58 protein-coding genes (2 of these 58 cut by a window edge) are annotated in these 57,671 nt (G+C 39.0%); 2 read left to right on the forward strand and 56 right to left on the reverse strand.

From position 1 onward, the window contains the following. The 47 genes from hprK to ACKXGF_RS11785 form a co-directional block, all read right to left on the reverse strand. Positions 1 to 533: the 5' portion of an HPr(Ser) kinase/phosphatase gene (gene hprK / locus ACKXGF_RS11555; protein ID WP_411953868.1), read on the reverse strand. The gene continues 400 nt to the left of window position 1, outside the view; 533 of the gene's 933 nt are visible here — the first part of the coding sequence; its start codon is at positions 531 to 533; its stop codon lies beyond the left edge, outside the window. A gap of 406 nt (positions 534 to 939) precedes the next feature. After that, positions 940 to 1,296: a phage holin family protein gene (locus ACKXGF_RS11560; RefSeq protein WP_411953869.1), complete on the reverse strand. Its 357-nt coding sequence runs from the start codon at positions 1,294 to 1,296 to the stop codon at positions 940 to 942. A gap of 13 nt (positions 1,297 to 1,309) precedes the next feature. Further along, positions 1,310 to 2,359, reverse strand: coding sequence for a DUF4097 family beta strand repeat-containing protein (locus ACKXGF_RS11565; RefSeq protein WP_411953870.1), 1,050 nt, complete (start codon positions 2,357 to 2,359; stop codon positions 1,310 to 1,312). Positions 2,360 to 2,428: 69 nt separating this feature from the next. After that, positions 2,429 to 3,121, reverse strand: coding sequence for a bacillithiol biosynthesis deacetylase BshB2 (gene bshB2 / locus ACKXGF_RS11570; protein WP_411953871.1), 693 nt, complete (start codon positions 3,119 to 3,121; stop codon positions 2,429 to 2,431). A 12-nt stretch (positions 3,122 to 3,133) separates the two neighbouring features. Further along, complete coding sequence (locus ACKXGF_RS11575) at positions 3,134 to 3,484, reverse strand: YojF family protein (RefSeq protein WP_411953872.1); 351 nt, start codon at positions 3,482 to 3,484, stop codon at positions 3,134 to 3,136. Between the two features lie 12 nt (positions 3,485 to 3,496). Next, positions 3,497 to 6,349, reverse strand: coding sequence for an excinuclease ABC subunit UvrA (gene uvrA, locus ACKXGF_RS11580; protein ID WP_411953873.1), 2,853 nt, complete (start codon positions 6,347 to 6,349; stop codon positions 3,497 to 3,499). Positions 6,350 to 6,354: 5 nt separating this feature from the next. Then, positions 6,355 to 8,337, reverse strand: coding sequence for an excinuclease ABC subunit UvrB (gene uvrB / locus ACKXGF_RS11585; RefSeq protein ID WP_411953874.1), 1,983 nt, complete (start codon positions 8,335 to 8,337; stop codon positions 6,355 to 6,357). Between the two features lie 407 nt (positions 8,338 to 8,744). Further along, a complete protein-coding gene (locus ACKXGF_RS11590) occupies positions 8,745 to 9,959 on the reverse strand; it encodes a hypothetical protein (protein ID WP_411953875.1) in 1,215 nt (404 codons plus the stop codon). Between the two features lie 144 nt (positions 9,960 to 10,103). Next, positions 10,104 to 11,615 carry a S41 family peptidase gene (locus ACKXGF_RS11595; RefSeq protein WP_411953876.1) on the reverse strand — a complete coding sequence of 504 codons (1,512 nt, stop codon included), beginning with the start codon at positions 11,613 to 11,615 and terminating at the stop codon, positions 10,104 to 10,106. A 161-nt stretch (positions 11,616 to 11,776) separates the two neighbouring features. Continuing rightward, positions 11,777 to 13,228, reverse strand: a complete 1,452-nt coding sequence (locus ACKXGF_RS11600) for a murein hydrolase activator EnvC family protein (RefSeq protein WP_411953877.1) — start codon at positions 13,226 to 13,228, stop codon at positions 11,777 to 11,779. 45 nt (positions 13,229 to 13,273) lie between these two features. Next, positions 13,274 to 14,167, reverse strand: a complete 894-nt coding sequence (ftsX, locus tag ACKXGF_RS11605) for a permease-like cell division protein FtsX (RefSeq protein WP_411953878.1) — start codon at positions 14,165 to 14,167, stop codon at positions 13,274 to 13,276. Then, positions 14,157 to 14,843 (reverse strand): cell division ATP-binding protein FtsE, encoded by a 687-nt coding sequence (gene ftsE / locus ACKXGF_RS11610; protein WP_167262619.1) that lies wholly within the window; start codon positions 14,841 to 14,843, stop codon positions 14,157 to 14,159. Before ftsE ends, ftsX begins: the two co-directional genes overlap by 11 nt. A 385-nt stretch (positions 14,844 to 15,228) precedes the next feature. Further along, complete coding sequence (locus tag ACKXGF_RS11615; protein ID WP_411953879.1) at positions 15,229 to 15,558, reverse strand: c-type cytochrome; 330 nt, start codon at positions 15,556 to 15,558, stop codon at positions 15,229 to 15,231. Between the two features lie 50 nt (positions 15,559 to 15,608). Continuing rightward, positions 15,609 to 16,713, reverse strand: a protein-coding gene (gene prfB / locus ACKXGF_RS11620; RefSeq protein ID WP_411953880.1) for a peptide chain release factor 2 whose coding sequence is annotated in 2 segments (ribosomal slippage) — positions 15,609 to 16,640 and positions 16,642 to 16,713 — 1,104 coding nt in all. Because the reading frame shifts where the segments join, the coding sequence is not laid out codon by codon here. 258 nt (positions 16,714 to 16,971) lie between these two features. Next, positions 16,972 to 19,482, reverse strand: coding sequence for a preprotein translocase subunit SecA (gene secA, locus ACKXGF_RS11625; protein ID WP_411953881.1), 2,511 nt, complete (start codon positions 19,480 to 19,482; stop codon positions 16,972 to 16,974). Positions 19,483 to 19,656: 174 nt separating this feature from the next. Next, complete coding sequence (locus tag ACKXGF_RS11630; RefSeq protein ID WP_167262615.1) at positions 19,657 to 19,851, reverse strand: hypothetical protein; 195 nt, start codon at positions 19,849 to 19,851, stop codon at positions 19,657 to 19,659. A 171-nt stretch (positions 19,852 to 20,022) separates the two neighbouring features. Next, complete coding sequence (locus ACKXGF_RS11635; RefSeq protein WP_411953882.1) at positions 20,023 to 21,465, reverse strand: hypothetical protein; 1,443 nt, start codon at positions 21,463 to 21,465, stop codon at positions 20,023 to 20,025. Continuing rightward, positions 21,462 to 22,181 (reverse strand): RNA polymerase sigma-I factor, encoded by a 720-nt coding sequence (gene sigI, locus ACKXGF_RS11640; protein WP_411953883.1) that lies wholly within the window; start codon positions 22,179 to 22,181, stop codon positions 21,462 to 21,464. The genes ACKXGF_RS11635 and sigI overlap by 4 nt, the downstream gene beginning before the upstream one ends. Before the next feature lie 131 nt (positions 22,182 to 22,312). Beyond that, positions 22,313 to 23,368: a DUF5667 domain-containing protein gene (locus ACKXGF_RS11645; protein WP_411953884.1), complete on the reverse strand. Its 1,056-nt coding sequence runs from the start codon at positions 23,366 to 23,368 to the stop codon at positions 22,313 to 22,315. An 18-nt stretch (positions 23,369 to 23,386) separates the two neighbouring features. Then, positions 23,387 to 23,908: a hypothetical protein gene (locus ACKXGF_RS11650; protein ID WP_411953885.1), complete on the reverse strand. Its 522-nt coding sequence runs from the start codon at positions 23,906 to 23,908 to the stop codon at positions 23,387 to 23,389. A 195-nt stretch (positions 23,909 to 24,103) separates the two neighbouring features. Next, positions 24,104 to 24,664 (reverse strand): ribosome hibernation-promoting factor, HPF/YfiA family, encoded by a 561-nt coding sequence (gene hpf / locus ACKXGF_RS11655; RefSeq protein WP_411953886.1) that lies wholly within the window; start codon positions 24,662 to 24,664, stop codon positions 24,104 to 24,106. Positions 24,665 to 24,833: 169 nt separating this feature from the next. Continuing rightward, entirely contained in the window at positions 24,834 to 25,184 is a 351-nt protein-coding gene (locus tag ACKXGF_RS11660) for a flagellar protein FliT (protein ID WP_411953887.1), read from the reverse strand. Beyond that, a complete protein-coding gene (gene fliS, locus ACKXGF_RS11665; protein WP_411953888.1) occupies positions 25,184 to 25,585 on the reverse strand; it encodes a flagellar export chaperone FliS in 402 nt (133 codons plus the stop codon). Before fliS ends, ACKXGF_RS11660 begins: the two co-directional genes overlap by 1 nt. Before the next feature lie 18 nt (positions 25,586 to 25,603). Further along, a complete protein-coding gene (locus ACKXGF_RS11670; RefSeq protein ID WP_411953889.1) occupies positions 25,604 to 27,145 on the reverse strand; it encodes a flagellar hook-associated protein 2 in 1,542 nt (513 codons plus the stop codon). Positions 27,146 to 27,160: 15 nt separating this feature from the next. Further along, the gene (flaG, locus tag ACKXGF_RS11675) at positions 27,161 to 27,535 is read right to left on the reverse strand and encodes a flagellar protein FlaG (protein WP_411953890.1); all 375 of its coding nucleotides are present in this window, start codon (positions 27,533 to 27,535) and stop codon (positions 27,161 to 27,163) included. A 128-nt stretch (positions 27,536 to 27,663) separates the two neighbouring features. After that, entirely contained in the window at positions 27,664 to 28,662 is a 999-nt protein-coding gene (locus tag ACKXGF_RS11680) for a hypothetical protein (protein WP_411953891.1), read from the reverse strand. Positions 28,663 to 28,990: 328 nt separating this feature from the next. Next, complete coding sequence (locus tag ACKXGF_RS11685; RefSeq protein ID WP_411953892.1) at positions 28,991 to 29,689, reverse strand: cytidylyltransferase domain-containing protein; 699 nt, start codon at positions 29,687 to 29,689, stop codon at positions 28,991 to 28,993. Between the two features lie 6 nt (positions 29,690 to 29,695). After that, positions 29,696 to 30,856, reverse strand: a complete 1,161-nt coding sequence (neuC, locus tag ACKXGF_RS11690) for a UDP-N-acetylglucosamine 2-epimerase (protein ID WP_411955585.1) — start codon at positions 30,854 to 30,856, stop codon at positions 29,696 to 29,698. Then, positions 30,837 to 31,829 carry an N-acetylneuraminate synthase gene (neuB, locus tag ACKXGF_RS11695; RefSeq protein ID WP_411953893.1) on the reverse strand — a complete coding sequence of 331 codons (993 nt, stop codon included), beginning with the start codon at positions 31,827 to 31,829 and terminating at the stop codon, positions 30,837 to 30,839. Before neuB ends, neuC begins: the two co-directional genes overlap by 20 nt. After that, entirely contained in the window at positions 31,826 to 32,461 is a 636-nt protein-coding gene (locus tag ACKXGF_RS11700; RefSeq protein ID WP_411953894.1) for an acetyltransferase, read from the reverse strand. The genes neuB and ACKXGF_RS11700 overlap by 4 nt, the downstream gene beginning before the upstream one ends. Beyond that, the gene (locus ACKXGF_RS11705; protein WP_411953895.1) at positions 32,451 to 33,497 is read right to left on the reverse strand and encodes a sugar phosphate nucleotidyltransferase; all 1,047 of its coding nucleotides are present in this window, start codon (positions 33,495 to 33,497) and stop codon (positions 32,451 to 32,453) included. Before ACKXGF_RS11705 ends, ACKXGF_RS11700 begins: the two co-directional genes overlap by 11 nt. 15 nt (positions 33,498 to 33,512) lie before the next feature. Beyond that, complete coding sequence (locus ACKXGF_RS11710) at positions 33,513 to 34,676, reverse strand: LegC family aminotransferase (protein ID WP_411953896.1); 1,164 nt, start codon at positions 34,674 to 34,676, stop codon at positions 33,513 to 33,515. An 11-nt stretch (positions 34,677 to 34,687) separates the two neighbouring features. Next, positions 34,688 to 35,668 (reverse strand): NAD-dependent 4,6-dehydratase LegB, encoded by a 981-nt coding sequence (locus tag ACKXGF_RS11715; RefSeq protein WP_411953897.1) that lies wholly within the window; start codon positions 35,666 to 35,668, stop codon positions 34,688 to 34,690. Positions 35,669 to 35,682: 14 nt separating this feature from the next. After that, the gene (locus ACKXGF_RS11720) at positions 35,683 to 37,539 is read right to left on the reverse strand and encodes a motility associated factor glycosyltransferase family protein (RefSeq protein WP_411953898.1); all 1,857 of its coding nucleotides are present in this window, start codon (positions 37,537 to 37,539) and stop codon (positions 35,683 to 35,685) included. A gap of 11 nt (positions 37,540 to 37,550) precedes the next feature. Continuing rightward, complete coding sequence (locus ACKXGF_RS11725; protein WP_411953899.1) at positions 37,551 to 38,132, reverse strand: hypothetical protein; 582 nt, start codon at positions 38,130 to 38,132, stop codon at positions 37,551 to 37,553. Next, positions 38,133 to 39,557: a sugar-transfer associated ATP-grasp domain-containing protein gene (locus ACKXGF_RS11730; RefSeq protein WP_411953900.1), complete on the reverse strand. Its 1,425-nt coding sequence runs from the start codon at positions 39,555 to 39,557 to the stop codon at positions 38,133 to 38,135. Between the two features lie 69 nt (positions 39,558 to 39,626). Next, positions 39,627 to 40,766 carry a flagellin gene (locus ACKXGF_RS11735; protein ID WP_411953901.1) on the reverse strand — a complete coding sequence of 380 codons (1,140 nt, stop codon included), beginning with the start codon at positions 40,764 to 40,766 and terminating at the stop codon, positions 39,627 to 39,629. A 128-nt stretch (positions 40,767 to 40,894) separates the two neighbouring features. Further along, positions 40,895 to 41,122 carry a carbon storage regulator CsrA gene (gene csrA / locus ACKXGF_RS11740; RefSeq protein WP_306976297.1) on the reverse strand — a complete coding sequence of 76 codons (228 nt, stop codon included), beginning with the start codon at positions 41,120 to 41,122 and terminating at the stop codon, positions 40,895 to 40,897. Next, on the reverse strand, positions 41,103 to 41,552 hold the full coding sequence (gene fliW / locus ACKXGF_RS11745; protein WP_411953902.1) for a flagellar assembly protein FliW: 450 nt from the start codon (positions 41,550 to 41,552) through the stop codon (positions 41,103 to 41,105). The genes csrA and fliW overlap by 20 nt, the downstream gene beginning before the upstream one ends. A gap of 21 nt (positions 41,553 to 41,573) precedes the next feature. After that, positions 41,574 to 42,167, reverse strand: a complete 594-nt coding sequence (locus tag ACKXGF_RS11750; protein ID WP_411953903.1) for a DUF6470 family protein — start codon at positions 42,165 to 42,167, stop codon at positions 41,574 to 41,576. Positions 42,168 to 42,227: 60 nt separating this feature from the next. Further along, on the reverse strand, positions 42,228 to 43,319 hold the full coding sequence (gene flgL, locus ACKXGF_RS11755) for a flagellar hook-associated protein FlgL (protein WP_411953904.1): 1,092 nt from the start codon (positions 43,317 to 43,319) through the stop codon (positions 42,228 to 42,230). A 10-nt stretch (positions 43,320 to 43,329) separates the two neighbouring features. Further along, positions 43,330 to 44,931 carry a flagellar hook-associated protein FlgK gene (flgK, locus tag ACKXGF_RS11760; protein WP_411953905.1) on the reverse strand — a complete coding sequence of 534 codons (1,602 nt, stop codon included), beginning with the start codon at positions 44,929 to 44,931 and terminating at the stop codon, positions 43,330 to 43,332. Between the two features lie 19 nt (positions 44,932 to 44,950). Further along, entirely contained in the window at positions 44,951 to 45,442 is a 492-nt protein-coding gene (locus tag ACKXGF_RS11765; protein ID WP_411953906.1) for a flagellar protein FlgN, read from the reverse strand. Positions 45,443 to 45,454: 12 nt separating this feature from the next. After that, the gene (flgM, locus tag ACKXGF_RS11770; protein ID WP_306976306.1) at positions 45,455 to 45,709 is read right to left on the reverse strand and encodes a flagellar biosynthesis anti-sigma factor FlgM; all 255 of its coding nucleotides are present in this window, start codon (positions 45,707 to 45,709) and stop codon (positions 45,455 to 45,457) included. Positions 45,710 to 45,818: 109 nt separating this feature from the next. Then, complete coding sequence (locus tag ACKXGF_RS11775) at positions 45,819 to 46,247, reverse strand: TIGR03826 family flagellar region protein (protein ID WP_411953907.1); 429 nt, start codon at positions 46,245 to 46,247, stop codon at positions 45,819 to 45,821. 66 nt (positions 46,248 to 46,313) lie between these two features. Then, positions 46,314 to 46,988 (reverse strand): ComF family protein, encoded by a 675-nt coding sequence (locus ACKXGF_RS11780; RefSeq protein WP_411953908.1) that lies wholly within the window; start codon positions 46,986 to 46,988, stop codon positions 46,314 to 46,316. Then, entirely contained in the window at positions 46,985 to 47,623 is a 639-nt protein-coding gene (locus ACKXGF_RS11785; protein WP_411953909.1) for a helicase-related protein, read from the reverse strand. Before ACKXGF_RS11785 ends, ACKXGF_RS11780 begins: the two co-directional genes overlap by 4 nt. A 275-nt stretch (positions 47,624 to 47,898) precedes the next feature. Here ACKXGF_RS11785 and ACKXGF_RS11790 point away from each other — a divergent pair, with 275 nt between their 5' ends. Continuing rightward, positions 47,899 to 48,969: an IS30 family transposase gene (locus ACKXGF_RS11790; protein ID WP_411953264.1), complete on the forward strand. Its 1,071-nt coding sequence runs from the start codon at positions 47,899 to 47,901 to the stop codon at positions 48,967 to 48,969. A 49-nt stretch (positions 48,970 to 49,018) separates the two neighbouring features. Here ACKXGF_RS11790 and ACKXGF_RS11795 read toward each other — a convergent pair whose 3' ends face one another. The 7 genes from ACKXGF_RS11795 to ACKXGF_RS11825 form a co-directional block, all read right to left on the reverse strand. Continuing rightward, complete coding sequence (locus tag ACKXGF_RS11795; protein WP_411953910.1) at positions 49,019 to 49,186, reverse strand: hypothetical protein; 168 nt, start codon at positions 49,184 to 49,186, stop codon at positions 49,019 to 49,021. 5 nt (positions 49,187 to 49,191) lie between these two features. Next, on the reverse strand, positions 49,192 to 50,517 hold the full coding sequence (locus ACKXGF_RS11800; protein ID WP_411953911.1) for a hypothetical protein: 1,326 nt from the start codon (positions 50,515 to 50,517) through the stop codon (positions 49,192 to 49,194). A 139-nt stretch (positions 50,518 to 50,656) separates the two neighbouring features. After that, a complete protein-coding gene (locus ACKXGF_RS11805) occupies positions 50,657 to 51,148 on the reverse strand; it encodes a DEAD/DEAH box helicase family protein (protein WP_411953912.1) in 492 nt (163 codons plus the stop codon). Positions 51,149 to 51,579: 431 nt separating this feature from the next. After that, a complete protein-coding gene (locus ACKXGF_RS11810; protein ID WP_411953913.1) occupies positions 51,580 to 52,518 on the reverse strand; it encodes a nuclease-related domain-containing protein in 939 nt (312 codons plus the stop codon). Positions 52,519 to 52,805: 287 nt separating this feature from the next. Continuing rightward, positions 52,806 to 53,651 carry a DegV family protein gene (locus ACKXGF_RS11815; protein WP_411953914.1) on the reverse strand — a complete coding sequence of 282 codons (846 nt, stop codon included), beginning with the start codon at positions 53,649 to 53,651 and terminating at the stop codon, positions 52,806 to 52,808. Positions 53,652 to 53,954: 303 nt separating this feature from the next. Next, complete coding sequence (locus tag ACKXGF_RS11820; RefSeq protein ID WP_411953915.1) at positions 53,955 to 54,641, reverse strand: response regulator; 687 nt, start codon at positions 54,639 to 54,641, stop codon at positions 53,955 to 53,957. 170 nt (positions 54,642 to 54,811) lie between these two features. Then, the gene (locus tag ACKXGF_RS11825) at positions 54,812 to 55,963 is read right to left on the reverse strand and encodes a sensor histidine kinase (RefSeq protein ID WP_411953916.1); all 1,152 of its coding nucleotides are present in this window, start codon (positions 55,961 to 55,963) and stop codon (positions 54,812 to 54,814) included. A gap of 209 nt (positions 55,964 to 56,172) precedes the next feature. On the opposite strand from ACKXGF_RS11825, the gene ACKXGF_RS11830 reads away from it, so the two are divergent. Beyond that, the gene (locus tag ACKXGF_RS11830) at positions 56,173 to 56,811 is read left to right on the forward strand and encodes a YigZ family protein (RefSeq protein ID WP_411953917.1); all 639 of its coding nucleotides are present in this window, start codon (positions 56,173 to 56,175) and stop codon (positions 56,809 to 56,811) included. 38 nt (positions 56,812 to 56,849) lie between these two features. Here the strand turns inward: ACKXGF_RS11830 and ACKXGF_RS11835 are convergent, their stop codons facing one another. Both ACKXGF_RS11835 and ACKXGF_RS11840 read right to left on the reverse strand, forming a co-directional pair. Beyond that, a complete protein-coding gene (locus ACKXGF_RS11835) occupies positions 56,850 to 57,329 on the reverse strand; it encodes a GtrA family protein (RefSeq protein ID WP_411953918.1) in 480 nt (159 codons plus the stop codon). Continuing rightward, positions 57,326 to 57,671 carry the final stretch of a glycosyltransferase family 4 protein gene (locus ACKXGF_RS11840; protein WP_411953919.1) on the reverse strand. Its footprint extends 779 nt past the window's final position, so only the last 346 of its 1,125 coding nucleotides appear in the window; the start codon falls outside the window, past its right edge; the stop codon is at positions 57,326 to 57,328. The genes ACKXGF_RS11835 and ACKXGF_RS11840 overlap by 4 nt, the downstream gene beginning before the upstream one ends.

The raw sequence follows: 57,671 nt of genomic DNA on the forward strand, positions 1-57,671 counted from the left end.
ACGTTGTCATCTGCTACAAGTCGATGTCCTCGTTTGACCAATTCAAGTGCCGTTTCGCTTTTACCAATCCCACTATTACCTGTAATTAACACACCAACACCATATATATCGACCAAGACGCCATGCACAGCTGTTGTCGGTGCAAATTTCGTCTCTAAATAATTGGTTAATCGACTAATGACCTGTGTTGTCTTATGCAAAGAACGCATAACGGGGACACCTGCTGCATCAGCTGCTTCTATTAGGGTTTGGGGTACATCCATCGCACGGGTGATGACAATACCTGGTGTCACATCTGTGCACATTTTTTCCATACGATCTTGAACTTCTGCTTCTGTGAGATCATATAAAAATGACAGTTCCGTGCGCCCCATTAATTGTAGGCGTTCTTTCGGATAATGGGTGAAATAACCCGCCATTTCCATACCTGGTCGCGATATATCACTTGTCACGATTTCTCGGTGAATCCCGTCCTTTCCAGCAACGAGCTCCAACTCAAACCGTTCAATTAAATCTTGCGTTCGGACCTTCACAAACGTCAATCCTCCTCAAAAAACACTCTTCTATACAGTTTACCATATCGCTCGTTTTGAGAAATCCATTTTTACTTGAAGATTTTATGATTGTTTTGGTATTTATTAAGCTTTATTTAAGTCCGTTGTTGAATTGTGATCCGCTTTCGGTGGACGCTTTCCGCAGGCACGGCTCGAGCCTCCTCGGCCGAAAAGCGTGGCCTACGGGGTCTCGAGACTCGTGCTGTTCCTGCAGGAGTCGCCACCTTCGCTTCTCATAATTCAACAACTATGTGCTAAATCAATTAAAAATCAACTCTGAACTTTAAAATAGATATCTAATAAATCGACCGAGTTATGAGATAAATCCAGTCACTCAACCGTAATCCAAAATGAAATAGAAAAAATCACGGCCACGGCCGTGATTTTACTTAAACATTTGTTTCAATAGGTTTTGTAGTAAGCCGTTTAGGATCGAAATAATAATGGCTGCTAGGATTGCCCAGCCGAAGCCATCAATGACGAATCCATCACCAATTAACCATTGCGTGAGCATTAACGTCAGGGCGTTGATGACGAATAAAAACAATCCGAGTGTGACAAACGTAATCGGTAATGTGAAAAATACAAGGATTGGTCGGACGATCACATTTAAAATCGATAAGATTAGTCCCGCTAATAACGCCATTTCAAATCCATCAACTTGAAAAGCATCAATTAATTCAGATACGGCTAAAATGGCGACCGCATTGACGATAATTGCTATAAGCCAATTTTTTAACATCATGAAAACTCCCTTATGATTGCTTCACTTTAATTTGCCCCGTCTTCGTTGCCAATTGCACATCACAACGAGGCTCTTCGCTTTCTGAATGGAAAAACTGCGTTTGGCGTTTCGATTTTTGTTCACCAAGTTCTTGTATAGTCACATTATTTAAGCCAATATCAACACTATTCCAACTTGTATAAGCGCGACCATTCACACGTAAATCATCTGGGACATGTAATAAAATCGTACCTGTTGTCACGTTAAGATCAATACGCTTAGCATTTTCTTCATCGATTAACACTTTAGCAGTTCCTGTTACGACATCAACATCTAGTTCATCTGCTTTACCATCAAAGTGAACAGAGCCAACGACCGTTTCTAGTTTCGCCGTATCACAAGAGACGTCATCACATTTAACGGAACCATGTCGTGTGCCTAATTTTAGTTGATCTGCTTCATAGCCTTGTAATTTAACGCTTCCATTTATGGTCTGCACATTGGCTTCTTGGCTTTTGAGATCAAACAATTTCACTGAGCCACTAACCGTTTCAATCGACATTTGTTCATAAGTTGTCTCAGGTAAGTATACGGTCGCGTTCACATACATATCTTTACGACTTTGTTCAAGTGACAATTGATCGTCTTGTACCATGACATTGATCGCTTCATCAAAAACCTTCTGTGCTTCGTTCGCATCCATCTGATTAAACACTTTACCAGCCAGTTTCACTTTAATCACATGATCCTCAGAAGGTTGGACATTAATCGCACCATTTTGCCAACCGACTGATACATTTCTCACAGCGTGATCGTCAAAATGAAATAAACGGTTCACTTCTTTTGGATTCACCCGCTGAACCGCATCGCCAACAAATTGGCCTAAGCCCTCTGCTAATTGTTTCATATCACGTTTAAAACGTTTGCCGAAATTCGACGACTGTGATTGTTCTTCACTCGTTTGTTCATCAGCATTCTTCTGTTCACTATTTTCAAGCTCATTTAACATCTCATCGGCTTCTTCAGATGTTATATGACCTTCTTCTAATAGTTCTAATATTTTACGACGTGATGCACTCATCAGTTGAGCCTCCTTCAATCGATCATTTATAATATGCTCGTTCCCACTGATGAGCGAGCTGAAACCTATTTATGAATCAACCTGATCGACATCGACCTTGTAAAATGTTTCATAACGTAACCGTTGTAGGGCGCTTTCGTATTCACCAGTAAAATTAGAGCTCTCTTGCATTTTACGAAGCATACCTTCAGCTTGTGATTTATGTGATTTAATCGCTTCTAACTTCCGATCAAAAACAGATTCTGTGTCTAACACAATATCCGGCTCACCTAAGCTAGCTTCACGATCATTTGAAATCGCTGTTGCCCATACTTCTGGTCGCTTATCTTGATCCATCTGACGCACCGCTTCAAACGCGGCAGCACCCATGGCATTATGATCGGGATGAACCGCATAAGGTGGATAAAATGTAATCACAAGCGTTGCACCAGCATCTTCAATTCGCTGTTTCAAGTCTTCTGCCACTTCATATTTTGATTCAAATTCTAATGTTTTATCACGATAACCAAGCATAACCAAATCCATATCAAGGACATTGCAAGCATCGATTAGTTCTTGTTTACGAATCTCTGGTAATGTTTCACGGTTGGCGAAAAAAGGAGTTCCCATATTACGTCCCATTTCACCTAGAGTTCCACATAAATACTTAACTGGTACCCCTACATCGCGGAAATTTAATATCGTTCCTGAAGTACCAAATGATTCGTCATCAGGGTGTGGATATATAACGACTACTTGTTCGTGTTTTGCAAAATCGACCATTGTTTCTCCCTCCTACATCTTAAATGGTGATCGACTGATTTCTAATGCGACCATTAGCCGTCCTTCACCATCATGACCGGCCATTAAAAGTTGATCGTTTTCGTTCATTTCATAGTCTGTGATTCCTTCTGCGTAGATCCAGCCGTTTGTTTTTAAGCCAACACGGTAGGTGCCATCTGATTCGACAATCGTACCGCGCTCGTATGTGATCTCGGCATTGCGAATATAAGCCCCAACATTGTGGGCATTCGAGTCGAAGTGTTTCGCATAAGCGCCGTTTGTTGTTTCTAAATGGATATAAACGGGTTCATTCGCAAATTGATCGAGTAGTGTTTGGACGTGTTCCATATCAATGGCTTTCATAGTTAGCCTCCCTTATGTCGTTAACTGTTCTTTTGTTAATTCACGGTCGCGTTCAAGTACTGTTTTCAAATAGCGACCGGTGTGTGATGCCTCGATTTCAACGACTTCTTCCGGAGTTCCAGTAGCAATAATCTCACCACCGCCATCACCGCCTTCTGGGCCTAAGTCGATGATATGATCCGCTGTTTTAATTACGTTTAAATCATGTTCGATGATAATCACGCTATCACCATTTTCAACGAGGCGTTGTAAGACCATCAGTAATCGTCTAATATCATCGGTATGCAAACCAGTCGTTGGTTCATCTAAAATATAGAGCGACTTGCCATTCGTTCGGCGGTGTAATTCACTCGCTAGCTTCACACGTTGCGCCTCACCACCTGATAACGTCGTCGCTTGTTGACCAAGCTTCACATAACCAAGCCCAACATCATAAATCGTTTGTAATTTACGCTTGATCTTCGGGATATTTTCAAAGAATTCCAGTGCTTCTTCCACACGCATTTCAAGCACATCAGCAATATTTTTGCCTTTATACTTCACTTCTAAAGTCTCGCGATTATAGCGTTTACCGTGACAAACTTCACAAGGCACATACACATCTGGTAAAAAGTGCATTTCAATCTTTATAATCCCGTCACCTTTACAAGCTTCACAACGGCCGCCTTTGACGTTAAAACTGAAGCGACCTTTCTTGTAACCACGCATTTTCGCTTCACTCGTTTGCGCGAATACATCACGAATATCATCAAACACGCCGATATATGTGGCTGGATTCGAACGCGGTGTCCGGCCAATAGGCGATTGATCAATATCGATCACTTTCTCTAAATGATCTAGTCCATCGATCGCTTTATGAACGCCAGGTTTTGTTTTACCGCGGTGGAGCGTTTTCGATAATGTTTTATATAAAATATCATTAATTAACGTACTCTTGCCTGAACCTGAAACACCTGTTACCACGGTCATCAAACCAAGCGGAATCGACGCATCAATCGTTTTAAGATTATTTTCCGTTGCTTCACGAATCGTTAGCTGACGGTCTGAATTAATCGGACGCCGTTCACTCGGCAGAGGAATGAATTCTTTTCCGCTTAAATACTGACCCGTGAGCGATTCAGGCTGATCCATCACTTCTTGAGGCGTGCCGCTTGCGACGATCTCGCCACCTTGCGCGCCCGCACCTGGTCCGACATCAATTAAATAATCGGCTGATAACATCGTATCTTCATCGTGTTCGACGACAATTAATGTATTATCAAGGTCGCGCATCTGTTTCAGCGTTTCGATCAAGCGATCATTATCACGTTGATGCAACCCAATCGATGGCTCATCTAGCACATAAAGGACGCCGTTTAAAGCCGATCCAATTTGTGTCGCCAAACGAATTCGCTGGGCTTCACCGCCTGATAATGTGCCAGCGGAACGAGAAAGATTTAAGTACTCTAACCCGACATTAATTAAGAACGATAGGCGATCTTGAATCTCGCGCACGATCATGTCGGCAATTTTTCGGTCCTTTTCACTTAATGATAAATCTTTCACCCATGCTAAACTTTGCGTCACACTTAATTCTGTTACTTGACCAATGTGATTCTGAGAAAGCTTAACGGCAAGGGCTTCCTCGTTTAAACGATAACCATTACACGTCGGGCACGGTGATTGTGCCATATATTTCTCCATTTGTTCACGAATAAAGCTCGAACTCGATTCTTTATAACGACGCGCAACGTTATTTAAAACACCTTCAAAGAAAATCCAGTTTTCTCTAACTTGGCCGCGTTCGTTTTCATAACGGAAATAAATCTTCTCATCGCCACTGCCGTTCAAGACTTTTTCTAATTGCTCTTCAGGCAAGTCTTTAACAGGCGTATCCATATTAATGTCGTAATGCTCGCAAACAGATTGCAACAGTTGCGGATAATATTGCGTCGAAATCGGTTGCCACGGGGCAATCGCATGCTGATTGAATGATAAGTCCCAATCAGGGATGACCAATTCTAAGTCCACTTCAAGTTTTTGGCCAATGCCATCACATGTTTTACAAGCGCCCAACGGATTATTAAATGAAAATAGGCGTGGCTCTAGCTCTGTGATCGTAAAACCACATTCTGGACAAGCATGATTTTCATTAAATAAAAGGTCTTCCCCATCAATTAAATCCATAATGACTTGTCCTTCACTGATCGACAGTGCTGTTTCGATCGAATCACTCAACCGACCTTCAATGCCTTCTTTTATGACAATTCGATCAACCACAACTTCAATCGTATGCTTTTTATTCTTCTCAAGTTCTATTTCCTCGGAAATCTCGCGCATTTCACCATCAACACGCAAGCGAACATAGCCTTCTTTTTTCAAGTTTTCCATCAAACGCTTGTGTTCACCTTTTCGATCTGAAACGACAGGTGCTAACACTTGCATCTTCGTTCGTTCTTCTAGTGCCATCACTTGATCGACCATCTGTTCAACCGTTTGTGCCGAAATCTCTATGCCGTGAATGGGACAGATCGGCTGACCGACACGCGCGAACAATAAACGCAAGTAATCATATATCTCCGTAACCGTTCCGACAGTCGAACGCGGGTTGTGACTCGTCGTTTTTTGATCGATCGAAATGGCTGGTGATAACCCTTCAATCGCATCGACATCTGGTTTATCCATTTGCCCTAAGAATTGTCGAGCATAGGCTGATAACGACTCCACATAACGTCGCTGACCCTCCGCATAAATCGTATCAAACGCCAAAGATGACTTACCTGAACCAGACAAGCCAGTCATGACGATAAATTGATTTTTCGGTATGGTTACATCAATGTCTTTTAAATTGTGTGCTCTAGCACCTTTTACCGTAATAGATTTCAAATCGTTCACCCCTCCGCTTTTAACTCAAGCATGGCATCACGTAATTCCATTGCACGCTCGAAATCAAGATCTTTAGCTGCTTGCTTCATTTCCGTTTCAAGCTGATCGATCATTTCGGCCTTTTCGTCTTTCGATAAATTCTTATATTGTTCAGCAACGCTTGTGCTTTCACCTTCATCTTCACTATCATACGTCGCCTTAATCACATCACGGATTTCTTTCTTGATTGTCGTTGGCGTAATATCGTGTTCCTCATTATAAGCGATCTGTTTTTCACGTCGGCGGTACGTTTCATCGATCGCCACTTGCATTGAATCTGTCCTTTTATCCGCATACATAATGACTCGTCCATCTGCGTTACGTGCTGCGCGACCCGTTGTCTGAATAAGTGACCGTTCTGAACGGAGGAAACCTTCTTTATCCGCATCTAAAATCGCGACTAGTGACACTTCTGGTATATCAAGTCCCTCACGTAACAAGTTAATGCCGACTAAGACGTCATATTTACCTAACCTGAGATCACGAATAATCTCAATTCGCTCCAGCGTTTTAATCTCAGAATGTAAGTAAGCGACTTTTATCCCCATTTCCTGAAGATAGTTCGTTAAATCCTCAGACATTTTGATGGTTAGTGTCGTTACTAAGACACGCTCATCTCGCTCAGACCGTTTATTAATTTCTCCGATGAGGTCATCAATCTGCCCTTTAATCGGACGAACCTCAATTTCCGGATCAAGCAAGCCTGTCGGACGAATAATTTGTTCAACCATTTGTGGTGAATGTTCGCGTTCATAAGGACCAGGTGTCGCCGAAACATAAATGCCGTAATTAATATGCTTTTCAAACTCTTGAAACGTTAACGGACGGTTGTCCATCGCAGACGGCAAACGGAAGCCATGATCGACTAGCGTCTGCTTACGCGCTTGGTCACCATTAAACATCCCACGAACTTGTGGTAATGTAACGTGAGACTCGTCCACCACGATCAGTGAATCATCTGGAAAATAATCGAGTAATGTATAAGGAGTCGAACCAGGCTCACGGAACGATAAATGACGTGAATAGTTTTCAATACCTGAGCAGAATCCCATTTCGCGCATCATTTCCAAGTCATAATTCGTGCGTTGCTCTAGACGCTGCGCTTCAAGTAATTGATCATTCGCTTTGAAATGGGCTAGCTGTTCTTGAAGTTCTTGTTCAATATTTTTAATTGCTTTTTTCATCTTTTCTTCACGTGTGACGAAGTGTGACGCTGGGAAGATCGCAACATGATCACGATCGCCAAGAATTTCACCTGTTAACGCATCCACTTCACGAATTCGATCAATTTCATCACCGAAAAATTCGATTCGGATACAATGCTCTTCCCTTGATGCTGGGATAATCTCGACTGAATCGCCTCTAACCCGAAATGTCCCACGCTGAAAGTCAATATCATTACGCGCATACTGGATATCAACTAATTCACGCAACACTTGATCACGCTCTTTTTCCATCCCTGTTCGTAAAGACAAGACAAGCTCGCGGTATTCCGTTGGTGAACCTAAACCATAGATACATGACACACTCGCCACGATCAAGACGTCATTCCGTTCGAATAAAGCTGATGTCGCCGAGTGTCTTAACTTATCAATTTCGTCATTAATGCTCGCATCCTTTTCAATATATGTATCGGAATGCGGCACATAAGCTTCAGGCTGATAGTAGTCATAATAACTGACAAAATACTCGACAGCATTATTAGGGAAAAACTCTTTAAATTCACTATATAATTGACCAGCAAGCGTCTTATTGTGGGCAATGACGATGGTTGGTCGATTAATTTCTGTAACCACATTGGATACAGTAAACGTTTTACCTGTCCCAGTAGCACCGAGTAATGTTTGGTGTTGCTTACCTTCACGCACACCATTCACAAGCTCCTTAATTGCTTGCGGCTGATCACCTTGAGGTTCAAATTGCGACTCTAATTGAAATGCTTCCGCCACATCATCAACTCCAGTTTAAGAAAAGTTTCTATTTACATATTGCATGATCATTTATTGTTGTTGCATAGATTTTGTATACGTTGTGTCAAAATCTTAATTGCTTGCGCCAAAGGGCATTGGTGTTGCATCAAATTTTAAATAGCTTGCTTCAGATTTTGATAGTCTTGCTTCAAAATCATGTCTGCTTGCACCAAATTTCGTTATAGTTGCACCAAACACACAATTTATATAATCATTTCCAGTATAACACAGACGAACACCCGTTTGTATAGATGCCCGAAAAACACAGTCATATCATAAGCATATTTTGTCATTGGATTGATTGCAAAGAATATGATTGTACACGGGCTTTGTCCAATTAAAAAAGAAAATCTCATTCTGCTTTAAGCAAAATGAGATTCTCCTATCTATTCCATTGTTAATGTTTCTGTCGTTTGTAGTGTGAATCTTGGACGTTCTTTTACAAAGATGAAGCCAAGTTGATGATCTTCACCTTCATGAATAGGGCGTTGGACGAATTTCGTTTCACCGTTAAGGTCTTGAACATTCAATTTGCAATAGGAACGATTTTCACTCATAACATCGTAAAATTCATGTTCATTCTGCACGGGCACATCATGTACGCGTTCTATTTTCTCGCCAACAACTACATCCAATTCATCTGCTGGTGACCCTGGTATTATACCAGCAATCGTAATACCATCTGGTTCAGGACGAAAGATTGGACGTCGTTCGCGGTCAAAGAAGCGAATCATTAGACTGATGAAAGCACGTGCCACAACAGCAAAACCTGCAACTGAAATCAGTACATACGGAACTGACATCAGTGGAACGAACACACCAGCTAATATAATCATTAATAACAAGACACTCAAGCCAATTCGCTTAGCGCCCTGTTCACTGAACACACCGCGGAACATTTGAGAAAATCCAATGATATATGGAAACAGCACGAACTGGATATTGACTGAATCCATCGCAAACATCGGCCACCAGGCAAATGCGTCACTCAATACTAATGTTCCACCTGGTAGCGGAAATAGTAACGGAACTAGCATTAACCGACTCGCTCGATGGGCTATAACATTTTTTCCTCGGTCACCTGACTGTAATTGCGGAAAAGTTAACGCCCGTTTTGTCGTCATGACTAAAATCACTTCGGCCAATAATAATGCTAGTAAAACGTAAACCATTGCATCTAAGGGCACTTGATATAAGCCTTCGCTAATCGATTCGTTCCAAACGACCACTTCAAATTGTTGTAACAACCATACCGTTACGATTGTTACACCGAGCGTATAGGCAGGGGATAATAGAGCTAATTGTCCTGTTAACGTCATCACAAGTGTGACAATCGTTAACAATAATAGCCACTCCCACGTCACAACAACTCCAACTAAAACGAGTCCAATTGACACCAACAAACCTAACCCAAGTCCAAGCAACCACGTCCCACGCCATTCTGCATGTAGTGGAAAAATACGATGTCCAAACTGCTGGCGATCACGTTTAATCCGTAAATTTCCTAATAAAAATGACAACACAATTACTATATAAAGTAGTGGCTGTGCAAAAAACCAAGCTATCCCTAGTCCAATTTCAGTTAACCATGTTTGCCACATCTTAATCCCCCCTTATACGACATCTTAATCACGTTTATTTTTCGTTATCTTAATGAGAATTCCTGCTTGATGATCTTAAACAGCCTGATTGTCCTAACTCATCTAGGTAAAAAAGATGACCCACACTGGAGTCATCTTTAACTTTTACTCATATAATGCTTCAATCGCACGTTGCAACTGAACATCATTGTCAGGATTTGAGACGGCATCTAAGATTTGTTCTTCGAGTATGCGCTCTGTTTCATCATTAAGAGCTCCCGTGACATCTAAACTGTTTTCCTCTTGGAAGTTCTCTACGGCTGATTCTGTACTACGGTCAAAGTAACCATCTGTCCGAGAAACCTCATAACCTAAACCATCAAGCATCTGTTGAAGTTTCTCAACCCCATCACCAGTCATGTCATACTCAAGCGTATCGTCTGATTGAATTAAAGTAGAATAGAAATATTCTGGTTGAGGTTGTTCAATCGTTGGGTCAACACCTTGATCTTGAATACGATTACCATCTGGTGTGATCCAATCATAAACCGTTAGCTTCAGCATACCATCACCTAACGGCATTGTTTGTTGGACTGTCCCTTTACCAAAGGTTGTTTCACCGATTAATTCGTAACCGTTCACTTCATTTAATGCTGCTGCTAGAATTTCAGAAGCACTCGCACTACCCCGATTAATCACAACTGAGATTGGATAATCTTTCTTCTCGCCACCGTCAACGTAATAAGGATCTCGTTCACTATCATGACGTTTTGTATAAACAAACGGATTCTCATCTGTCATGAAATGCGATAACATTTGTTGAACCGCATTAAATAAACCGCCTGGATTCCCTCTTACATCTAAGACTAATCCATCAATGTTCTCGTCTTCTTCTAAGTATGTTAATTCTTCTTCAAATTCTTTTGCTGTTCCTTCACCGAATGACGTGATTTCTAACACGCCAACAGTATTACCCTCATATTCTTGAACACTAGAGGTAACTGTTTCTAATGGAATTTCATCACGAGTGATTGTAACATCAAACGTCTCTTCTTCACCAGGACGTTGAATGGTTAATACAACATCGGTCCCTTTTTCGCCGCGAATAATTTGAACAGCTTCATTAACCGATTGATCTTCAACTGATTCACCATCTACAGCTAAAATCCGATCATTGGGTCTGATCCCAGCTTCTTCAGCGGGTGAGTCAGCGATTGGCGAAACAACTGTAATATAACCATCACGTTGAGTCACCTCAGCACCAATTCCCTCAAATGAAGATTCAAGCGATTGATTAAACTGCTCGGTCATGTCTTCGTTCATATACTCACTAAAGGGATCGTCTAATGCACTTACAACCCCTTGTAGTGCTCCTTCATATAAGGTTTCCTCATCGACTTCTTTAAGGTAATATTCTTCGATTGATTGGACTAAATTATCGATTTGCGATAATTCCTGTGGCATGTCACCATTTTGCTCTGACTGGTTGTTATCCGATTCCGACGACTGTTCTTCATCGGATTCACCATTAGATGATTGACCGTCTTCATTCGAAGCGCTTTGCTCCTCAGTTGATTTATCATCAGCTACAACCGAAACAACTGTTGCCGAAATAGCGCCTCCGACCAAAAAGGCTGCCACGATTACTAGGATTAAAAACTTTCGACTTATGTTCAATTCTTTCACCACTTTTCGTTAAATCGATCACTAAAACCACGGCCATCGTCAGTATCGACGGACTATTATTTCATTATAACATAAAAGCATCACACATAAGGTGCGATGCTTTTAAAATTAAAAAGTGTCTTAATCGATATTGTGTGTATAGTCGTTATCTTTTAAAAACTAAAGTATTGAAGCGGGTTGATTGCATTCCTTTTATCCCCTTGCCAACTACCATTGTGCACTTCAAAATGCAAATGTGGACCACTTGAACTACCTGTACTTCCCATGTTACCAATTTGTTGACCACGTTCAACAGTATCACCAACACTCACATGAACCCTTGACATATGTGCGTAAACAGTATCATATGACTTACCATCAATATAATGGGTCATATAAACAACATTACCATAACCGCCCCCACACTCTATATCTCCTCTAACGCAACCAGACTCTACTCGATATACCTTACCACTAGCAGCTGCGTAGATAGGTGTAGTTTTATTGTAACTACCAGCGTCAATGCCATAATGTGTGCCGCCACGTGTACCGAAGCTATCTGTTAAATAACCGTTCATTGGACGCATGAACTTACTGCCAGTATCTGCTGGTGTAGTCCCACCGCCTGAATTACTTGAAGCACTTGAATCATTGGAATTGTCTTCGGCTTCAGCCTCACGCTGACGTTGACGTTCACGTTCACGTTGTCTCTTTCGTTCTTTGGCTTCTTCTTTCGCTTGAGCCAATGCTGCTTCACGATTGCTTAGTATTTCTTGCTCTTCAGCTAGTGACATTTTATGATCGTGCATTTCTTCCTGCTCTTCTTCTAAGTTCGCTAAAATGACTTCTTGTTCTTCTTTACGTTCATCCAAGTTCGCCACTAGTTGATCTAGTTCGTCTTTTTGCTTCACAAGTGTTGCACGCTTTGATTCCATTGCTTGCTTATTTTGTTCCACAGTCTTTTTGTTTTCTTCGACCTGTGCTTTTGATTCTTCAACTTCTGTCATAGTTTCTTCTAGCTTCTTCTTATCAGCAAAATGCTCGTCCAAGATATTTTGGTCTTGATCCATCACTTTGCTAACAGCTGAGGAACGACTAATCAAGTCACCGAAATCACTAGCACCCATTAGAACTTCTATGTATCGAACCGAGCCGCCATTTTTCTGTAATGTGCGGAGCCGATCCTTTAAGACAACCTCGCGTTCTTCAATCCGCTTTTTCGTTGCTTTAATCTCTTCTTCTAATTGTTTGATTTCAGCTTCTAGTTCTTTAATTTCATTCTCAAGTTTCTTAATTTCAGTTTCTAGCTGACGAATTTCAGTTTCTGTTTGCTCAATACTTAATTCTTTTTCACGAATTTCAAGTTCAGCTTGTTCAATTTCGTTATTGATTTGAGCTAATTCGTCTTCAGTTTCAGATTTCTCTGATTCTAGCTCTTCTAACTGACTTTGTAGATTTTCTAGTTCACTATTAATCTCTTTCTTATTTTCTTCAACTTCTTTTAAATCTTCTTCAATTTCGTCTACTGAATCATTGGCTTCAGCCGTAGTTGTTCCTGACCATACCGTCACGCCAGCAATTACGACTGTTAAAGTCAAAAAGGCCAACCATTTTTTCATCAACATCGTTTCTCCCCTTTATATTTTTTGGATTGGTAGAATAATCAATTATTAGATACGTAAGAATTTACGGACACTCATGACACTTCCCCAAATGCCGATGAAGGCTCCAATTCCAAGTAACATTAATGATAACTGCCATGCAAATGGATTCCATGGTAGCAACTCAATAAATTCAAAGTTTAAGCGGTCATTTAGATTAACATATAAGAAATGATAACCTACTAAAACAGCTGTAACTGGAATAATAGATCCGATCACACCCGTTAATAATCCTTCAACGAAGAACGGACCACGAATAAAACTATTTTTCGCGCCTACTAAACGCATAATACCAATCTCTTCACTACGTGCATTGATTGTCATCTTAATCGTATTCGAAATAAGGAATATCGCAGTTAATAATAAAGCAGCAATGAAGCCTATCCCTATATAACGAGCATATTGATTGAACTGTAATAAACGGTCAACCGTTGCACTACCATATTCAACACTTTCTACTTTATCAATTTGTCCAATTTGATCTGCGACTGGTGATAAATCTTCAGCCTCTTCTGTTTGAATCACAAAAACGTGATTGAGTGGATTATCCTGTTCAAAGAGTTCCCAAGATTCACCCTCTTCGCCGAGATCGTCAATTAAGTTTTCTAACTCTTCTTCTTTAGAAGAAAATTGATAACTTGTAACTTGAGAGATTCCTTCGATTTCATTACCAATTGATTCAACTTCTTCATCACTTGTATTCAATTCTAAAAACGCTCGAATTTCAGCGTCAGATTCAATGTTTTCAGCTACTTGGTTTAAGTTTAGAATTAAAATCAAAAAGGCTGCGACTAACACTAATGTCGTTGTTACGGCGCCAACAGCCGCAACCGTCATCCAACTATTTCGTATTAAATTCTTTGCTCCTTCTCTTACGTGTCTTCTCAATGTACTAATCTTCATAGCCGTATTCTCCTCGATGCTCATCTCTGACAACTTGTCCATTTTCCATCGCAATCACACGTTTACGGATTGTATTCACAATCTCACGGCTGTGCGTTGCCATAATGACCGTTGTACCTGTGTCGTTGACTTCTTCAAAAATACGCATAATCTCCCATGATGTATCTGGGTCTAAGTTACCAGTCGGCTCGTCCGCGATTACAACTTTAGGATTGTTTACAATGGCTCTCGCGATCGCGACACGCTGTTGTTCACCACCTGACAATTGCGCTGGAATAAATCGAGCTTTATGCTTTAACCCCACTTTATCTAAAACTTCCATCACGCGACGACGAATCTTGCGTGGATTCTCTTCAATCACTTCAAGCGCGAAAGCAACATTTTCATAAGCTGTCATCTTGGGTAAAAGCTTAAAGTCTTGATAGATAACGCCAATACTTCGACGTAAATACGGAACCTGTCGCTTTTTGATGCTGCCTATATCGACATGATTTATTTGAACTTTTCCGTCCGATGGCACTTCTTCATGGTACATTAATTTAATAAATGACGACTTACCAGCACCACTTTGGCCAACAACGTAAACAAACTCACCGTCTTCAATCTTGGTCGTAACACCACTTAAAGCTGTTACGCCATTATCGTAAACTTTATGTACATTCTCCATTTCAATCATACTATTTCACCATGTTCCCCCCGTTGCCTTAATAAGCAACTCTAATAATTTTTCTATTGAATAAACGATTACCAAATGACTGAATCGATCAGTGTCTGATTGGTAAACCTATCTAATTTCACGATTTATAAAATATTATAACATGTTTAAGTCGAATTATCTGCGGATATAATATTACATTTTCTTTTCAATTGCGATATCTTTTGTAAAAATACTGGTTATCATTGGATGAAAAACGCCAATTTGCTCGAAAGGTGATTAGTTTTAATATCGGTTCATTCTAGTAATTTATGAAGTTATTTCTGAATCGTTATTTATGTTTTTCATAAATTTGGACACAAAAAATCCCCAACAACCACTGTTAGGGATTCAGTCTTTCAAAACTTTATTGGCTTAGGACATAGTCTGCAATTTGTGAAGCTTCATCTTCGCTTACATCTTGTGCAGGCATGCTTCCTTTACCTTCAGTGATAATCGTGACAATTTCGCTTTGATCATAACTGTCACTTGCATTCGTTAAATCTGGCCCTGTACCACCAGTTAAGTCACCACCGTGACAAGATGCACAGTTTTGTTGGAATAGTTCTTCACCTTGTGCTGTTTCATTTGCATTGCCTTCTCCATTTCCACCATCAGCTCCACCGTCATCGCCACCGCCACACGCGGCTAAGATCATCATGAAACTGATAAATCCAATTAACAACCATTTTTTCATGTTATGCCCTCCTTATGCTTTACTATATATGTTCCCAAAACGCTCAAAAATTAACCATCAATTTTCGAGCGTAAATAGGCATTAATAAATGGATCAAGATTTCCGTTCATCACAGCTTCAGTATTCCCGATTTCAACATTCGTGCGATGATCTTTGACCATATTGTATGGATGAAAAACATAAGATCGGATTTGACTTCCCCAGCCAATTTCCTTCAATTCACCACGAATGTCATCTATTTCTTGCTGCTGACGTTCAATCTCTCGCTGATACAACTTCGATTTCAACATCTTCATCGCTTGTTCACGATTCTTAATCTGCGACCGTTCAGCTTGCGATGTCACGATGATATTGGTAGGCAAGTGGGTGATCCGAACAGCTGAATCAGTTGTGTTGACGTGCTGACCACCTGCACCACTAGCTCGGTACGTATCAGTTTTTAAATCATCTTGATTGATTTCAATTTCAACTTCATCATTAAATTCCGGCATGACATCCAAGGAAGCAAATGATGTATGACGACGGCCCGATGAATCAAACGGCGAAATACGAACGAGACGATGCACGCCTTTTTCTGCTTTCAAATAACCGTAAGCATTATGGCCATTAATCTGCAATGTGACACTTTTCACACCCGCTTCATCACCAGGTAAATAATCGAGCGTGTCCACTTTAAAGCCTTTGCGTTCTGCATAACGAGTATACATGCGTAGTAACATTTCTGCCCAATCCTGTGATTCCGTTCCACCAGCGCCTGGATGAATTTCAATGATCGCATTATTTTGATCATACTGTTCGCTTAATAAAATATTAAGTTCAAATTGATCAATTGCTTGACGCGTTTTTTGGACTTGCTCTTTCAAGTCCTCGAATAGTTCTTCGTCTTGCTCTTCTTTAACGAGTTCATAAGATACTTCTAGGTTCTCAACACTTTCAACTAAGTGATCATACCCTTGAACAAGTTCTTTTAACCCGTTCGTTTCACTAATCACCTTTTGCGCTGCACTCGGATCATCCCAAAAAGACGGATCCGTCATTTGGTTTTCTAATTCAGCAATTCGATCGCGATAACTCGTAAAGTCAAAGAGACCCCCTGAAATTATCGAGTTGCTCTTCCATTTGGTTTAATTCATTGCGAATATCTGCTAAATCCATAACGTATTTTGTCACCTCTAATAATTAATGCTAACCATATTGTACCATTAAAAACGCGAAATAACAGCTCTTAGCTATGTTCATAACCAAATTGTCATAATTTTTATAGAAGCAGTGGTGTGTTGTCGAATAAAGTCGAATTTGGAATACGCTATAATTTATTAACTAATGAATAGTATAACCAACTCCATCTGACATGTCTGTGCGCTAAATCACAAATAAAACCCGTTCTGACTGATCAGAACGGGTTTTGCATCATTATGCACCATGGCAATGCTTATATTTTTTACCGCTACCGCATGGGCAAGGTTCATTTCGGCCAACTTCTTTCTTCTTCACAATCGGTTGGCGTTTTTGTTCTTCTTGAGGACGGCCACCAGAGACAGCTTTTGCGTCTTTAGCTACCTCTTCACGTTGTAAGTTTTCTCGGATCTGAGCTTTCATCGCATAGCGCGCGACTTCCTGCTCGATTGAAGCAATCATGTCTTCAAACATCGAGAAGCCTTCCATTTGATATTCTTGGAGTGGATTGTTTTGACCATACGCACGCAAATGAATTCCTTGGCGGAGCTGATCCATTTGATCGATATGGTCCATCCACTTCGAGTCTACTGTACGCAGTAAGATCACTTTTTCAAATTCGCGCATTTGTTCATCTGTTAACTCTTCTTCGCGCTCATCATATTTCTTCTTCACAATGTCCATGATGGTTTCAATAATCTCATCTGGTTGTTTGCCTTTTAGATCGTCTGCTGAAATTTCTTCAGGCTCTAAAACGTTAGCCTCTAAGAATTGGACGAGACTTTCAAGATCCCAGTTCTCTTCGTCTTCTTCTTGCGTATAAACCTCAACATTACGTTTGACGGTTGATTCAATCATGCCAATAATAATGTCACGTAAGTTGTCCGATTCGAGAACTTCATTACGTTGTTCGTAAATAATATCACGCTGCTCACGTAAGACATCGTCATAAGACAGGATTTGCTTACGCGCATCGAAGTTATTACCTTCAACCCGTTTTTGTGCCGATTCAACAGCACGGGATACCATTTTACTTTCAATTGGTTGATCATCATTTAAACCAAAACGATCCATCATCGCATGCATACGCTCTGAACCGAAACGACGCATGAGCTCATCTTCCATGGAAAGATAAAACTGTGATACACCTGGGTCACCCTGACGACCAGAACGACCACGTAACTGATTATCAATACGACGTGATTCGTGACGTTCTGTACCGACAACTGCTAGGCCGCCTAGCTCTACAACGCCATCACCAAGTTTGATATCTGTACCACGACCAGCCATGTTCGTCGCAATTGTTACGGCACCTTTAAGTCCTGCTTCTTGAATAATTTCCGCTTCTTTAAAATGGTTCTTCGCGTTTAAAACATTGTGTTTCACGCCAGCTTTCTTCAGTTGCTGAGAAATCAATTCTGATGATTCCACCGATACCGTACCGACTAAAATTGGTTGTCCCATTTCGTGACGTTCTTTAATGTCTTGAACCATCGCTTTATACTTACCATCCATGGACTTATAAATTAAATCTGGACGGTCGTCACGAACAATCGGTTCGTTCGTCGGAATCGAAACAACATTCATATTATAAATATCACGGAATTCTTCTTCTTCGGTTTTAGCCGTACCCGTCATACCAGCTAGCTTATTGTACATCCGGAAAAAGTTCTGGAACGTAATGGTCGCCAGGGTCATGCTTTCTTTTTGGATCTGTAAATCTTCTTTCGCCTCGATCGCTTGGTGAAGACCATCACTATAACGACGACCCTTCATGAGACGACCTGTAAATTGGTCGACAATGACCACTTGATCTTCTTCAACCACATAATCCGTATCACGCTGCATCACGACACGTGCTTTTAACGCTTGGTTAATATGGTGCGTCAATGACACGTTATTCAAATCGTATAGGTTTTCAATATTAAAGTAATTTTCCGCTTTCGTAATACCTGACTCAGTTAATTGGACATTTCGTGATTGATCATCAAAAGTATAGTCTTCTTCAGGTGTTAACTGTGAAACAAATCCGTCAGCTTGTACATAATTAGTCTGGGATTTCTTTTGTGAACCTGAAATAATTAACGGGGTACGTGCTTCGTCGACTAAAATCGAGTCCACTTCGTCCACAATCGCAAAGTTCAACTCACGTTGAACACGACGCTCTTTGTAAAGCACCATGTTATCACGCAAATAATCGAAACCGAACTCATTATTCGTACCATACGTGATATCTGCGTCGTACGCTTCACGCTTCTCTTCTTTATCAAGTTCATTCGTATTTAAACCAACTGTTAAACCAAGCCAGTTATATAATTCGCCCATATCTTCCGCGTCACGTGATGCCAAGTAATCGTTCACCGTGATAATATGAACGCCTTTGCCACTAATTGCATTTAAATAAGCAGGCATAGTTGACGCTAGTGTTTTACCTTCACCTGTCTTCATTTCGGCGATATCACCATGATGGATCGCAATCGCACCAATTAATTGCACGTAGAACGGGCGCATGCCTAACACACGATTAGCCGATTCACGTACAACGGCATAAGCTTCAGGTAATAAAGCATCTAGCGATTCACCTGCTTCATAACGATTTTTAAACTCTGTTGTCTTTGCTTGTAATTCTGTATCTGACAATAATTTCGTATTCGATTCTAACGCTTCAATCTGATCTGCGGTTTTTCGGAGTTTTTTCAACTGTTTCTCATTCAAATCCCCAAATACCTTGGTTAGTAATTGCTTCATATCGTTGCACCTCGTATCCTTTTGTTTACAATACTCCATTATCAATCATAACACTACCTTTTTAATCATGACAACTAACGGAATAGAGGTGTTTTTGTCGATTTGACTCGCAATAAAAAGAAACCAGCTTGCGGGTGAGGTAAGCTGGTCAAAAGGACAAGACCATAAAGGTGACTATTTGACTTGGGATGAAGAATAATTGGGAAAGGAAACATTAACATCGGAATGGGAGGTTACACGTTCTTCTAAAGCAATCACACGCTCATTAGTGGTTGCGACAATGCGAACGAGTTGGGAAATCATTTCACTTTGACGATTTAGTTGATTTTGAAGCTTAGAACATTCGAGGCAGTTAAACTGATGAGTCATCTCGTATTCCCCCTTTATGATCTTGCTAACTTAGTTATACCACGGTTCTGAGAGGTTGGGTAGCCCCGTCTAAATTGAGGAAAAATACCGTACGTAATAATTTGATAATTATTTTTGTTTAATCATTAAATAATATAGGGGGAAACCGAGATTTTCTCTTAAAAAAATTATTTATTGTTTTTTATCAGAAGATGCATTACCTTTGCCTTCATCCGGAACATTATTTTCCTTTTTCTCATCAGCTTCGCTACGCTCATCTTCTGTGTCATCACTTTGACTAGATGGCTGCTGATTCTCGTCGTTTTCATCTGTATGACGTTGCTCATTTGATTCATTCGTTTTTTCGTCTTCTTCAGGTAACGATCCTTGGGTTTCATTTGATTGTTTTTCTTCATTAGTTGATTTGTCATTGGTGTTATTATCTTCATTTGCAGATTCTGATTGATTTTGCGACTCATCTTTTCGTTCATTACTTTCAGCTTGTTCACGATTTTCATTTGCTTTAGAACTTTTATCTTGTTCATGTTTTTCATTTACTTTAGGACTTTCATCATTAGATTTCCGATCATTCTCTTGCGATTGTCCATTTCCATTACGATTATCTTCTTTTTCTTCCTGACGGTTTTGATCAGAGGAGCTATCATTCTTTTTCTGTCTTTGATTAAAATCAGGCTGAGTCGAATCTCGATTTTGATGATCTAATTCTCCTGACTTGTTCTTCTCCTTCTGATGCTCACCACTGCTATTGAGGTTAGATTTTGTTTCACTGGATTGTCCAGGACTCTGAGGTGTATCAATTTTTTGTTTCTGAGTATCATTTTGTATTTTGAATTCATTTATCTTCTTATTCGGCTTAGTCATCTCACGTGTCTGCTTTGACTGTTGCCCATGATTAGCTTTGAACTTTTCCATTAATTGATCAATAGGTTGATCAGCAGCATCTTGAACTTGGTTAACTTCACCACTAGCTTCTAACTCTTTACCTATAAGATATTCATTAACTGACATATTTAATTGTTTTGCCTCATTATAATCGTGCTTTGATCCATTCATAATGGTTAGTTGATGTGATACATTTGTCATCTCAGATTGAATTTTTTGTTCAATAGCTTTTGTTTGCGATTCTTGTTCAGAATCCAATGGTATTACAGTCGAAACTAACGCCATATTTTCATTTTCATTAATATAACCTAATTTTTGAAGGGATGTATTGAGCTCACGAACTACTTCACTAAACAATTGGTCTTCCGATATTTCCTCAATAATTTTTTCACCATCACGATTATTAGCTGTCAATCCAAGAACATTAAAGTCTTCATCAAGTTCAATTTCAATGCTTGGGTTAATATCCATTGCAACTAAATATACATTAGTCTTATCTTGCTCCATGACGAGTTGATAAACTATAACACTTATGAGTAAAACTGCAGCTACAGATACGTAGGACAAAAATGAGAATGTTGGACCACTAGAGAGTGTAGTAGTATATGTCTCTCCTATTAGAGGGAACTCATGTTCAGGGCGCTCGATATTTTTAAACTTTGCATCATCAGTTAACAGAACAATTTTATCATCTGTCACTTTAACGACTTTGCCAGATATGATTGTTTTCATTGAGCACCCTCCCTTTCACTATTTTCAATTACAAACTCTTTCAGTTGTGTCCAACTAGGATTGCAGTGTATTAAAATTATGGCAATTAAATATTTACGATGCTTTTCAATAGTTTTGTATTTAAACTTCGTATCCCTTGTAATGCTTGAAATTGGTAGACGTTTTAATCGTACTAATTCATCCACATATGATTTTGTTTGAGCAACCAATTTTCCTAATTCATGCAATTTATGTATTGTTTTTTTATGCTTTGGCGCAAATTGTTCTAGCTCATCAAAAGAAACTCCGTATTGACTCAATTGAAAGTCAAATTCCATAATTTCATCAACTAACTGATGATTAGTCAGTGATTTAAAATGTTCATCTATCGCATATTGTTGATCAACTCGATTTTCTCTACTTTCAATATCGAGCGACAATGTTTGATTGGAGTGAGCTTCTCGTTTAAAGAAATCAACTAAATCACGTTTTATGATTAAATAAACATAACTGTGAAATGTTCGTCCTTTATTTTCATCAAACGATTCTATTGCTTTATTAAATGCAATTAACCCCACACTAGATTCTTCATCACTCCATGATATGTAACGCTTACAAATATGACCTACTATATTCAGAATATAAGGGCTATAGTACTTGATTAATCGTTCCCGAGTCAGTTCATCACCGTGTCTAATTGATTGAATTGATTGCTCTAATTTTTTATCCTCTACCAAAGCTATCGCCTTCCCAACTATTCTCTGTACTTATATAGGATATAATATCAATTCATCACGGTAAATAACGAATAACAAAAGTTTGGAGGAGATAACAAATGGTTACCCCCTCCAAATAGTGATGTACTCATTTAAGGCCTGTTACCATTTCCTTGACCTTCTCCATTATTAGAACCAGCTGCCCCTCTTTCTTCATCAGCATCTTCTGATTCTTGTTCATCTTCATTTGATTCTGCATTATTATCTGCTTCGCCCCTTGCAGATTCTTCTTGATTATCATTATCTTCGTCTTCGTCTTCGTTTTCATCATTATTTGGGTTTTGTTCTGCCTTTTCTCGAGCTTCTTCTGCTTGGTCTTGGCCTTGCTCTGCGTTTTCTTGGGCCTCTTCTGCTCGATCTTCACCTTGCTCTGCGTTTTCTTCAGCTTCTTCTGCTCGATCTTCACCTTGCTCTGCGTTTTCTTTGGCTTCTTCTGCTCGATCTTGACCTCGCTCTGCATTTTCTTTGGCTTCTTCTGCTCGATCTTGACCTCGCTCTGCATTTTCTTCAGCTTCTTCTGCTCGGTCTTGTTCTTGCTCTGCGTCTTCTTCAGCTTCTTCTGCTCGGTCTTGTTCTTGCTCTGCGTCTTCTTCAGCTTCTTCTGCTCGGTCTTGTTTTCGCTCTGCGTTATCTTGAGCTTCTTCTGCTTTATTCTGTGCTTCTAGATAATTTTGCTTAGCTTGTTCTTGGTTTTCAATCGCCTGCGTGATTCCATCTTTAGCTTCTTCTGGTAATTCTTCATTTTCTAAGACTTCCTCTAATTTATCTGTACGATTGTCCATGTTTTCAACTACTTGTTCTTTAGCTTCAGAAGTTTCTTCATCATTTTCATCTGCTTGCTCTAAGTCTTCATTAACTTGATCTTGAATGTCACTATACTCTTCTAAAAGTTCATCAGCAGTCTCTAAATCACCTTCCTGTATTAAAGATTCTGCTTCATCGAGACGTTCTTCAGAAAAATCGTCCTGTAACATTGCCTTTTCTGTAAAGCTCTCTGTTAATTCATATTCTGCTTCTTCCATTATACGACTTAAATCATATAATTCTGAGTCTGGATTGATATAACCTTGTTCGTCTTCCTCATCCGCATTCACAGTAATACCTACCATCATGACAACAGCAATGGATAACAACATTTTCTTCAACATTTTAAAACTCCCTTTCTATTAATAATTTAATTTACTTCTAAATGATGCGATATCATCTTCAACTTTGTCATATCGATCTTTCGCAGTAACAAAAGATAACATAACTGTTTTTTCTTTATCATTCATAAAATAGACTTCTGTTCGCATGCTCTCTTCACGATTCGTTTCATAAGCGATAAAACGATCACTTTCGTCAACTACGGACGCCTTATTTGCACCTTGCAATAATTCATCTTTTAATGATTGTACCTTTTGTTTATCATCAAGAACAGTTAAAACTGATAGAATATGGTCATGTTGAAATGTCACGTTAACAGGATCTTTTGATTCTTCTATCATTTCCCATCCTTCTTCATAACCTACAGATACTCCTGTATCTTTATGATCATATAGCAACTCTTCTGAAGTTGATGTTTGTTCTTCAGACTTATCACCACCAACACTCTCTTCAGACTGTGCAGAATTATCGTCATCTGAACAACCTGATAATAAAATTATAATAAAGACTATAAAAACTAAAAACTTTTGCTGACTCTTCACCTTCTCCCCCTCCTTTCTCTATTAATTTAAAACTCTTTCTAACCTCCCATACGATATACACATTATTTTTTAGAGGGAGAATAAAAATTTTTAAATTTTATTCAACTAATATTTTTACTTTCAATAAAATTCCTTCATCATAATTAAACGTATAAGAAAAGCGTCCAGCTAAGCTGGACGCTTTGGTGTTAAATATTATGCGTTCGGCTCGATTAAGCCGTATTTTCCATCTTTACGTTTGTAAACCACGTTTGTTTCACCTGTTTCCGAGTTTTCGAAGACGTAAAAAGCGTGGCCAAGCATATCCATTTGTAGGACTGCTTCTTCCTCATCCATTGGTTTTAAATCAAATTGTTTCTTCTTCACAATATCAATTGAATCATCTTCCGCTTCTTGTACTTGTTCCGTGATTGCTTCTTTCTCTAACTCAGCAAACACATGTTTAGGAGCACCTTCTTGGCGGAACTTGCGGTTAATTTTTGTTTTATATTTTCGAATTTGTCGTTCTAATTTATCCACGACCAAATCAACTGCTGCATACATATCCGTATGCCCTTCCTCTGCACGTAACAATAAGTTCGGCATCGGAATTGTCACCTCAATACGTTGTTCCGTATTGTAAACACTTAAGTTCACATGCACATCAGAAGACGGTGGTGTATCAAAATAACGCTCTAACTTCGAAATCTTCTTTTCCACATATTCGCGGATGGGATCTGTAACCTCGATGTTTTCGCCTCTTACGTTGTAAATCATATACAAGTCCTCCTTTCGTCTATGTAGGTTACATTCAACAATACCCCAAAGAACTCCTGCTTAAACCTCCGAAAAATTTAGAATATTTTGTCGATATTGTGACGAAAGGCTTCATGACAAGGTTTTAAGTATAAAAAAGATGAAAGGATTCCATTCATCCTTTCATCTATTAGTTCCGTGTATCAATAAACCCACCATCATTGCCGCGTAAATTTTGATACGGATTTATATATTTTTTGTTACCTGCTTGTTGTTTTTTAAACTTGCCAATATCCTGTTGAAATGAATTCATATATTGATCGGCCTTTTGACGCAAAGCCTCATCCAATCTCAACAATTCTTGTGCTAGTTCACGTTCTTCATCCGAATATTCGCCATCAAGTTGATTGATGAGTTGACCACGTTTTTCAACAAATTGATTAAATTCATTAATCAATTCTTCTCGGTCGATCTCATCGGCTTTCTCAAACCGATCATGCATCTGTTTCGTCAAAGTGTACAATGCTTTTACAGCTGACATTAGGCTTGGGCTCCTGAAGCATATTTATTCTGACGATCAAGCTTAATCACTTCTTTCCAAGTGTCACGCAACTCACGCACCATTTGATCTGCTTCATCCAACTGCGCCACATCATCATTAATATTCGCCTGACGCAATAAGTAATTAATGTAATCATACAGTGGCATAAGTTGTCCAGAAATCTCATAATCCGGATTTAACGTCAGCATAAATTCCGTAATTATATTTTGGGCTTTTTGTAAATTTTCGTTTTTAGCCTTAATCTCTTTATTTTCCATCGCTTCGCGACCCAGCTTAATAAACTTCAAACAACCATTATAAAGTTGCAACGTCAATTCACCTGGTGAAGCAGTTGCGACTGAATTCTGTTGATACGCTTGAAATGCTTGATTATAAGACATGTAGTCTCACCTCTCTTATTACATCATTCCGCCTAACTGTTGTTGCAATTGAGACGATTGGGCGTTCGCTTGCTGCACCGCTTGCTCCATACGCGTGAACTGGTCCCAATATCGCTGTTCAGCTTGTTGCATACGTCGCTCAAAGTCAGTCATTCGCTCAGACATATCCGCCATTTCTCGCCCTAGGGTATACTGTTGTGCCGTTTGATACTCGTTACCCGCTCGGTTCGTAATACTTTCCATCATACTATCTAACGAACCTTCAACACGCTGTGTCAGCCCTCGACTAGGATCATTCGCATTTCCAGTCGGATTATGGAAAAGTCCCATCACAGCTTCCGGATCTTCTTGTAACTTCTGACGCAATTCCGCCTCATCAACTTCTAACTTACCATTATCTCGCCAGTTAGATGAAGTCGAAATTCCGACATCAAGTATACTATTAATCTCGTTACTATTTGGGTTATCGACCTCTTGATACCACGCCGAACGCATCGAACTCAAACCAGAACTAATCACTGAATCATTGCGGAGCATCCCGCTCTGAGACTTCTCTTCCCAAAGCTCAACTTCCCGCTCTGACATCTCTTCACGCTGGCGTTCAGTTAATGGTGGATAATCACGATTCCGTTCTTCGTTCATTTTTCCATGCGCAAAGTCAATCGTTTCGTTATATTTATCTATAAAACCTGTAATTTGTTCCATTGCCGCATCAACGTCATTACCGACTGATACATCGACTGCTCCATTGGTAGAAGAATGAAAATCAAAAGAAACACCATTAATTTCATAACTATTATCATTTGATGTCATATTAATTCCATTATAGGTAAAATCTGCTTTATCCCCGCGTTGTTCATTAGCATTATTAATACCAAATACATCTCCGAAGAAACCTGCACTCAAATCCATTTCATTTCCACCGTCATTAAAATCACCAGCTTCTGTACGTTCCATAATGACACGATTATCTCCGTCATCATAAAAAGCTCTAACATTACCGTCTGATGTATCCGATATCTTTGAAAATATATCGCTTAATGAGTCATTTTCTTCTATTGTAAACTCAGAAGACTGTTCCCCTTCTGAATTTTGATAAGAAAAATTAATTTTCTGCCCTTCGTAACTTTGACCGTTCGCATCAGTGAAATCAATTTGATCACTTAATGGTGCAAGTGGATCGAAGTTTTCAGCAAAAGTCCCACTTGTCCCTGGATTAATCGCTGCTGTCGCAAGTTGGTTAACTTCCAAAGAGTAATTACCCGTATCTGCTTCAGCTGAAGCCGAAGCCGTCACCGCGCCTTCGTTTGATGACACAGCCGATTTCGACGTATAAGTTGATGACTCCTGCATACTCGATAATTCACTGTCGAGCTCACTCATCTTCGTATTCATTTCACGATAGGCATCACGCTGCAATTCAAGCCATCTCTGATCTTGTTTCATTCGTATGAGCGGCTGTCTCTCAGCTTCCATCAACTGATTAACCATACTTTCGACATCCATCCCGGTCGCAAAACCAGTCATGCGCATCGAATTATCCATATTGTTTGATACCATCTTCACTCACCTACCTTAAATTCGTTCATCGACGATAAAACCCATAAATTCAGCCATCGCTGCATAAACATCCAACAATTTTTCTGGCGGAATTTCTTTAACGACCTCTTCTGTTTCCTTGTCCACAATTGAAATATAATACCGATCTAACTTATCATGCATCTCATAGCGAATCGACGTTTCAGCCGGTTCGAGAAATTCATTCATACCCTCGACTAATTCCTCGGCACGATCACGCGTCATGTCCTCATCCGAACCATCACGCTTTGAATTCGCCTCATCATTCATCGCCTGCAATTTCGGTTTCGTTTTGTCTAATTGTGATAAAGCCTCCGATGTCCCCGACCGCTGCAGGAGTTGAGGGTTTGATAAAACTTGATCAACCTTCATCAAAAACAACTCCTTCCCTATGCTCTATTGGTTATATCGGTTAAAGGAAGGAGTTGTTTAGAAGGATATTTAAAATTATTTGTTGGTTGTAATATTCTTTTGTAATAACACTTTTTATAAAATGAATATTATTTCTTACTCAAAAATTCATCAAACTTATGTTGATAGTCATCAGCTATTTCTGGAATTGTGTTCTCTCTCAAATAATCAATATAGTTTTTTTGAATTGATTCTTTCAACCTCTCTGTTAAATCAAAACTGAAAAAATCCTCATTTGTTCTTTGCTCACCGAAGAAACTGTACATTTGTTCAACTTCTTCATCAGTAGCATTTTCGACAAAACGTCTGTGAACCCATTTTTCATTTTGATTATGGGCATTTATTAAGTGTTGCTTTTCTTTCAAGCTTTGAAAGTGATTTGCTTGAGATAATGTTGACATCATCAATTTTGAAAAACCATTCATCTTAGACAAAATATAAGTTCTGTCTAAATCTAGTGATGTATTTAATTTTTCATTAATTCTCGTTTGCATAGGCGGAAGGTCAAAGGCATCAGAAATAACATTCCAGAAAAGATCTTCATCTTGCTTTAAAATTTCTAACGGTAGAATCAACATATTATTAAAATATTTACTATAGTTTTCAACAAGCATACGTAAATCTAATGAATGTTTGATGAAATTTTCCTGTTTATTAATAAATTCTTGTGCGGAACCTGTATTTCCCTGCTTTATAGATTGTATGTATATTGACTTTATCCAAGAAATAGGTTCTCGGATAGTTAATAATATGTTTTCAGTCTCGATGTTGCGATTTAGTTCTCTACTTATCAATCGAATATAGTTCGGTATCTTGAATTGCTGACTCATATTATTTAAAAAGGCGGTTGACAAACTTTCAAAACTTAAAACATCTATTGAACCTTTTATACTTCTAGGCCTATTGATACTTGATTCAACCTTTTTATCTTCACTATCATTAACCACTATATTTCTAATTTCATATACTAAATCTGCAATTTCTTGATGAATTAAATTGTAATTATTGTCTTTATGCCATACGCCTTGCACATAAGTTGTTGCGCTTTTCATCATACCAATATGGACGAAATTAATAATGTTAAACACCTGCCACATACATTATAAATTTTATTTATTAGAATTTATTTCTCATCTTACCTACCTAGGTTTCTCATTCTTGAATCATCCTAACTAAATACCAATATAAGGGCTTTCAGCAATAAATCGGTCATAAAATATAATTGATAATGACTACCTTAGCTACCGCCAATTGAATTACTAAAGTTCTTTAATTCTTCATACTTATTATCCCAACAGATGTAACATTTTTAAATCTGCAATGCTGTAAAGTTTGAATCTGAAAGAGCTCTTCTTCATCAAATTACCGTTCCAATCTAGTATAAGGACAGTCATCACATTTTTATTATTAAACACCCTATTCCTTATTGTGTTCATATAAATTTAAAAATTGATTTGTTAATTTAAAATCCAATTCATCATCAATATCAAAAGAATAACGCTTATTCATTAGATAAGCATAGGTCCCTACCGTGTATAATTTTTCTTTACGGACTAACTTATAAATATCTAATATATATATAGCCCCATTTAATTGATAATACGTTTCTAAGTCCTGCCGTCTTAAACTATGACTTTCGTCGATAAATTGGTCCATAGACAAATCATTAGGTAATGTGTTCAAAAGTTGTGGATGTACTCTTGATTTACATACAGATACAACAGCTATAGCTTCTTTAGATTCATATAACTCAAATGCTTCCTGTATTTGCTTGGCTCCTCGCAAAGGGGACGTTGGTTGTAACAGTGTCACCGTATCGAATGACTCACTTTGATCATGATAATAAGACACAACATCACGTAAAACGTCCCATGATGAAGCAGTATCAGAAGCTAGATTGTCTTCACGGAGGTATGGAACCTCTGCTCCGTATTGCGCGGCAATCTGTGCATATTGATGGGAATCAGTCGATACAACAACTCGAGAAAACATATTTGATTGGATCGCGGCTTCAATTGTATAAGCCATTAATGGTTTCCCATTTAATCGTTTGATGTTTTTATCCTTTAGTCCCTTCGAACCACTTCGTGCAGGGATAACAGCTAAATGACGCATTTGATCTCACCTAATATCATAAAAAGTTTTTTGTAAAGACACGGTTGTTTGTTTTAAATAAGAAACGATGGCATGAGACGTTTTACCATGACCATAGGGGTTAATCGCTTGCTTGGCAAAGGCTTGATAGGATTCCTCTAAGGCATAGCTTAGCGCTTTATGAATGGCACTTGGCACAGGTGAACAGTTAATCACGCTATCAGCTTGAAGTCGTCCTTTTTGTCGGTCACCTATATTAATCGTTGGTATGCCAAAACTAGGTGCCTCAATGATACCACTTGACGAATTCCCCATGACACATGTCGCGTACTGCATGGCACTCAAATAACGTTTTAACCCTAAAGAGTCAAATAACACAGCGTTATGATGGTTCTCAACATAGGCCTCTAACAAGCGATTGATCTCACGTCCATACGCATCCGCATTGGCTTTTGTGAAGATAAACAGTAAATCTTGTCTATTGGCGCAGACCTCTAATAACGACTTGACGTGCTCACTTGTTTCGCCTTCCAAAGTAACAGGATGGTAGGTTACCAACACATAAGGCTTAGATAAATCAACCCCTAACGCATGTTCTAACTCTTTTTTCGAATAAAGGGATTCATTTAAGCTATTCTCAACACCTAAAGCGCCTAAATTAAAAACTCGCTCGGGTGACTCACCTAATTGAATCACACGATCACGATAGGTTGAGGTTGATGTAAAATGTAGATGACTCAACTTCGTAATAGCGTGCCGAATACCTTCATCAACGGCTCCTTCCGTCGTTTCACCACCATGGATATGAGCAATTGGAATACGTTCATGCATGGCTGCTTGACACACCGCTAATATCTCATAACGATCACCTAACACGACAAGATAATCATATGAATTTGTCGCGAAATAATCCGCAAAACTCATTAACGCAAGCCCCATCGTCTTTGAAATTGAAGATGGTTTATCTGAGCTGAGCAAGATATCAAGCTTACGGTCAATTTGAAACCCATCTTCTTCAATCGCTTGATAAGTCAACCCAAACTCAGATGATAAATGGGTACCCGTGACAACAAGGTCAAGTACCACATCAGGGTCATCTGTTAAACGTTGAATCAATGGTTTCAACAAGCCGTATTCAGCCCGTGTTGCTGTCACGACACATATGCGTTTATAGCTCAATAACCTCATCCTTTTCAAAATGGCGTTTAGCTTGTTGACCGATCACATCGTTCCATCTCATTGGACTAATACCTGTTCCTGGACGCTTAACGGTGATATTAGAATCTGATAAATATTCTCCCTCCGCAATAGCCCTTTTCGCTACAATACTTTTTCGAACCACTTGTTGAGTCTCAACTTCAGATGAGGTAGGGTGTTTATCAAAACTACCTAATGCTTGCTCAACACGTCTAACCCCACGTATCATGTCGGATAATTCGTCGGGCTCAAGACTTGCTTGATGGTCTGGTCCTTCCATCTCTCGACTTATGGTGAAATGTTTTTCAATGACGGTTGCTCCTAAAGCTGTCGCAGCAATCGGTATATCGATTCCCATCGTATGATCAGAGTAACCAACTGGCACCTTAAATTGATTTGATAAAGTCGTCATCGCATTTAAATTAACGTCGTTATCAGGCGTTGGATATGCCGACGTACAATGTAGCACGGTCACTTCCGATGCTCCATACTCATATAACACATAAAGTGCTTCAGATACTTCCGTTAACGTCGCCATTCCAGTTGATAAAATGATAGGTTGACCATATTTTGCAATAGTCACTAGATAAGGATAGTTCGTGATTTCGCCTGATGGGACTTTCCAAACACGCATGCCTAAATCATTAAGAAAGGCTAAACTATCAAAATCAAAACCAGTTGATAGAAATTCAATACCTTGTTGATCACAATACTGCTTAAGGGTCATAAAATCATCAAATGACAGTTCTAATTGTTTTAACATGTTCAGTTGATTCGTGTTTCCTGCTTGTTGTTTTTGGTAATCAGCCTGTTCCGCCTCTTCAGATGCAACATTAGACGCAATAAACGTTTGAAATTTAATACAGTCTGCTCCTGCTTTAAGAGCTTCATCGACTAGTTGTTTTGCTGTTGTTAAAGAACCATTATGGTTAACGCCAGCTTCTGCTATGATATAAACACTCATGTTGAGGTTACCTCCCGACATGGATTGCCATATGCGACGGTATGAGAGTGAATCGCATGAACAACGACACTCCCCATACCAATCGTTGTATGATGACCAATTGTCTGATTTTCTCTGATGACACTATTCGCGCCAATATGGGTCGATGATCCAACGGAAACGCCTCCACAAACAACTGCTCCCGGTGCTATATGCGACCATGCTCCAATCGCACAGTCATGTTCGACCATGGCGCCAGTATTGACAATAACGCCTTCTTCAACGTCCGATCTAGGGTTAATGACAGCTTGCTTCCCCACGTAAGCACCAGACAATACCTTTGCATAAGGGCTAACAGCAGCAGTTAAGTCAACTATAGAAGGAATATGGTATCCCATGGTTCTTAAATCATCCGATAATTGTTGTCGTTTCTCATGGCTCCCAATCGTCACAAATGCTTCGTTATACCCATCAAGAAATAATTGGGGTAAATCGTCGTCTGTTCCTACAATCGGCGAATCTAACACCTCTTCACCTATGAGATGCGACTGCTCCACGACACCAATAGAATCATAATAGTTCAAACGATATAAACTATCTAAAACAACCTGAGCGTGACCGCCACCACCAATAATTAATAGATTACGCGTCATGATGTTCTAACCTTTCACGCATTTTTTCCATCTCATCAAACTGTCCCATATCTAACCACGCATCATCACTCACCGGATAGACACCAATTCGTTCGCCTTGTTGACGATACTGCTCGATTATTTCTGGAAATCCAATGTTGACATCGGCTTCTAATTCATCGATCACTCGTGGCTCTACAACGTATAAGCCCGTGTTAGTAAAAAAGTTGAAATCTGGTTTTTCTTTCATTGATGCAATTTGACCATCATCACTCATTTCAACGACACCATACGGAATTTTGACATTTTTTAAGGAGCAGACCATGGTGATCATGTTTCCAGCTTCTTGATGATGATGATAAATTTTGTCATAAGCTTCTTCCACCAAAATATCGCAATTGGTGAAAAAGAACGTGTCATCAATCATTCCTTTAAGTAAGCTTAAACCACCACCTGTTCCTAGCGGCTCATCTTCATCCGCATAATCGACTTTGTAATTGCGTTCTAATTCATTGAAGTATGCTTTAATCATATTTTTTTTGTTGTTCACGATTAGATGAAATTGTTGCACACCTACTTCATGAAATCGATTCATAATGTGTTCCGCTATCGGGAGATCACCTATTGGTATTAAAGGTTTCGGCAATATTTTCGTGTAAGGATATAAACGTGTGCCAAAACCACCGGCCATCATAACGACGGGTACATTTAAATGTTTAGCTTCTTTCACTTCATCATGCCAAAACACGACACGTACTAATGCACCGTTTTCATCTAGAACTGGAATAGCTTCAATAGACCATTCCTTCATTTTCTGGTGAGCAAGTGATACTTGCGATTCGGTAATATATTTAGGCTCGTAATTAGCAATCTGATGTATCTCAACATTTAAATCACCATTTTGTAAGATCCAACGTCTTATGTCTCCATCGGTCAATGAAGCGATAATTTTACCATCACGCTCTACAAATAAAACTTTTTTAGCCAGTTCATCCAATTGTTTCATCGCTTCAAGCATATTCATTGTTTCGGGGATTAAAAAATCTTTTACATTCATAACGTCACCTCAACATTATTTCGCTACAAATTGTGTAATGACATCAACTACTTTATCTAATTGATCTGATGTTAAGTTGGTACTACATGGAATATTAACAATATTTCGTTGATACTTAAAAGCTTGTTCTATTTGGTATGTTTGTGCTTTTTGATAAGGTTTCTGCTCATGAATCAATGACCATACCGGACGGGTTTGCACACTGCGGTTATTCGCAAATTCGATAAAGTCTTCTCGATTCTCTTCACCAATCCATAACGGATAAAACCAATAATTTGGTCGTGTTTGGTCATTAAATGGGAGCAAATGAACATCAGGTAAATTATTTAATTTCTCAAGATACTTATTAAAGTTTTCTCGTTTCGTATGTATAAATTTCTCAATTTGTTCTAATTGCGCAAGGCCTAAAGCTGCTTGTACATTAGTCATCCGGTAATTATAACCCACTTCATCATGAGTATAGTAAAGTCCATCATTTTTAGCTTGTGTTGTTAGATATCGTGCACGCTCCAGTATTGATGATTGATCGGAAACAATCATGCCCCCACCGCCCGTGGTCATAATCTTATTACCATTAAATGAATAGACACCTATTGTTCCGATAGTTCCAGCAAAAGCACCTTTAAATCCTCCCGATGTATAATAAGTTCCTAAAGCCTCAGTCGCATCTTCTATGACAGATATGTTATAGTTATCCGCTATTTCCATGATGCTAGGCATATTGGACATATTCCCAAATATATGTACCACAACTATAGCTTTGATGGGACGACCTGTACGCATGTTATACACTTGACCAGACTCCATATAACACTCATTATCAAGAAAGCGTTGCAACTTCACCGCATCTAAACCAAACGTGTCGTCACAATCCATAAATATTGGGTGTGCATCGCAATATGATACAGGGTTGACTGCAGCGATAAAAGTCATTGTCGGTACAATCACTTCATCATTTTTTTCAACACCTAGAACCTCAAGTGCTGTATGCAATCCGGAAGTACCATTCTGAACAGCTACAGCCCCTTGTGTCCCTACGTAACCTGCTAACTCTCTTTCAAAATCGGAAATAAAAGTTCCAGCAGTCGATACCCACTCTTGCTGGATTGTTTCTTGTACATACTTCAGTTCGTTACCTTGTAAATTAGGCACAGATAACGGAATGATGTCACTGCTCATGCTGGAACCTCCTACAGATTATAAATGTCTGTTTTATAATAATCTAAATTTTGTCTGAAAAAGGCTATCGTTTCCGTTAATCCATCTGCCAATGAATATTGAGGTGACCAATTCGTCAGTTGCTTTATTTTATTATTTGACCCCAACAGACGATTCACTTCGCTTTTCTCAGGTCTAATCCGTTGTTCATCTGTCGTAATATGAGCATTTGAATTAATTTGACGGATTAACTCCTCTGCTAACGACTCGATTGATATTTCATGCTGTGTCGCAATATTAATTTCTTCGCCTATTGTTTTTTCGGATTGAGCAATTTCAAGAAATCCGCTGACGGTATCTTTTACAAAATTAAAGTCTCGCGTGGGACTTAAAGCACCTAAATGTATAGTTTCATAACCTGCTAAGAGTTGCGTGATAATTGTCGGAATAACCGCTCTAGCCGATTGACGTGGTCCGTAAGTGTTAAACGGTCGCACAATGGATATAGGCATATCAAAACTTCGATAAAATGACTCTGCTAATCGATCAGCCCCAATTTTAGTCGCAGAATAAGGAGATTGGCCTTGAAAGGGGTGTGATTCGTCAATCGGGACATACTGCGCAGTACCATAAACTTCGGATGTTGATGTCATTAAAACACGGTTCACGTCATAATCTCGTGCTGCTTGAAGCACGTTTAAGGACCCTTTAATATTCGTATCAACATACGTATCAGGTGAGTGATAACTAAACGGAATAGCAATGAGTGAAGCTAAATGATAAACTTCATCGACATCGTTCATCGCTTGTCTTACACCATTTGGGTCGCGAACATCACCTGTAAATACGTCGACCTCTTGCATGATGCTCTTCGGAATATGGTCTAGCCAGCCCCAAGAATTAAATGAATTATAATAGACGAAGGCTTTCACATCATAACAGTTTCGAACTAATTCTTCTACTAAATGACTACCAATAAATCCATCTGCACCTGTAACTAATACCTTTGTCACATTAACACCCCCTTTTAAGCTTTGTCTTCTACAGTATCTTCTAATGATCGTGCCACCTGATGATAAACGGGCGCTATTTTTTGTGTGACACTGAATATAAGTTGATAATAATTTGAAATTAAATCCACTATAGCTTGATAACGCGTTTGCAACTCTTTCTCTTTTATTGCTTTTATTAATTTTTGGTTGATTATGTCTAATTCCGTTCTGATAATTGGAAAGATTATTATTTTAGTAAACGTTTCTTTTTCTACGTCTTCTTTAGCCTTATTCAACTCATTTAAGTAACTTCTCATAGCTGATTCAGATACAATACTGGAACTATTTAATTCCTTTAACTTATAAAAAAGTGACTTTAATGACTCTTCATAAGATTTGAATATATTATATATTTTTTCAGAGTGATTATCTTTGTTAGATTCTACAAAGTTTTTATGATCCAAGAAAAAGGTCGTATCAATAGGAGATAAATCATTTATAATATCACTTAAATAACGAAATTCTGTACCATTAATATGAGCACCATCGATAGTCGTGTTGTAAAATTTAATTTCTTTAGGTTGTTTTAAAAGGTTTATTTGGTGTTCTAAACCATGCCTCATTCTATTAAACCCATCAGTTGTAACCACAGTTTCCCCTTGAGTACCAACTACTTCAAACGTTTCCTTCTTTTTGTCATCTGTTAAGTCTAAATTCTTCTTACGATGGTCAATCCCCGAAGCGTAATGAATATCCTGTCGGTAACCTAAGTTCTGACCGACGAAAATAATAGGAGAAACATTCAATTGACCTAATGCCTGTAGAGTAATGACAGCTATAGAGGGTGCGTCATGTACAAATCCATATTCTTGTGGTTTAACACTCTTAAAATAAGGAGTAATTGTGTCTTGAGATGTCAGTATGTGAAACTTGGGGCCGCGATAGTTTTCTAATGTTTCAAACCCTACACTCGTCCCATAAATTAAAGGAATTGATAGATCATAATCTCTTTCAATCACTTTGGTAAATACACTGGCATTAACCTGAGTTGGATCATATGTAAAGGCCGCATCAGGTTCAATTCCATGCTCAATTAAAGCATTAATCGACGACCCCACTGAAAATATGTAGGCTAAATTTTGTTCTTTAACATATTTCAAATGATCGATTTCTTCATTCAATGAAGGTCCTGCTGAAACAATAATAGCTGGTTTGTTTTGAAAATGTGTTTTATTCGTGTGATCGAGTAAATTAGGCGTTGATATTGTTTCAGATAAGTTTTTCAAACTATTTAAAGTCCATCTACCCTTAAATCGGAAGTTGGTTAACGTATTAATACGCTTCCCATGAATGTTAGCTTTAAACTGCTCAAGAAATCGTTGATATTGCGCTTCGAATATCCGTTGATAACTTGGTAATACAATAATCGTTACTTTATTCAATAAAGCTTGTGAGTATTGATTAAAAAAACGCGTGCTACTTTTGCTATCTACCTCGACAAATAAACTACTATCTTTTAAAACGTTCTCGAGTGGCCGATTCTCAGCTAAGTTTAAAAACACATCAATAGAAGGTTCATAAACTGTCACATCATGGTCAGGGTATCTATTGCGAAAAACCTCGACATGATAACCTAACCCTAGACCATAGAAAAACACCTTTTCACTAGAGTCGATCTGGCTTTGGTAGCGATCAATAATTGATTGCGCTTCTTTAATTGGATCATATTTACTGTGAATAAAATTATTTTTCTCATGTTGCTTAATATTTAAAGTTAGTTCACCCGATTTAGATTCCATTCGTTCAATTGAATATTTTGGAGCAATATTTTTTAACTGCTCTCTTAGGTTCGGATAATGTTCCCTTAAATAATTAATGTTATCAACAAACATTGTCACACATCCTATTCGCTCATTGCTTTCAGGTAGTCTTCAATACCTTCTAATATCGGCATCACTTCATACTGTAATAAGTCTGCAAATAACACAGGGTCTTTCTGTTCAAATGATTCGACAATTTCCTGTAAAAAAGGCTTTAATTGCAGTGCGTATTGCACAATTGCATCCCATTCAGTTGGCTTTTGAGGGATAGAGTCAATGGTAATAACTGATTGGACAATCCAATCCATCGCTTCAATAAATTGAACCGTTTTATTTGAACCTATGTCTTCACTGCCATCGTACAATTGCTCTGTGAATTCTTCAATTGCAGGCAAAGCTTGTTTTAAATATTCTTGAATTGTATCGATCGTATTGTGGATGAATTGTTCCATAGTTAGTACTACAGCTTCAACAGTTTCAATTCGGTCCATATTTTCATTAAAAAATTTAGCATGGTTCTCAAATACTTCTATACCATCAACAATGAAGTGGCTAAAATAAAGATGTTGGTCTTGGATGTAGCTATCGATTTTAGATTCCATCTCAGCAAGTGCTGAAGAATCATTATTTAATTTAAATATTTGATCATTAACTATAAGTTTCATTTAATCATCCTTAACTGAAGTTGAGTTGTTTTTCTTATTTTTAATCTTTTGTGCTGCATGTTCTAATACTTCCTCAGTCAATTCGCCAAATAAAGATTGCTCATTTGCTAATTGATATTTCCAAACTGGTCCTCTAAAATTCATCTCAATAAAAATTGGTTCACCCTCTGTATCAATTGCTATATCCCATGATACATAATTATGATGTAATATTCGATCATGTAGTTGTTTTACAAATGCAACACACTTATCAAAGTTAGGGACTTTATCTAAATTTGAGAAATCATACCCTGTCGTGGGATGCGTATATATTACTTGCCCTTTATGGCCTATTCCAAAAGATTTAAAATAACCTTCAGGTGATACTCCAACACAAATACCACCTTCTCCCCCATTATCTTTAGCCGATCCATCAGAGCCAAAACGAGCATAGGTAAGTAAATAATGAATTCTATCACCCCACCGTAGGGTAACCATGCGTAATGTATTAACTGAATCTTGATGAGGTGCGGCCATAACATTATGCTGTTTAATAACCTTTTGAACAATAAAATCTTTACCCCAATGTTCTTCAAGATAATTTATATCAGCTAAGTGATCATTATGGTAAAAGTCGTTGTCAATGTATTTTAACTTATCAACTGAATACCCATCGTTAGCATAACTTTTTTTGGCGATGACATCCTCTTTAGTTAAATGATATAGTTCAAGAGCTTTTTTACGAGAAATTGTATTACTATCACCGTCAAAGTACTGTCCATTCACTCTTTTTAAAACATTCTCAGGGTGGTGTTCGCTTGTGATTAATAAATCGTATACATTTTTATCCGAATAAAAACCGTTAAAATAAATAGGTGTTAATTCTGGTAATACAAGCTCATTAAATTCATATTGATGAATTAATCGTTCATTAGTTTCACCATACACTTGAGCATAGGCAATATGTAAGGATGGATCTATATTTTTATGAAAGTATTTCCTCCAATATTTTTGCACTGCTTTAATGTCTACGTTTTCTTTTATATTATGATAGTATCCTAATTCATTAAAATACTCAAAGTACTTGGAAAAAGTATTCACTTTATATTTTATGTAGAGATCTTTATAATCAACAAACTGTATTAAATCAGTGAATTGAATATATAATTGATTAATTAGTTTTGGTGCTACAGACCAATTCTGATTTTCTATTATGTTTAATATTTCACTGTCCTTTTTTTCGACAACAGCCATCTTTTGGGCAAATGGTGTTTCAGGTTTATTTATGTTAGAATTTGATTTTTTAAATGATTGAATCCCTCTATGTACTGAGTGATAATACTTCTCTATTTCATCATAATATGCCTTGTTTAAATCGTTATATATATTTTTGAGTAAAACAATAGATTGTTCAATTATATCTTTTTCTAATGCATTCTTTCCCATAATTCTATCCCCTATATTTTAGTTAAAAGGACTCCAGAATATCTGGAGTCCTTTTCATTAAAAATTGAATTAGCCAAGAAGTTGTAGTACTGACTGTGGCTGTTGGTTCGCTTGAGCTAACATTGATTGTGCAGCCTGTGATTTGACACTTGCTTGCGTCTGTTCCATCATTTGTGCTGCCATATCAGCATCACGAATACGAGATTCTGCAGCTGATAGGTTTTCTGATGAGTTGTCTAGATTTGAAATAGTATGATCTAGACGGTTCTGAACTGCACCTAGCTCTGAACGTTGTGAGGAAACTGATTCAATGGCACTATCAATAGCATTAATAGCTGTATTAGCATCCTCTTGATTATTGATATCTAAACCACGGCTTGCAGTTGCATCACCGTCCTCACCAAATTCTACAGTTCCATGGGTCATGTCCTCTGAGAAACTTAGTTCTGAAGTTGTGTCTACATCTGTTCCACTACCTAAACTATCAGCTGTTACACCTGAGTTAGTCAATCCATTGAAAGTAGTTCCATCATCATCACTCACAGCAACTAGTTCACCATCACTATTTGCTAGTCCATGTGTTGCATCATAACCTCCGCCACTTAAAGAAGCGTCCAGCGATACAACCTCCATTTTTTCACCATCTAAATCAGCAGCAGCTAATGTTCCGCCAGAAGTAATAGTGTCAGTACCTTCATAACCGGCACCAATACTATCGGCACCCATATCGTCAATTGATAAATTAATATTTTGATCCGAGTTAGCTCCAATTTGGAAAGTCTTTTCCGTAAAATCACCATTCAATAAGTTCTGCGTGTTGAATTCTGTATTATCAGAAATACGATTTAACTCTTCAGATAATTGGTCCATTTCATTCTGTAATTCTTCGCGGTCAGCATCAACGTTCGTATCGTTCGCAGATTGTACTGAGATCTCACGCATACGCTGTAGGATACTATGTGATTCGTCTAGGGCACCTTCAGCTGTTTGAATCATAGAGATACCGTCTTGTGCGTTACGGCTTGCTTGATCTAGACCATTGATTTGGCCACGCATTTTCTCAGAAATTGCTAGACCTGCTGCGTCATCGCTTGCTTTGTTAATGCGAAGACCTGACGATAGTTTCTCCATTGCTGATTGTTGTTGGTCTTGGTTGATTCCCATTTGGCGGTGAGTATTCATCGCCGTAATATTAGTATTAATAATCATTTCTAAATTCCTCCCTGAATGTTTGTATAGGCCACGTCCTTGTGGCGATTTAAGTTAACAGTCTGTTTGTCGGCCGACGTTTGACTGATGTCCTTATGTCTATAATATCGACAATGGATGTCCATTCTTTAGTCTTTTTGTTGATTTTTTAATAAATTTATTGAATCGGTTGTGAGCTGACTTGCAAGTTGGTTTTCTTGCAAGATTTGTTGGTAGATTTCTTGGCGATGAATGTCGACGTGTTTGGGAGCATCGATGCCGAGTTTAATTTGATCGCCTTCTACGCTTACGACTTTGATGGAAATGTCGTCGTTAATTTGGATGGCTTCGCCTTCTTTACGTGTTAGCACGAGCATGATGCTCTCCTCCTTTGATGGGATGTTTGGTGTGATAGTCGGTTCCAACGAGTGAAATTTGTTTGGCTTGATTATTATTTAGGTTGATAACGACTGGGGCGCTTAAGTTCATCGTTGATTGATCGAATGGTTCTTGAACGGTAACGATTGCCCAGACCACGACATCTTCACCCTTTTCGATCTTTAAGTTCTCAACCGTTGCGTCATCAAGTTCAAATTCGTAATTCGGATAAATCAAAAATGGATTCGTTAAAACGAAAGCCAGTTCAGTTGTTTTGGTCGATTGCATGATTTTAAAGGCTGGATTTCCTTCTAAATCGAGTAATGCGAACTCAGTTTCCGTTTGAAAGCCCGGTATACCGTTTTCAAATGTGATCAGTTGTTCATCTTTGACGTTGATTTCGCCAAAATAAACGGATTCAATTTTCATGCGTGATTCTCCTTTGGTTCCTTAGATTTTATAATCGTATTGGCTTTGCCGCCAGCTTTCCATGTCCACGTTAATATCAAAGTGTGGTTCTTGAGCTAGACTTGTATTCACGTCACCATGTTGATAATTAAATTGTGGTTTGTTTGGTGTTGCGTTAATCACGGGTTCATTTGGTGTTGCTTCAATATTTACTTCTGCTGGTTGATAATTAATATCGACTGCAAAGTGGGATGACGGAATCCAGCCGATATTAAAGTTTTGGCGAGGATTCGGGATATTGCGTTCAGCGATTTTTGGGATCGCGTCCGTGCCATTTTCAATCTTCATCATCTCGTCGCCTTCACGAGCACGGCGAGCAATCCCTTCTTGGACTGTCTGTTGGCCTTCTTGAGCATTCTGGCGTGCCGCTTCCCCAACACTAATAATACCCATATCACGCCATGCTTCCGTTTGGTCGATTGTGAGTTTTGAAGGCGTCGTCTCAATATTGAGGTCTGCCTTAGGTTGTGAAATTTGGAGATCGGCTTTTTGTTGCGTGATATCAAGTTGAGCATCTTGTGTATCGATTCCGATTTGGCCACGCTGAATAGTATAAGATATTGGAGGTAATTGCATGATTAACACCTCGTTTCTATGTAGAAAAAGCTATCTGCCGGGAACAGATAGCTACTGTGATTATCGTAAAAAGTCCATTAACGTTGGTTGGATAATGCGTGAACCTGCACTTAATGAAGCGCGGTGAACGTTTTCCTGCATGCGCAAGTTTGTAATAACTTCCGTTAAATCTGCATCTTCGTTTTGCGACATCAGATCCGTTGTCGTCACTTCTTGTTGGGACAGACGCGTTTCGATTAATTCCGCTCGGTTCATGCGAGCACCAAGGTCAGCTCGTTCATTAACAAGATCTTGGGAGAACTGATCCAAAGTTGTAAGGTGTTCATCGAAATCGTCACCATTAAGTGGTGGATCGTCTTGAGTTAATTTGTTAACGATGTTATTTAATTCGTCGAACATGTCGGCTGAAAATGTGTTGGATGGATTCGTATTCGCTTTAAGATCAACGCCATCTGATACTTCGATGTTTACGGCATTGTTATTTGGCGCAGGCATATTATTATTCATGTAATCTTCTGCCTCAGCGACCGTCGTGATATCAAGATTATCATGATTCATCATTTGATTGACACTGCGCTCTATATTAGGATCATCAATATTTAAATCAGCTAAATCGCCATTTTGACCATCAATCTCATTTAACACATCATCCGAGTTGTTAATCACAGGTACGAGATCTCCATTAGCGTTGTGTGCCTCGACGAAGCCATCTTCGTTAAAGCGTGCATTATCGGTATTCGTACCGTTAAAAATGTACTTATTATTCACTTGTGTATTCGCAATATCACGCAGGTGATTTTTGATTTCTTCAACTTCACTCGCCATATTACCGCGTTGGTTTTCTTCGTACGTATCGTTACTTGCCTGAATCACGAGTTCACGAACACGGGTTAGAGCTTGTCCCGCTTCATTCATCGCTTCGTCCGAAGAATCCATCCACGTGTTTACTTCAGACATATTCCGTTCAAACTGTTCGACTTTCGACAACTCCGAACGGTAATCCACGCCTTTCATCGCAACGACAGGGTCATCGGATGGGCGGTTGATTTTCTTGCCGGTCGACAGTTGTTCCATATACTTTTGCATTTCGGAGTTGTTTTTCTGGATGTTATTCATCATATTTTGACTAAGCATACTTTGTGTGACGCGCATTACGATTCACCTACCTTCCGACGATTCCCATTTGGTTAATGATACGATCAAGTGTTTCGTCTACGACTGTCATGCTTCGTGCTGCCGCGTTATAAGCGTGTTGGTATTGGATCATGTTCGACATTTCTTCATCTAATGAAACCCCGCTTACTGATTCACGATTTTGGTCGACTGATTCGCGTAAACTTCCGGTATTTTCAGCCATCCGATTTGCTTCTTGTGCTTTAACACCTAAGTCACCAATTTGTGCTTCATAGAAGGACTTAATTGTCTGGTCATCGCCCATTGCCTCGTTACGCACATCGGATAAAGCAAGAGCATTATCACCATTACCTGCTTCATTTGGTTCACTAGAAGCTGCAATTAAGTCTTCATTATCTTGAATCGCTCCAGCTACACCTATATTGGCTGCAGCTCCTTCCACATCATTCAATTCTGTGAAGAAGTTTTGACCGTTATTGTTTTGATTAAGCCCATAACCTTGTCGATGTTGAGCATTAAATTCAGTAGTAAAAGAATAAGCGAGCTGATCCATGCTATCGATCATGTCGACATAGTCACCTGAGTAAACAGGCTCACCATCAGCATCTGTGTTACCTGTGTAATAGCCATTCGACTCCATCATACCTTTTAAAGAACCAGATGATTCGAAATTTTGTGCTTCAATATCGGTATCACCGACAGATACTTGACTCACAATTGCATCATCAATCGAAACCGAGTTGTCATTCGGATCTGTTCCGCCAAACGTAAAACTTAATTCGTTAATTTCATTTTGTCCGTCTTCCCCGTTATGTTCTTGAGAAGTCAAAAGTTCAACAGGATCACCATTACTATCTGTCACTTGACTACCGTCTTCATTAAGTAACGTAATAGTAGCAGTTCCTTGAGCATTTGCTTGTGAATTCCCACCTGTATCTTCATAGTCGACTTCAACGTTGACGTATTCTGATAACTGATCAACAGCTAAATCGCGTTTGTCGTACAAATCATTCGGCAAATCACCGTTCGGTTCAACGCGTTCGATTTGACTATTTAAGTCTTGGATTTGCGTTAATAGATTATTAACTTGGTCCGCACCCGTGTTCATTTGGTTTTGTAATTCACCTTGAACATCTTTTAATTTGCCATCTATATATTGAAATGTTTCGGCCATTGCTTCACCACGTTGTACCATGACACGACGTGCACCACCGTCTTCTGGGTTCGTTGCGACGTCTTGAATCGATTGCCAGAATTGGTCCATTGTCTTCGCCAAACCTGAATCACTTGGCTCATTCATGATTTCTTCCATTCTTCCTAGTGCATCAGCTTTAGCCTCGTATTGGCCGGCTTGGTTATTTTCAGCACGATATTGGAAATCAAGGAATTGATCTCGTACACGCTGGATTTGCCCCGGTTCAACACCTGTTCCGAGTTGACCCGCAATTTCCGGGCGGTTTCGTCCTGGTGCTGGGAATGCGCTAGATTGTTCAAAGTTAACTCGTTGGCGTGAATAGCCTTCTGTATTGGCATTCGAGATATTATGGCTTGTCGTATGTAACGCGGATTGCTGGGTAGCTAATGCGCGCTGGGCAACTTCAAGCCCATGAAATGTCGATGTTGCTCCCATCGTTTATGCTCCTCTCAAACTAAGCCTTCGAATCAAAAATCGAGTGGTCAGTGGACTGATTCGATTGCTGCTGTTTATGGTAGTTCAAGTCCTTTTGATGCTTCGGCTGTAACATGTCTAATGTTAATTCAACATACTGTAACGACTGCTCCGTTAAATCACGATTCAGTTGTTCTTGTTGCTTTAGATCAGCTAATGTATAGACGAGCTTTTCGTAAATTGCTTCAAGGTGCGCCTTTTTCTCAGGATCGTCTACCGTTTGAATAAGGTTCGAAATCGTGCGTTCGTCGCTGATTCCTTTTTCTTGAAACCATGCTTCAGTTTCTTCAACTCGTTTCGTTTCGATCTGGTCTAGCGCTTGAGCATGCTTTCGTTCTTTGATTAACATTTGATTAAATGTTTCAAGATTGTTCTGTTTTAACTGTTCTGTTTTATCTTTGGACAGCTGAAGTAAGCTTTCGTTGAGTTGTTGAATTTTTTCAAGCTTTTCGATTATCGCATCAATTGACATGTGTTGCCTCCTTTAAGGCCGGAAGAATGAGGCCAATTTTTCAGCAGTTTTGTTTAAGTCAACGTCATAATTACCGTCCTGGACTTGCTGCTTGACGTTTTGCACGTGTTCATCGCGTGCTTTTTGAATATGATTATCTTGCATCGCTTTAGCGCGATTGGAAATTTCCACTTTATCTGACTGTGCATTCGGCTGTTTCGCCGGCTGTTGTTGGATTTGTTTTTGATAGGGATTTAAATGCGTTTGATTCGTTGGATTGACTTTCATCCTCTTTCACCCTTTCTAAACGAAACTGGCTATTATAGCGTTCAGCTCAGCTTGTAGTTAAAAACGAACCTTCCATCTAGTTATAATATCGGAAGGTTCGCACGGATGTTTAGTCTCGCCATTTATTTTCTTGTTGGACATTATAATAAACTTTCGCATCACGATTTTCTTGTTCTTGTTCAGCAATCGTTTTCGCTTCCGCTTCTTCTTTGAGGTCATTTTGTAAATCGCCAGCACAATCCAGGCATAAACGCCCTTCGTAAATTTGCGTGCCACAACGCTCACAGTCATAAGTTAAATTCGGAAATTCCCCTGGATGAATGCGGCGTTGAACTAGCCACTTTTGGATAAGGTGTTTATCAACCCCCGTTGCCTCTGCTACTTCATTCATCGTCGACATGCGATTCTTTTTTTTGCGCATAAATTCATAAACTTTTTGAAAATCCTCTTCTTCTTGTTTAAAACAATCTGCGCAAACATCCTGATTTTGTTTGACGAATAAATTTCCACAGCGTGGGCAATTGGCTAAATCTGCCATGATGTTTCTCCCCCTCGATTATGTATTATTTACTATTATAATGGTTAAGGTTTCGAAAACAAAGACTTAACTGCGAATTAATGTGAATGATTCGACAGATTTTGCACCGTGTTTGATGAGGAGATCGGCGGCTTGGCGTAGGGTTGTGCCTGTTGTATAAATATCGTCGATCAGGAGGATTTTATTCGGGGGATTTTGGGTGATGGTAAACGGATTAAGTGAAGTGATGCGCTCGTAGCGTGACTTTTTCGACTGTTTGGAGTTGTCTTGGCGGTCCAGGATATTCGTGTGATAGGGTTGATTTAATTTTTGTGCGATGGCTTCGGCCTGGTTGAACAGGCGTTGTTGTTGGCGCGAGGGATGAAGAGGGATTGGAATGATGGTCGGTTGGTCGCTGAAATGGGTTTTGTAAGTGGATTGGATTGCGGATTCGAACGCATGAATGATTTCGTAATCACCACGGTATTTAAAACGACTCATGATCGCTTTCATTTCTGGCGTGTAACGATATAACGAGATGTTTCGCTTTAAGGGATCTTTTGTGAAATGCTTTGACCATTTATAGCAATCAGGGCATTTTTTTGCGCCGTGGGTCGGTTTCATACAAATAGGACAGGTCGGGCCTGATATTAGTGGAAGTAATTGCTCACAGTCGTCGCAAATCAGGCGAGATTTTGTGACAAGGAGAGTCGCCCACGTTGTGTCAGATTCGGTTGAGTTTTGGCAAATATAGCAGTTCATGACGATCGACCTTTCGCTTCAAGATTTTTGCGGATCGCGTAAGTAGTCGCTCGATTGATAGCTTCAGTGGTTTGTTCATAGAAAAATGTCACGTCACCTGTCGGGTCTTGAGCGCTCCTGCCTGCACGGCCAGCAATTTGAATAAGCGCCGCTTCATCGAATACGTGATGGTCGGCTTGAATAACGGCCACATCAATCGAGGGAAATGTCACACCCCGCTCGAGAATGGTTGTGGTGATTAGGGCTGAAATCGATTGGGTGCGAAATTGTTGAATGAGATGATGACGTTCTGGGCTTTCAGCGTGAACGTATGGGAGATCGAGTTTTGTTGCGAGCTGTTCGGCGAGGCTGATAGTTGGGACGAACAAGAGGAAACGGCGATTGGCTTGTTGTTTGGAATTGATCCATTGTGTGATTTTTGGATGTAGTTGTTCGATTTCGAGTTGTTTGGCGAGACGGAAAAGCATTTGTTTGGATGGGATTGGTAAAGGATGTCCGTGATAACGCGCTGGAATCGAGACGGTCGGCAGTTGATTGGTGTTGATTAGCCATTTTTGTTTGAATCGCGGAGTGGCGGTGAGATAAATCTTCGCGCTATCTACTTTGGTCGCACGCCGGACGGCTTTTGGGAGCATTTTGTCATGGTGGTACGGGAAAGCGTCAATTTTATATATCGTTTTTATGTTAGATAAAAAAATAGAATGTTGATGTATAGAGGTTATACAGAATTAACTCCAACTTCATAGAGTCCTTTGTTTCAAAAAAGTTTAATTTCATTAAATAATTGTTATATTTGAAAAAATAGGGTGGATTTTATAATGAACTTAGCCACTTAAGTCATAAAAAACGCCATGTGAATTTCATGTTATATTGAAGTTAACCACAACACTCAATAAAGGAATGAAATCACATGACGCCATTTAATGATAACATGCCCCGCACTAAGGGCAAACACTTAAGCGCGGATGAACGGTCAAAAATCCAAGTGTTAAAGCAGGAAGGCTATTCTCACCGTCAAATCGCCAAAGTATTAGGCTGTGCGCCGCAAACAATCAATAATGAGATTAAACGGGGTTCGGTGACGCAAGCAAGAGAACAGAAACAAAATGGCAAAACATACCGCTATACGCATCCCGTTTATTTCCCAGATGTCGGCCAACGTCAGTACGAAGAAAATCGGTTAAACTGCGGGCGTATACCGAAATGGGTTGGTATCCCTACATTCATAGAATGGGCGGATACCAAGATGCTTCAGGACGGATGGTCTCCAGACGCTGTCGTCGGTTATTTGAAAGTCCATTTTCCGTATGCCCAAGCCTTACTACCGTGCACTACCACACTCTATCATTGGATCAACATCGGCATTATGCGGACGAAGAATATTGACCTGCTTGAGAAAGTCAGTCGCGCACCTAGAAAGACCGGGCGGCACGGTAAAGAAAATAAGCGCAAGTTAGGTACTTCCATTGAAGAGCGGCCGAAACATATTGAAGACAGAGCAGAGTTCGGACACTGGGAAATTGATACGGTACTGGGCGTTAAAGGTGAAGATGATGAGGTATTACTCACCTTGGCCGAGCGTAAAACACGGTTTGAATGCGTTATTAAAGTCGACCGAAAGGATGCATCATCGATTTCAAAAGCCGTTCAGTCACTGGCCGAGCGAACCGGCACAGACATGCGCGCCATGTTTAAAACCATCACGTCAGATAACGGGTCGGAGTTCAGCACGTTAGAAACGGATTTAAAAGAAACGACCCAAGTCTATTTTAGTCATCCCTATGCATCTTATGAACGCGGCACCAGCGAAAATCAGCACAAATTGATTCGACGGTTTATACCGAAAAGTCACCCCATCAGTCAAGTGAGTCAGCAACAAACCTTACGCGTACAAACGTGGATGAATACCTATCCGCGGAAACAGCTCAATTATCGCACGCCACAGGAAGCACTCATGACAGAGGTCAAGGCAATAGCTTAGATAGTTGTGACATTTCGCTCCCCCCTAGGGGGGAGAGCGTCAACTCTCTTCATCTATTCACAATCTCCCCATAGCAGGGGCTGGCCCAGTGGCTAACTTGTACTTGAAATTTAGGACTTTCTTTATCTCTAAATTTTTCACTTATAGTTTGATAAGAATAACCAATTTTTATAAGTGCATCTTCTATTGTCATCTCTTTAATTTCTTTTTTATTCAAGACACTTACACCTCTTTCCAATCAAAATTATTCATATCAATTGTTGCATTTACCTTGTGAGATTCCTTTAAAGCAGATTCCATTTCATTCAATACTTCTTGTGTAAATTTTAAGGCTTTCTTTTCTTCAACGTATTTAATTATTGTGCTTGGGTTCTTATCTCCTCTAGCTGTAAATACAGCGACAATATCTGCACCCTTTTCCAACAAGATATTTGTGAAAATCCCTCTCCCAATATGAGTACTCCATTGATGTTCGTTTAGAAAATTAAAATCTTTATGCTGTTCAAAGGAGAGTTGCTTCATAAAAATGTCTTTTATTTTCATAAAGCGTCTATAATATTGAAGTCCGTTTATTGGTTTTCCACTATTATAGTCAACAAAAATTGCACTTCTATTTTTTATTTTTTTATTTTCTTCCATTAACTTTAATTGCTTTTTGTGTCTAGCGAAGACATTATTTACTATTTGAAAAGGCATTACACTTTGTTTCCTTACTGTTTTGACTTGCTCATGTGTATAGTTAGATTTTTTCGGGAAGAGTAATTTTTGATTATCTTGAATATGCAAAATATAAGATTTGTTTTTTTGAATATCTTCATAAAAATTTGGAAATATAAAGTCATTTCTTGTGAGATTAACTACTTCCCCTCGTCTCAATCCTCCAAAGAACTGAAAACAAACACCTAACGCTATTTCAGGGCATACAATTTCTGCAATTTGAATAAATTTAAATGCATGAGAAATCCTATTTTCTCCGAAATCAACTATTTTGTTTGGGATATGAACTAATTCTCTAGATGGATAGACTACATCTAATTCTAAGTCGTTAAATGGACTAACAGTGGTTTCGGAGTACAGATATTCATCAAGTTCTGGTATATTTATTATCTTTTGAGCTTGCAACCACAGATATATATCAATTAGTTCGCTTTCTTTTCGATTAAAGGTGTCTATATTTATTTCTTTTTTATTAACTTTTGATGTTTGAAATGTTATATACGATGCTCCATGGACGAGGTCTAAACCATATATTCCCTTTTCCTTTATAGGAAAAAAAAGTTCATCTCCCGTCATGACCCTTTCCAAACAATAGTTTAGAAAATTGACTAATGCATATGCTTTACTTCTTTGAGTATTAAGAGACTTCGATTTTCTATTTGCTCTTGGATGACGAGATTTAAATGTTTTAATATAGTTTGTTAAAGGTGAAGGAAATATAATATCACTCTGCTCCTTTTTAAATCCAATAGCATAGGCTTTATCTGAAAATTTTTGTCCATCTATATAAATAAATTTTTCAAATTCCTTCACTTTGTATTCCATTTCCATGAATACACCTCCCACTTATATAATCACAGCCAAAATTAAATTTTGTTGTAAAAAACAAAAAAAAATATAAATTACCTCCAATGTATTAACTAAGTTGGAGATAATTTATATTCTTAAACCCTATTTATATCAACGTTACCTAACCCATTACAAAAAGATAACTCTTTTCTCTTAAAAATGATATATACTCGACTTCATCAACGATCAAGACGTCGAAAGAGTGTTGGTAGCGTAATAGTTGGTGGGTCGTGGCGATTACGAGGTGGCTGTTAATGTCCTGTTCTGGGCTGCCACCGTAGAGAGCTGCTAAGTGAATCGTTGGGAAGTCACGTCTTAGTCTTGGTGCCAGTTCTTTGACGACATCAGAACGCGGTGTCGCGAGGCAGATACGTTTATGGTTTTGAATAGCGTGCGTAATACCTTCGTAAAGCATTTCTGTTTTACCAGCGCCACAGACCGCGTCGATTAATAATTGATCATTTTGTTGGATTGTGTTGACGAGTTGGGTGGATGCGCGTTGTTGGAGATGAGTTAGATTGCCTCGCCATTTGAGCGGATTTTTCGGGTAGTGACGTGTCGGCTTCGGGCCCGTCCATTGGTATAGTGGCTCGAGTGAACTGGTACGCCCCATTTGAATACATTGTTTACAATAGATGATGGGTTCTGGGTGGTGCGGAATTTTCCCGAAAAGAGATTGTTTTATATTGAAACACCTAAGGCATTTGTGGAGCGTGAATTTTGTCTGGATCGATGGGAGTTCGAGTATGTAGCCGTTTTTGATGAGGTAGTTTAAGCGTTGTTCGGAGATGTTTAATTCAGATTTGAGAAGTAATTTACCGGAAAATTTTCGTGCCATGTCTTCGATTAACGGGGGTACATGCATGATAGAGTTGAAACCTCCTTTGATTTGATTGTTAAATAATCTTAGGACTTTGTTAAACAATTAGTGGAGAATGTTAAACAATAAACTGAAATTGTTTAACATTCTATTCAGTTTGTAAAATAACTTCCGGAGATTGTTAGACAATGTTATAACATTGTCTAACAATCATGAAATGCAGATCACACGAGTATATAAGAGGCCCCTCGTTTTTCGCCAATCTGTTTGGCTGTTCTTTTGAGTAATCTGCGAGCAGTATGCGGAGGTATGGCTAAAAACTTGGCGACTAATTGGCAAGTCACATTGTCTCCAAAAATCAGTCGACACGCTCGTAAAGCAGGGATATGAGCTGATCGATCTTGGTGATGACAGGTTGGGCAAATCCAATTACTATAGGTTCGTTCCATAAATACATCGCCGCATCCTGTACACCGAACACCTGACTTAATATGCGCTAAAAGACCAGGATAATCATTTAATAGTTGGGACTGCCTATTTTCATGATGACTGACTATAAATTGGGCTAGATTTTCGAGATAGTCCTCCTGGTTATGTGCTTCAGCATGAGTCATTACTACCTCATCTATCCGTTGAAGCAATCTTTGGCTAATGATCATGTTGGGTTCATTTCCTTCAATTGTAGGGATGGCTTCATCATGGGTAAGGACAACTAGTGGTTGAATCGGAGGAACAGGATAAGGACTACTCTTAATCAAGGTGGTTAATTTATGACGTTGCATCTCAGCTTGTGCTATAGGATCGCGCCGTCGTACTGAGCGGTTACCAACTTTTTGTTCAAAAATCCCTGTCTGGGAATGGTAACGAAGCTCACCTTTATAGTGCTTCGTTTCTAAAATGAGGATACAATGCGGAAAGATTAAGAGATGGTCAATTTGGCACTTTGAGCGATGGGCTTGGAAATACAAACCATGCAAATGAAAAAATTCTGATTGAATTTGGTTAATATAATAATAGATGGATTGCTCCCCTTCATAACCCGCACTTTCAATCAGGTAACGTTCTTTTAATTCTTTAAAATAAGGACTAGAAGCATCAAGTCTTGGCATAATCACCTCCAGCAATTCTAAATCTGGTGATTTCTCTCGCAAAATGGTCGTCATCAAATGCTCTCCTTTTTAACTACCATTATAGTGCGACCGCAGGAGGTTGCATAGCCTACGAAAAAACACTAAGTAACAAGAATAATAGGTTATATATATCTTAAACAACATATTTAAATAAATTAGAAACGTTATCGATTTTTTCGCTCAATAAATTATTTTTTACAAACTAGCTAGATTGTTAAACAATCTCGTAGGATTGTTTAACAATCGATAAAAATGATCTCACAATCTTAAATCAATTAAAAAACAGCTGAGCGCGCTCAGCTGTTTCCATCTCGTCTATATTATTTAATTTTATACCATCCAAGTCCAATGCCGCCTTCACCTAAGTGCGTGCCGATAACAGGGCCAAAGTAACTTAATGAAAATTCAACATTCTGGAATTTCGCATCTAACTCTTCCATCCAATTTTGCGCCAATTCTTCACGTTCGGCATGAATTACAACAGCGCGTATCTGATCAAATTGTTCAGCATCTTCAGCGAGTAAATTTTCCATCCGTTTATACGCCTTTTTGCTTGTCCGAATTTTTTCAAACGGGACGATTTTCGTGTCTTCAAAGTGCAGGAGCGGCTTCACTTGCAGTAAACTACCAACCATGGCCTGAGCACCCGTCAATCGACCACCTCTCGCCAAATGGCTTAGATCGTCGACCATAAAATATGCGCTAGTACTGTCTTTCATCTCATATAATCGATCCATAATCGCATCGACAGCAGCACCGTCATGCACCATTTTCGCCGCTTCTAATGCGTAAAACCCTTGAACCATACAACTAATTTCCGAATCAAATGGATAAACTTCCAAACCATCGACCATATCTCCAGCTGACATGGCCGCTTGGTAAGTCCCGCTAATTCCACTCGATAAATGGACCGAAATCACCGCATCATAATCTTGAGCAATTTCCTCGAAAATCGATACAAAATCACCGACGGCGGGCTGACTCGTTTTCGGCAACTCTTTCGCTTCTCTTACTTTGTTGTAAAATCCGCTTGTCGTTATATCTATTAATTCGCGATAAGTTTCGTTTTCAAAAGTCACACTAAGCGGCACCATAAAAATATTCCATTTGTCACGTTCTTCTTGAGGTATGTATGCCGTACTATCAGTTAAAACTGCAATCTTCATGCCAACTACCTCCCTCTATCATCCATTCTACAACACTATCTTTCCATTTGCACCGAAAATTTGAATCAACATTCATTTTGATTTTAGATTTTGATCGAGATTGTTAAACAATGTCCTCACATTGTTTAACAATCCTCAGCCTATATTTAACATTCTAGTCCTTTTGTTAGACAATATCGATTGATTGTTTAACAATCGCACCACTTTATTTAACAATCCCCTCCAAATGTTTAACAATCTAAAAGTCGCATAACGCAAAAAACCCCTTACGCGCCGTAGCGTAAGGGGTTACATGACATCATATTATCTAACTTGTACCCAGCCTTGTTTAATTGCTGTTACAACTGCTTGAGTACGGTCGTTGACGTTCATTTTTTGTAAAATGTTTGAGACGTGGTTTTTGACTGTTTTCTCACTAATATATAAGTCTTCTGAAATTCCGCGGTTACTACGGCCATCGGTCATCAGTTGTAAGACTTCACATTCACGGCGAGTAAGTAAATGAAGAGGTTTACGGTATTCGATATACTCGAATGCGACATCTGAATTATCAGTCGGTTCACCTGATAATCGGCGATATTCACGTAATAAATTATTTGTCACTTTCGGGTGAATGTAAGATCCACCTTCGCTTACGATTTTAATCGCATTCACTAATTCTTCTGTATCCATTTCTTTTAACATATAACCTAATGCACCTGATTTAAGCGCGTGCGTCACATAAGACTCGTCGTCATGAATCGACAAAATAATCACTTTCAAATCATTAAATTGGTCAACCAATTGACGCGTCGCTTCGACACCATTGACTTCAGGCATATTAATATCCATTAACACAATATCTGGTTCGTGTTGTTTGATTGTATCAACGGCTTCTGATCCATCGCTAGCCTCAGCTACGACTTCGAAGCCTTCTTCAAATTCTAAGATTCGTTTAATTCCTTCACGGAAAAGTTTATGATCGTCAATTAAAACGATACGAGTTGACATGGTACTCCTCCTTCAACTGATACCTTTACTCAAGCCGTAAAATCTCCCTATAAATGTACAACCTATTATACTACAATTATCGGCTTATGGGTAATAATTCATACAAAAAAGTTAAAAATTTATTTAACATAATGAAATTTAGCTGATGATGGAAAGCCTATTTCATAACCTTACCCTTCGCCTTCACCTTGTACAGGTAATTGCATCAATACTTTTGTTCCTTGCCCGGATTGCGATTTCAATTCAATCGTACCACCAAGCATATCGACACGTTCGCGCATACCTGTTAGACCAAATGATGATTCCTTTTCTGTTTCGATATCAAATCCTTTTCCATGATCAATCACTTGGACGTTGACTTGTTGAACAGTTTCTTCAAAAATGACTTCAATTAAGCTCGTATCAGCATGCTTAATGGCATTTTGTACGGATTCTTGAACTAAACGAAACACAGCCGCTTCAAATTTCTGATTATAACGTTTGTCACTTTCTTTCGCTTTAAATTCAACCTTGATTTCGTGATAGTCCTCAACCGTCTTCAAATATTTTCGAAGCGCCGGTACTAAGCCAAGATCATCGAGTGCCATTGGACGAAGGTCATAAATAATTTTGCGCACTTCATATAATGCGTTACGCACGAGCTCTTTCACTTCTTTAAGTTCCTTCGTCGCCTCATCAATGCCTCGTTCACGAAGCGTCTTCGTCACAATGTCCGAACGAATCATGACATTTGCTAGCATTTGGGCTGGTCCATCGTGTATATCTCTCGACAGTTTTCGACGCTCTTCTTCTTGGGCATCGATAATTTTAAGGCCAAAATTATACTTTTGATTAGCCTGATTGAGCGCATCATTAACTTCCTGAAAGTCCTCGGTTAAATATTGCAACATGACGTTGATTTTACTCATCACATTTTCTGTACGAGTAATATTCTCATCAAGTGCACGAATCCGATTCTCCAACTCATCACGTCGCTTAATCAACCCTTCTTCTTGTTGACGTTGAACGACAAGCTTCGTATGCAACTCATATGTCGTATTATACGTTTCCTGGACTTGCTCTTCACTATACTGCGAGAAGTTTTTGCTAACATCACTCAAACGCTGACGCGATAACTTCAGCCTACGTTCAAGCTGGTCATTATCCGCAATCATTTGATCAACTTGGTGACGAATGCCCTTCACTTCTTCTGCGAGCCTCTCTTGCTCTTGCCTAGAATGCTCACTTAAGTTAAAAATCTCTTCCTTACTATTCGAGACAACATTAACCATTTCATCGATGATTTTATTTAACATTTGATCTTGGTCTAAATTATTGGACATCGAAACTCCTCCATCATTCATACTATATCTTTCGGCTTGTTTTATAGATTCTTTGAGGGTCTTTATCAAATTTTTTATTCATTTTTTATAAAAATTCATGACAAAAGTCTTAAGTTTAAAAGGAATAATACATGTTTAAGAGTTATTCCCTCAATATTTGCCTGGTTAACCTTGTTTTTATATAATAGTTGGTTAGGAGGATGACTGACATGCTAGAAAATTATTTAACCGTTAAGCAACAAGGTGAACACGAAAATATCATACAAAAGTCTCGTTTCATCGGTCATATTAAGCGTACCGAAACAGAAGATGAAGCACAAGCATTTATTAACCAAATTAAAAAAGAACATGCCAGTGCCACGCATAACTGCTCAGCCTATATGATCGGTGAGCAAAACTTAATCCAAAAGGCTCAAGATGACGGAGAACCAAGCGGTACAGCAGGAGTACCTATGCTGGAAGTGTTAAAACAAATGGATATGAAAGATACGACCGTTGTGGTGACACGTTACTTTGGCGGAATTAAATTAGGTGCTGGAGGTCTTATCCGCGCTTATTCTAATGCGACAAGCGAAGCGATTCGAGCAGTCGGTGCTGTTAGACGTTCATTGATGCAAAATGTCATAATCCAAGCTGGCTACGGCATGCTAGGCAAATTGGAGAATGAACTGCGCGCACATGATTATTTAATCGAGACAATCGATTACGCAGAAGCCGTTACTTTTCACGTCCTCGTCCCGATTTCCGATGCAGAAGACTTTAAAGGATGGATGATTAATTTAACCAGTGATCAAGTCACGATTAAAGACGGCGAAACCCAATATGTAGAACGAGATGTGGAAGTTTGATTAAACGATCCAGCTCAACAAAAAACCACCAACATTGCTTAGCGCAATTTGGTGGCTTTGTTTTGTTTACGTAATGATATTTGATAATCTTTGAACACGTAATATTTAATCATGAAGAAGCTGGCGAGTGATGATGACACCATGGCACTTCCTTTAGCGATATTATACGCCAACCATGCTGGAATCCCGAACAGGCCAAATAAGGCATTAATCGCAACGAAGATTAAGTTATTAACGCCCAGACTGATAATAGCCTGAATAATAAACCCTACGCGTTGGCGTTTAGCGCCACTAGACGTACGATTAAACGTAATAGACGCATTCCATAAATAACTATTTAACACAGATAACGAGTAAGCTGTTGTATTAAACAGAATCAACGTTAACGTGTCGGTAGTCGGAAAAAGAATCAAAAGTAGATTCAGTACGCCGATATCAATCGCGGCATTCGAACCACCAATCACGCTAAATTGGAAAAACTGCTTAATACCACTCTTTCGTTTCTTTTCTTCTGTCATGAGGATCCCTTCTTCTGTTCAGCAACGCGGTGGTAGATATCAAGGGCTTGTTGTGATTGACGATCCCAACCCATTTGTTGGATATCCGCATAAGCCGTCTCACTTAAGCGTTGACGTAACGACTCATCTTCTAATTTTCTGACCGTTTTCACAAAGTCATCGTTACTTGATGGATCATATAACAAACCTTGTTTCTCATCAGTAATTTGTTCTTCAGTTGGGCCACTTTTGGCTGCGACTACAGGTAAACCTGCTGCCATCGCTTCGGAAAGCACTAAGCCTAGAGTTTCTGTGGTCGATGGGAAGACGAAGACATCAGCTGATGCATAGGCACTAGCTAGT

The organism is Alkalibacillus sp. S2W, from assembly GCF_046764385.1.
Lineage (GTDB): Bacteria > Bacillota > Bacilli > Bacillales > Alkalibacillaceae > Alkalibacillus > Alkalibacillus almallahensis.

Coding starts and splice junctions, on each gene's coding strand:
- ACKXGF_RS11705 (WP_411953895.1), bottom strand. CDS start 33,497: ATGAATGTAAAAGATTTTTTAATCCCCGAAACAATGAATATGCTTGAA.
- ACKXGF_RS11765 (WP_411953906.1), bottom strand. CDS start 45,442: ATGTCAATTGATGCGATAATCGAAAAGCTTGAAAAAATTCAACAACTC.
- ftsE (WP_167262619.1), bottom strand. CDS start 14,843: ATGATTGAAATGGAGAATGTACATAAAGTTTACGATAATGGCGTAACA.
- ACKXGF_RS11600 (WP_411953877.1), bottom strand. CDS start 13,228: ATGTTGATGAAAAAATGGTTGGCCTTTTTGACTTTAACAGTCGTAATT.
- ACKXGF_RS11635 (WP_411953882.1), bottom strand. CDS start 21,465: ATGAAAACAATCATATCTGGCAAAGTCGTTAAAGTGACAGATGATAAA.
- ftsX (WP_411953878.1), bottom strand. CDS start 14,167: ATGAAGATTAGTACATTGAGAAGACACGTAAGAGAAGGAGCAAAGAAT.
- ACKXGF_RS11565 (WP_411953870.1), bottom strand. CDS start 2,359: ATGAGTGCATCACGTCGTAAAATATTAGAACTATTAGAAGAAGGTCAT.
- ACKXGF_RS11790 (WP_411953264.1), top strand. CDS start 47,899: ATGACGCCATTTAATGATAACATGCCCCGCACTAAGGGCAAACACTTA.
- ACKXGF_RS11615 (WP_411953879.1), bottom strand. CDS start 15,558: ATGAAAAAATGGTTGTTAATTGGATTTATCAGTTTCATGATGATCTTA.
- ACKXGF_RS11785 (WP_411953909.1), bottom strand. CDS start 47,623: ATGCTCCCAAAAGCCGTCCGGCGTGCGACCAAAGTAGATAGCGCGAAG.
- ACKXGF_RS11700 (WP_411953894.1), bottom strand. CDS start 32,461: ATGACGCGTAATCTATTAATTATTGGTGGTGGCGGTCACGCTCAGGTT.
- ACKXGF_RS11800 (WP_411953911.1), bottom strand. CDS start 50,517: ATGGAAATGGAATACAAAGTGAAGGAATTTGAAAAATTTATTTATATA.
- ACKXGF_RS11730 (WP_411953900.1), bottom strand. CDS start 39,557: ATGGGAAAGAATGCATTAGAAAAAGATATAATTGAACAATCTATTGTT.
- ACKXGF_RS11830 (WP_411953917.1), top strand. CDS start 56,173: ATGCTAGAAAATTATTTAACCGTTAAGCAACAAGGTGAACACGAAAAT.
- flaG (WP_411953890.1), bottom strand. CDS start 27,535: ATGAAGGTTGATCAAGTTTTATCAAACCCTCAACTCCTGCAGCGGTCG.
- ACKXGF_RS11575 (WP_411953872.1), bottom strand. CDS start 3,484: ATGAAAGCCATTGATATGGAACACGTCCAAACACTACTCGATCAATTT.
- ACKXGF_RS11810 (WP_411953913.1), bottom strand. CDS start 52,518: ATGACGACCATTTTGCGAGAGAAATCACCAGATTTAGAATTGCTGGAG.
- hpf (WP_411953886.1), bottom strand. CDS start 24,664: ATGATTTACAACGTAAGAGGCGAAAACATCGAGGTTACAGATCCCATC.
- ACKXGF_RS11805 (WP_411953912.1), bottom strand. CDS start 51,148: ATGGGGCGTACCAGTTCACTCGAGCCACTATACCAATGGACGGGCCCG.
- ACKXGF_RS11685 (WP_411953892.1), bottom strand. CDS start 29,689: ATGCGTCATTTAGCTGTTATCCCTGCACGAAGTGGTTCGAAGGGACTA.
- csrA (WP_306976297.1), bottom strand. CDS start 41,122: ATGCTCGTGCTAACACGTAAAGAAGGCGAAGCCATCCAAATTAACGAC.
- flgK (WP_411953905.1), bottom strand. CDS start 44,931: ATGGGAGCAACATCGACATTTCATGGGCTTGAAGTTGCCCAGCGCGCA.
- ACKXGF_RS11710 (WP_411953896.1), bottom strand. CDS start 34,676: ATGAGCAGTGACATCATTCCGTTATCTGTGCCTAATTTACAAGGTAAC.
- ACKXGF_RS11820 (WP_411953915.1), bottom strand. CDS start 54,641: ATGTCAACTCGTATCGTTTTAATTGACGATCATAAACTTTTCCGTGAA.
- ACKXGF_RS11725 (WP_411953899.1), bottom strand. CDS start 38,132: ATGAAACTTATAGTTAATGATCAAATATTTAAATTAAATAATGATTCT.
- bshB2 (WP_411953871.1), bottom strand. CDS start 3,121: ATGGTCGATTTTGCAAAACACGAACAAGTAGTCGTTATATATCCACAC.
- neuC (WP_411955585.1), bottom strand. CDS start 30,856: ATGAGGTTATTGAGCTATAAACGCATATGTGTCGTGACAGCAACACGG.
- ACKXGF_RS11660 (WP_411953887.1), bottom strand. CDS start 25,184: ATGTCAGCTGTAAAAGCATTGTACACTTTGACGAAACAGATGCATGAT.
- ACKXGF_RS11560 (WP_411953869.1), bottom strand. CDS start 1,296: ATGTTAAAAAATTGGCTTATAGCAATTATCGTCAATGCGGTCGCCATT.
- ACKXGF_RS11670 (WP_411953889.1), bottom strand. CDS start 27,145: ATGGTATCAAACAATATGGATAATTCGATGCGCATGACTGGTTTTGCG.
- ACKXGF_RS11835 (WP_411953918.1), bottom strand. CDS start 57,329: ATGACAGAAGAAAAGAAACGAAAGAGTGGTATTAAGCAGTTTTTCCAA.
- flgM (WP_306976306.1), bottom strand. CDS start 45,709: ATGAAAGTCAATCCAACGAATCAAACGCATTTAAATCCCTATCAAAAA.
- secA (WP_411953881.1), bottom strand. CDS start 19,482: ATGAAGCAATTACTAACCAAGGTATTTGGGGATTTGAATGAGAAACAG.
- ACKXGF_RS11825 (WP_411953916.1), bottom strand. CDS start 55,963: ATGTCCAATAATTTAGACCAAGATCAAATGTTAAATAAAATCATCGAT.
- neuB (WP_411953893.1), bottom strand. CDS start 31,829: ATGAGTGTTTATATCATAGCAGAAGCTGGCGTTAACCATAATGGTTCT.
- ACKXGF_RS11750 (WP_411953903.1), bottom strand. CDS start 42,167: ATGCAATTACCTCCAATATCTTATACTATTCAGCGTGGCCAAATCGGA.
- fliS (WP_411953888.1), bottom strand. CDS start 25,585: ATGTCTTATAATCAAGCATTTCAAGCGTATCAACAGAATTCAGTCGCA.
- ACKXGF_RS11780 (WP_411953908.1), bottom strand. CDS start 46,988: ATGAACTGCTATATTTGCCAAAACTCAACCGAATCTGACACAACGTGG.
- ACKXGF_RS11815 (WP_411953914.1), bottom strand. CDS start 53,651: ATGAAGATTGCAGTTTTAACTGATAGTACGGCATACATACCTCAAGAA.
- fliW (WP_411953902.1), bottom strand. CDS start 41,552: ATGAAAATTGAATCCGTTTATTTTGGCGAAATCAACGTCAAAGATGAA.
- ACKXGF_RS11645 (WP_411953884.1), bottom strand. CDS start 23,368: ATGTTGAAGAAAATGTTGTTATCCATTGCTGTTGTCATGATGGTAGGT.
- ACKXGF_RS11590 (WP_411953875.1), bottom strand. CDS start 9,959: ATGTGGCAAACATGGTTAACTGAAATTGGACTAGGGATAGCTTGGTTT.
- ACKXGF_RS11720 (WP_411953898.1), bottom strand. CDS start 37,539: ATGTTTGTTGATAACATTAATTATTTAAGGGAACATTATCCGAACCTA.
- ACKXGF_RS11775 (WP_411953907.1), bottom strand. CDS start 46,247: ATGGCAGATTTAGCCAATTGCCCACGCTGTGGAAATTTATTCGTCAAA.
- ACKXGF_RS11630 (WP_167262615.1), bottom strand. CDS start 19,851: ATGACTCATCAGTTTAACTGCCTCGAATGTTCTAAGCTTCAAAATCAA.
- flgL (WP_411953904.1), bottom strand. CDS start 43,319: ATGCGCGTCACACAAAGTATGCTTAGTCAAAATATGATGAATAACATC.
- ACKXGF_RS11735 (WP_411953901.1), bottom strand. CDS start 40,766: ATGATTATTAATACTAATATTACGGCGATGAATACTCACCGCCAAATG.